This window comes from Pseudalkalibacillus sp. R45 (assembly GCF_052246725.1).
Lineage (GTDB): Bacteria > Bacillota > Bacilli > Bacillales > Fictibacillaceae > Pseudalkalibacillus.
On the sequence record NZ_JBQQCL010000007.1, the window covers coordinates 1 to 56925 of the forward strand.

The window sequence follows — 56925 nt, forward strand, 5'->3', positions numbered from 1 at the left end:
GATCCATATCCAAGATTGCCAGATAAATACTCGGTGACAAGCTTTATTTTAAATTCCTCGCTGTATTTAGCCATAAAAACACCCCCGAAAGTCAGATTTTCTACTCTAACTTTCGGGGGTAAGTACCGAATTTACTTGCGGTTTTAGTTTAGGCTCTTTTCTAAAAGATTGTTGCTTTTGAGTCATTTTTAAAAATCATCATGTGCAAGTTGATTGGAGAGCAAGGTGCGAGACTCCTGCGGGATCAGCGTGCCTACTACATGAATAATCTCCTCGCAAGGCATGCGACGAGGAAGCTCGCTTCGACAGGACTTTCTTGTAGACGCAGGAGCACAAATGCTTCCTTGAAAAGGAGACTCCTGTGGTCGCAAGGCGACGAGTGGGCTCACCGCACGCCCCGCGGAAAGCGAGCATCCTGGAACGGAAATCAACGACTTTTAAAGAAAACTTGGCTAGACCAAGCCTTTTGTAGGTCGAGCCTTAGCTGCCCTTATACTGAAGAAAGTATTTTATACTTTCTTTAAGTGCAAGAGCAACAAAGTTTGCGAAAACAGCCTTAGTTTATTTACCACCAATTCACATGTAAAAATGGAAGACGAAATTCAAGATGAATAACGAGGCCATCACATACATGGTTCTTGGTACTTGTTTAAATTGTCCGACTGCCATTTTGATGATCGGGTAGACGATAAATCCGAATGCGAGTCCGTCAACAATGCTATAGGTTAACGGAATCAACGCAATGATCATGAAAGCTGGGAAGCTTTCTGTAAAGTCATCTAGTGGAATGTATCGAATCGATTGCATCATGACACCACCGATAATGATCAGAATCGGTGCAATTGCAGCGTCTGGTATACCGGTAAGGACGGGTATTGCGAATATTGAAAAGATGAATAACAAACCTGTAACAACTGTTGTTAAACCTGTCCGCCCGCCTTCAGCAATTCCTGAAGCACTTTCTGCTGTTGAAATCGTCGGACTTGTCCCGAAGAATCCAGATAAAACACTTGAAAAAGCACTTGATTGGAACGATCGATCAAACTTCTCTGTGTCTGGCAACATCCCATACAACAAGCCCATATTTTCTACGATCAATATGAGTGCAAGCGAAAACGAGGCAATCCAGAACTTTGTTGTCATCCAACTCGAAAGATCCGCGTTGAAAATCAACAACACCGATTCTTCGCCAGCGGCCTTTGATTCAGGGGTCAGCCCGAAAACATAAGCTGCTATCGTGATGATAATGACTGAAAGGATAAATCCTCCTTTAATTCTCTTGACAAACAATGTCAGGCAGATTAACAGTCCTGCCAGTGCCAACAGAGTAGATGGTTCGCTCAGATCGCCTAGTTTTACAAATGTATCCGGACTTTTCTCAACAATACCAGCTTTTTGTAAACCGATAAATGCGAGGAACAACCCAATACCGACTGTAATTCCATGCTTTAGTGAGTCGGGCACAGAACGTGACAATAATGACTTGATCGGTGTAAATGCTGCGATACAGAAAAGTATACCTGCCATTACAACTGCGCCAAGTCCTTCCTGCCAGCTTAAACCCATCCCCTCAACAATCGTGTAGGTGAAAAAGGCATTAACACCCATTCCTGGAGATAATATAATTGGTGCATTAGCATATAAACCAATGAAAATACACGAAATGATACTGACGAGTATTGTTGCCATTAAAGCTCCATAATATGGGATTCCAGCATCAGCCAGAATTAATGGATTGACGATAATAATATAACTTATCGTAAAAAAAGAGGTAATCCCCGCAATCAGTTCCTTTTGCATCGTTGTTCCATGCTTAGACAACTGGAACCAATTTTCAATAAGTTGTTTCATCAATAACCTTTCTTTCTGAAATGATCCCTCTCCCACCCATGACATAATAGATATGCCACGATTGTTAATTATAGCGGATTTTTTAAGAGTTTCAAGTAAACATGATATAATAATTCTTAGATAGACCATGAAATAACTGTTGAGGAGTGACCCATGGAACAAGTCAAACAACACAAAAAAGAAAGTCTCCCACACTTAATTTATCGATATGGAATGATCATTCTTGGAGCAGGCCTTGCAGCACTCTCAATCGAAATGTTTTTGATCCCTAACCAAATCATTGACGGGGGCATCATCGGCGTCTCGTTGATTTTGGATTACCTGACCCCATTGAACTTTGCCATCTTAGTCATCGTTTTAAACCTTCCATTCATGTATTCGGGTTATAAACAGATTGGAAAGACATTTGCGATATCTTCCCTTGTAGGTATTGTGTTTTTAGCGATATTTGAGACCCAACTGCACCATTTTGAGCCTTTTACAAATGAGCTGATCCTCGCTACGGTATTTGGAGGATTAACCCTGGGAGTTGGAGTAGGTCTTGTCATCCGTCACGGGGGTTCCTTAGACGGTACGGAGATTTTTTCAATACTGATTACGAAGAAAATCCCTTTTTCAATTGGTGAAATTGTTATGTTTTTGAACATTTTCGTATTTGCCTGGGCAGGTTTCGTATTCGGTCCTGAACGCGCAATGTATTCGATCCTTACATACTATATTGCCTTTAAAACGATTGACACGGTCATCCAGGGTCTTGATGAAACCAAAGCGGTCTTGATCGTTTCAGACCACTATGAGGAGATTTCAAGCGCGATTCTTGACCGCTTAGGACGAGGTACTACGAAGTTGATGGGGAAAGGCGGTTATACAGACGCCCAAAAAGAAGTGATCTATGCAGTAATTACAAGGCTAGAAGTAACCAAGCTTAAGAACATTGTACATGATATTGATAAACAAGCTTTCATAACAATCATGAATACACAGGAAACGAAAGGGGCTAAATTCAAGTCTCCGATCCATTAACAATTGAACTGTAAAATAATGTATAAAACACCTTAACTGCTTGTTTTCTGCATCCTTATTGTCTATGATAAAAGGCGTGTGCCAAAATACCTAGACGGTGGGGTGTTTTTATTGTTTAGAAACAAACGCTTCTTATCTATTTCAGCAATCATACTATCGCTTATCATAGCGATTTCCTATACACTTCTACAAAATCATGAACTGAAGCGAGACTTGAAGAAGGAAAAACAACAATCGCAAATGTTAGAGGCTGAACAAGATTATAAACAGATGATTTCTTTTTATAAGCAAAAAAGCCAGGGCGGTAAACCGAAAGCAAGCGGTTATGAAATGATGGTAGAGTCCAAAAAGCTTGCAAAGCAATTTACAAAAGCAAGTGATGGAAGATTCAAGGAAGAGTGGGGACGTTTTCTTGTAAGGGAATCAATGAAGAAAGATATCGATCCTTATATCGTGTATGAATTATTGCGTGTAGAGACAGGGAATCAATTCGATCCTAAAGCAGTAGGACCGGAAACCAAATATGGGCGAGCTTACGGGATGGCTCAGTTCATGGAAAACACAGCGCCATGGATCTCAGAAATGGCTGGACTTGAATATAAGAGTAAAGAGCAGTTATTTGATCCGTTTTACTCGATTCAGCTTGCAATCGTCTATCTAGATTACCTGCATTCCAAATATGCTGATTGGGATAAAGCACTTACTGCTTATCACCGTGGCATATATGGAATGGAAAAATACATTCAGGAAAAAGGACATGCAAAAAGCTGGTATGCTGAAGAAATACAACAAAAAGCGAAAGAACAGGAATTATTAGCTGTTACAAATTAGTGATATTGGAGAGGCTGACTATAACATCAGTCTCTTTTTTTACTTCCAAAATTGTATTGGATTTGACCAAGTTTCTTTACAAATGAGATATTTCAGATATACTTAATAAAGTAAATCGGAATCATTCCTAATTTCATTCAATATGTTTTTTGAAAGGGGATTGCGATGAAATCATCTATCGTATCCATAGAAAACGTTACATTCAACTATCAAGAGCGTAAAGTTCTTGAAAATATAAATCTGGATGTCCCTGAGGGATCTTTCCTTGCGTTGCTCGGACCGAACGGATCTGGTAAATCGACGCTTATTAAGATGATCCTTGGGCTTCTACCATTACAGCAAGGTTCGATTTTTTTATTTGGTCAAAACGTGAAGAAATTCAAGAACTGGCCCAAAATCGGATATGTATCCCAAAAAGCGAACAGCTTCAACAGCGGTTTTCCGGCCACAGTTTTTGAAGTGGTCTCAATGGGGATATTCGGGAAAGTTGGAATGTTCAAATTTTTGAAAAAACATCATAAGAAACGGGTACATGAGGCAATTGAAATCGTCGGACTGAAAGATTATACGAATCAAAATATCGGAGAACTTTCTGGAGGACAGCAGCAACGTGCCTTCATCGCAAGAGCTTTGGTAAGTGACCCGCAGTTATTGATTTTAGACGAACCGACTGTTGGTGTAGATGTTTCCTCAGTAGAAAGCTTTTATGAATTGCTAAGAGAATTGAATCAGCAAAAAGGGATTACGTTGATTCTTGTTACACACGATATCGGACCTGTCACAAACCTTGTTACTCATGTAGCATGTCTGAATAAACAGTTGCATTTTCATGGTGACACCCATGAATATGAAGACTTTGATAACCGTCAACTTTCGTCCTTCTATGGTCACCCAGTCCATATGATGGATCACAAGCATTAGAGGAGTGCAGTTATATGATCCAGGATTTTTTACAATATGACTTTATACGAAATGCCGCTTTGGTCGGCCTGATGATTGGCTTTCTGGCACCTTTGCTTGGTGTATTCATCGTCGTCCGAAGACAAGCATTGATTGCAGATGCATTGTCACACATCACACTGGCAGGAATAGCTGCAAGCTTATTGTTGAGTAAACAAGTCACTGCTTTTAAAATGTTGAACCCTGTATACATCGGAATGGCTTTTTCAGTAACGGGTTCCATTTTGATCGAGCGGCTTAGGAAAGAATATAAGCATTATCAAGAGCTTGCAATACCCATCATTCTATCTGTAGGAATCGGATTGAGTGTCATCTTCATCTCATTAGCGAATGGCTTTAATACGGATTTATTCAATTACTTATTCGGAAGTATCATTGCAGTAGGAACCTCAGATGTGTGGATGGTCTTAACCATATTGATAATCGTCGTGATTTTGGTCTTCTTTTTCTATAAAGAGCTATTTTTACTTTCCTTTGATGAAGATCAAGCACAAGTGTCCGGAATCCGCTCACGTTCCATCCATTTCATGTTCATGGTGATGGTGGCACTAGTTATTGCAGCTTCGATGAGGATTGTCGGCATTTTACTTGTGTCATCCCTTATCACGTTACCTGTCGCTGCAAGCATCCGGATTTCCAGAGGATTCAAACAGACCATATTCATTGCAATCCTTTTTGGGGAAACGTCTGTAATAGCGGGTCTTGTGTCAGCTTACTATTTTGATTTGGCTCCTGGTGGTACAATAGTATTATTAGCGGCATTAATACTTGTACTCGTGATTCTCTGGAAAAAATTCAGATATTCATCTGGAACGAATAGAAAAGTGGGGGAAGAAGCATGAATGTAAGTGAAGCTCTCAAGATCCTCAAAGAAAATGGTTATAAATATACGAGCAAGCGTGAAATGTTTTTAGAGCTTTTTTCAAATGAGAGACGTTACTTGACGGCGAAAGATGTACTTGAGTACATGAAACCATCTTATCCTGGACTCAGCTTTGATACAATTTATCGAAACCTTTCTGTTTTTACGGAATTAGGAATTGTTGAAGAAACAGAACTAGACGGAGAAAAACACTTCAGATTTTCTTGCGCGACAAAAGGACATCATCATCATATTATTTGTCTTCAATGCGGTAAAACGAATGCGATTGAAGCATGTCCAATGAAGGACATTACGCCAGATGATTTTGTCATTACGGACCATAAATTTGAAATATACGGTTACTGTCAGCAGTGTCAATAAATTCACTCATGTTTTTATGGAAAATGTGGCATTCTAACCACTAAGGAGGAGATTAGAATGCCAGAAGTAAAATGTAACGTAGCAAACTGTGTATATTGGGCTGAAGGAAACAACTGCCATGCGGATGCCATTTTGGTTGAAGTGGACCAACACGCAAATGAAAATTACGATATGTCCGCATCAGGAAACTTCGTCGATGACGCTTTGCACAAAGACAAAGCGGAACATGTTGCAGAAACTTGCTGCCATACGTTCCGCGCTAAGCATTAATCCTTATTGAAATCCATCCAACTAATTTGGGTGGGTTTTTATTTAGCGAACCGAAAGCCCGATTGGAACCTCTGGACATGTGTCGCAAAACGTCAAATATGATAAAAGCGAAAATATGTACAGATATCATGGGTTCCAAGCTGTTCATAAATTTACCCATTGTTTCATGGTTTCTCAAAGCTGAATTTCTCAAACATCCTAAATAAGTTACATGCTATGCAAAAATTTCCAACTGTTGATGTTATTAAGGTTAACAATGATTGACATCATGAAAGCCTGAAACGTGACCAATAATAAGAAGGCTCCTCCACTTTTGATGAAAGAGAGGGATCCTGATGGAAAATCGATACGATCGTGAAAACGAAAATCACCGAGAGTATGAAGAGGATTTCATGGAAGAAACAGCAGCAGAGGTTCTCCCTCTACCTGAGCAAGAACGCGTAATGGATAAGGAACGCGAAGATGAAGGTTTGTACAACGAAGATGAAAATGGAGAATCTACCGAGGGGCGAGGCGTGGGGATATTCGCTTTAGCTTTATCGATTCTCTCCCTATTCTTCCTACCTGTTTTATTAGGTGCCGCGGGCATCATTGTAGGATTTTTTGCAAGAAGACGAGGAGCACGTACGCTTGGGAACTGGGCAATCGGACTTGGTATCGCTTCAATTGTGATCAGTCTGATATTTGCTCCATTCTTTTAGTGTCGAAGCGAAGGCAGTTCATCCTGCCTTCGTTTTTATTGTTGATCTTTTAATGATTTCATCCACTCCAGCGGGGATAGCGAATAAGCTTTCGGATCTCCGGCAACATGTGAAGTGGATGTAGAGCATATTACACAAAGAAGAATTTAGATAATACTTATCCATTGTCTTAATAAAGGAAATCATTTGGATTCATGTATCTTATTCTCATAAAATAAATACATATGATAAAGATAATCAATTTGAGGTGATCCTTATGGATATAATCGAAGCGATCAGAACAAGACGAACGATAGGAAAGGTGAAGGATCAGGTTCCTGACAAAGAATTGATTAAGACAATTCTTGAAGCAGGAACATGGGCACCTAATCATTATCGGACTGAGCCATGGAATTTCATCGTCCTAAGTGGTAAGGGTAGAGATGTTCTAGGAAAGATATATGGAGAAATTGCAGTTGAGGACTTGACCGATCCGACAGAAGAGGAGATTGACTTAGCAAAAGAAAAAGGCTTGAAAAAAGCAAGAAGAGCACCTGTAATCATTGTTATCGTAATGGAACCAAGTGACCAGGAAAAGGTTGTATGGGTCGAAGAGGTAGCTGCCTGTGCGTGTGCCGCACAAAATATGATGCTTGCCGCTCATTCCCTCGGACTTGGATCAATTTGGCGGACGGGACAGCCAACATATACCCCAAAAATGAAAGAAGCATTCAGGGTCTCGGAAAAAGGACAAATTATGGGGTTTTTATATGTTGGATATCCTGCAGCAGAACCGAAAGCGTCTCCGCGAAAACCAATTTCAGAGAAAACGCAATGGTGGGATGGAAAATAACATAGCACTAAAAAAGAGCCGTTTGTGACGGCTCTTTTCAATAGCTTGTTTTATACTTGTTGTTCTGCTTCCTCTTTTGCTTTTTTCTCGTGATATTCCTTCGCTAACTTATCGACTTCTTTTTTCAATTCATCAACCATCGTATCCTCTGGTATCTTCCGGATGATTTCTCCGTGGCGGAAAAGAAGACCTTCACCACGTGCCCCGGCAATACCGATATCCGCTTCCCGTGCTTCACCTGGACCGTTGACTGCACATCCCAGAACAGCGACTTTAAGAGGTGCTTTGATTTTCGAAATATATTCTTCGACTTCATTTGCAATCGAAATCAGATCAATTTCAATTCGTCCGCAAGTAGGGCAAGAAATCAAGGTTGCTGCATTTGATGCTAAACCGAATGTTTTCAACAATTCGCGAGCGACCTTCACTTCTTCAACTGGATCTGCACTTAAGGAAATACGTACAGTATTTCCGATTCCTTTATGCAGTATGATCCCAAGTCCTGCAGCACTTTTCACAGTTCCTGCAAATAAAGTTCCCGATTCGGTGATTCCCAAATGCAACGGATAATCAAATGCCTTCGAAGCTTTTTCATACGCCTCGACAGCTAGATTGACATCAGATGCTTTCATCGAAACGATGATGTCGTGGAAATCCAGATCCTCAAGAATTTTAATATGGCTTAAGGCACTTTCAACCATCCCGTCAGCTGTGGGATAGCCGTATTTCTCAAGGATTTTACGTTCTAATGATCCAGCGTTTACACCGATTCGGATTGGAATTCCTTTTTCTTTCGCTGCCTTCACGACAGCTTCCACCTTTTCTTTTCGACCGATATTACCAGGGTTAATCCGGATTTTATCTGCTCCGCCTTCAATCGCTTTTAGTGCGAGCTTATAATCGAAGTGGATATCAACTACCAAAGGAATTTTTATTTGTTTTTTGATGTCAGCAATTGCTTCTGCTGCTTTCATATCAGGACAAGCGACACGAACAATCTGGCAGCCTGCTTCTTCTAAACGGTGAATTTCTTTGACTGTTGCTTCTACATCATGTGTTTTAGTTGTCGTCATACTCTGGACAACGACTTCATTATTTCCGCCGATTGTCAGGTTCCCGACTCTAACCGGTCTTGTTTTCGTACGGTGAGTAATTTCACTCATGTATATATCGCTCCTTTAAGGACGTGGATTACATATAGTACCGTCTTTCATTTTAGCAATGGATTGAAGGTTTTGGCAAGGAAATGTGTCTTAGTTAAAGAATGGGAAGCGATACGTTTTATTTGCATGGATTGAATGTGCCGATGTGTCAGGGTTCAAGCGCTCGAATTCAGAAACTGCTTTTTCAATCGACACGGGAATACTGCCATTATGAATACGCTCCAAAATCGTCAAAACAGTCTCCCCGGGCTGGACCTGGATTTCTTTGTATGCAACCTCATCGGCAGGAATGGAATTTGCAACTTGAACTTCAATCTCATTTTTGGCGGATGTCGGTAATGTCCCAACTTTCAAATCGAAATATGCACTATAGAAAAATAGAATGATCAGACTCGTGATAATAAATTTTTTCATGATCGATTCCTCCTGCGTCAGATATCGAATCTACCAATCGTTCTAGTAAATGTATATGCCTGTCCAACTGCAGTATTCATGTTATTTTTCACTTCCAAATGAAACCATACTTCTATTAAAGCGTCTATTATCAGTAGAGTTATCAAAAAAATAAGGATAGCCAGGCCCTGTCATGCGTTGTAAAATATAGGAAGTACCTACAGAAAAACAGATTTTAAACGTATGGTATAGGGAATTCTTTCATAAAAGGAGAGAAAACATGAGATTCAAAAAATGGATTGCAATCATGGTTCTAGTTGCTTGTATGATTCCGGGAGTTGCGTTAGCAGATGCCGCACCTGGTGATATCATCGTCACATTGGGGGAAGATTTAACTGATAGTCAGAAACAAGACCTATTGGGAGAAATGGATGTTCCTAAAGATGTAGAAACTGTTACCGTGACAAATGAAGAAGAGCATCAATACTTAGGTGAATATATATCAAAAGCACAAATCGGATCTAAAGCGATTTCATCTACTAAAATTACAATCGGAGAAAAAGATTCCGGACTGAATGTGGAGACGAACAACATCAACTGGGTAACCAAAGAGATGTATGCGAATGCCTTGACGACTGCGGGAGTCACTGATGCAGATATCTATGTGACAGCCCCATTTGAAGTTTCTGGAACAGCTGCATTAACAGGTATTTTAAAGGCATATGAAGTCAAAGCGGATGTTGAAATCCCAGAAGAGAAGAAACAGGTAGCGAATGAAGAAATGGTGAAAACGGTCAAGCTTGGTGATCGTGTCGGTGCTGAAAAAGCGACCGAACTGATGACAAAAATCAAGCAAGAGCTGGCCGAGAACCCAGTTGAGACAGAAGAGGACCTCCGTGCATTGATTCAACGTGTGGCAGAAGATGTGGGCATTAAATTAACGGATGAAGAACTGAATGGTCTTGTATCCTTGTTCAACAAGATGAAAGATATGAACATTGATTGGGACCAAGTGAAAAATAATCTTGAAAATGTGCGGAACAACCTAAGTGAATTTCTTAATAAAGAAGAGACGCAGGGATTCATCAAAACAATTCTTGATTTCCTGATTCAATTGATTGAAGCATTGAAAAACCTATTCAAATAATGTGTTAAAAAAAGAGGGTGACATGTTGTCATCCTCTTTTGGTGTGTAAGCTCTATCGTTCATTTTCTGTTGTCTTAGGTAATGGTACAAATTTAATGACTTGTGACAGGAAAAAGATCGCGACAACCCAATAAAGTAAGAATTGCCCTGGGATGACGATGTTTAAAGCTTCTGTAATCGCAAAAAAGATTGTTGGAAGAGTCACTGTATAAGCAGAGAGAATCCATAATTGTCCGTATGAAAGCTTTCTTTTCATCGTATTTTTGAGAATCAACCCGATCAGTGCAAGGACCGTAATCCCAATAAACTTTAGTGCAGTCATGAAAATATAAGAAACAAGGATTATCACACTGATGATTAAGGGTAATAAAGTATTAGCTGAATCCAAGAAATTGACGATATCACTTTTTTGAAAACTGACATCCTGCATCATCCCATAGTCGAATGTGTCTGCCTGGCCTGCAGAAACAACAATGAGACGATCGTCTAAAATTGCTACGACATCCGAATATTGATCAAGGTCATCTCTTGTCGTCTCTCCAGTGGTATCAAAAATGAAAGTTTGTTTTCCGTCCTGACGGATGATTGGTTTAGAAATATCGGATGTCAATTGCCCATCTCGAAATTGAAAGGAAGGGATATCTTCTTCAAGAGCGCTTTCGAATTCATTGACAACATTGGTGATCGATAAAGCAATATTCGTCCCTACAAATATGAAACTGATTAACATCAATACAAAAACAAAACCGATCGTCTTGCCGATTTTTTGAAAACGGAACATGGCCACTGTTTTAGGTGAGTACAAGCTCATTAAAAACTGTTTGAATATATTCATTGTGTTCCCCCTTTTATTCTCTAAAATCATTGTATCTTTACTGAACTGTACGGACAAGATAAAAAATGCCACTAAGGGAAAAAATGCCATTGTTATAGTGTATTGTTTTACAAAATAATTAAATACCCTTAAAAGACTTTACAAACAAAACGAAGTTAGTTAATAATGAATGGGGCAAATTATGTCGAATATATGCGTAGGAGTTGAAAAAACTTGGATTTAGATATTCAGAAATTGATATTTGAATTTCTTGGTGGACTTGGTATCTTCTTGTTCGGTATCAAGTACATGGGAGAAGGACTTCAAAACTCTGCAGGTGATCGTTTAAGGGATATCCTTGATCGCTTTACATCAAATCCTTTCATGGGTGTACTTGCTGGTATTATCGTTACAATTTTGATTCAATCAAGTTCCGGTACGACAGTATTGACGGTTGGACTAGTCAATGCAGGTTTCATGACCCTCCGCCAGGCAATCGGCGTTATTATGGGTGCGAATATCGGTACAACGGTGACAGCTTTCATCATCGGTATTGATATAGGAGCATATGCGTTACCAATCATCGCTGTAGGTACCTTGATCATATTCTTTTTCAGTTCTAAAAAGTTAAGGAATTATGGACAAATCATCTTTGGGTTTGGTGCTTTATTCTACGGACTTGAACTGATGGGTGATGGAATGAAGCCTTTACGAGGTCTTCAATCATTCCAGGACTTGACAGTAGACATGAGTGAAAATGGAGTTCTTGGCGTAGTGATCGGTACTTTATTTACAGTAATCGTTCAAAGTTCCAGTGCAACCATTGGTATCCTTCAAGAATTGTATTCACAAGGGTCATTAGAGTTGGATGCAGCTCTACCTGTTTTATTTGGGGATAATATCGGGACAACGATTACAGCGGTTCTTGCAGCCATTGGTGCAAGTGTGGCAGCGAGAAGGGCAGCTTTGACCCATGTTATCTTCAACTTATTAGGAACAACTGTTTTTCTACTATTGATTGTTCCATTTACAGCTTATGTTGAATTTCTGACAAGTTCGTTGGACCTTGAACCTAAAATGCAAATTGCCTTTGCCCATGGATCATTTAATATCTTGAATACATTGATTCAAGTCTGGTTCATAGGAGTATTAGCTTATATCGTTACGAAGCTCGTCCCTGGAGATGACGGTGTCATTGAATATAAGGCGAAACATCTCGATCCGATCTTCTTAGAGCGTTCTCCTGCCGTTGCTTTAGGACAAGCGAAGATGGAAGTCATGCGAATGGCGGAGTATGCCAAGAACGGATTGACTGAATCGTTCGAATATCTAAATTCAAATCATAAAAAGAACGCTGAAAAAGCGTATCAATATGAAGAAGCAATCAATAATTTAGATCAACGTATTACAGAGTATCTAGTTAAACTATCATCGTATACGTTATCTGCTCATGATTCTGAACAACATTCAATTCTAATGGACTCTGTACGTGATATTGAGCGAATCGGAGACCATATGGAAAACATCATTGAATTAGTTGAATACCAATTGACCCATAAAGTTGTCATCTCTGATAAAGCTAAAGTTGATTTAGAGGAAATGTTCCAATTGACGATGTCAACAATCGATGAAGCATTCCATGCGATTGAAGAAAACGATAAGGAAAAAGCTCGTAAAGTTGTCAAAATGGAAGATGCAATCGATAAAATGGAAAGAACATTGCGTAAGCAGCATATTTTACGCTTGAATGAAGGTAAATGCAGTGGAGCTGCTGGTATCGTCTTCGTTGATATCATCAGTAACCTTGAACGTATTGGAGACCATGCAGTGAATATTGCTGAGTATGTATTAGGAGAAGATCAATAGCATGACGATCATTGCTTGGCTGGTAATCGGAGCTTTATTTGTCCTTTCATTCATTGGACTAATTTATCCGGTTTTACCGGCCTCTCTTTTTCTTATTGCTGGTTTTCTTGTCTATGGGTGGATGTTCAGTTTTGAACCTTTAGGATTGTGGTTTTGGATCATTCAAGGAATACTTGTTCTTCTTTTATATGCCACTGATTATGCAAGTAACTATTTTGGCGTAAAGAAGAGGGGCGGTAGTAAGCACGCGATTTGGGGAAGTACGATCGGTATTATCGTCGGACCATTCATCATTCCTATAATAGGGATTCTGATCGGTCCGTTTGTCGGTGCGATCGCCGGAGAGCTGATTCATCAAAAGGGTGATTTAAAACAAGCGATTCGTGTGGGTATTGGCTCTTTATTAGGATTTATCGGGGGTACAACAGTTAAGTTTATCATCCAACTCGGTATGGTCATCTATTTCTTATTCCGAGTCTTATAATTTCGTATTGCATACAGGGGAAGAACATGATATATTATTTCTTGTCCCTGTTTTGCTTTACTTGGAGAACGTTAAAAAAACATTGACAAACAGGTTGGGAAATGTTATTCTAAATCTTGTCGTTAAATTATTATTCCACAGTAGCTCAGTGGTAGAGCTATCGGCTGTTAACCGATCGGTCGCAGGTTCGAGTCCTGCCTGTGGAGCCATGGCGGTGTAGCTCAGCTGGCTAGAGCGTACGGTTCATACCCGTGAGGTCGGGGGTTCGATCCCCTCCGCCGCTACCATTTAATAAATTCGCATGGCGGTTGTGGCGAAGTGGTTAACGCACCGGATTGTGGTTCCGGCATTCGTGGGTTCGATTCCCATCAGCCGCCCCATCAACCCATCTATAAAAGTACATAATCTTTGGACCCTTAGCTCAGTTGGTCAGAGCAGTCGGCTCATAACCGATTGGTCGTAGGTTCGAGTCCTACAGGGTCCACCACTTATCCAACGGAGGTATACCCAAGTCTGGCTGAAGGGAGCGGTCTTGAAAACCGCCAGGGGTGTAACAGCCCGCGGGGGTTCGAATCCCTCTACCTCCTCCATTTTTATTTCATATCATAACTTTTATCGTCGCGAGGTGGAGCAACGTACGATGCTTCATGAATAAGCGATGAGTTGTCCCGACGCAGCTAGCATCGTTAGCATAAGCTAGTAGAGGAAGGGACAGGTAGGAATAACGTTTTCATACTTCAGCATCATTTTGGACAAACATCGTCCATATACTATCGTCGCGGGGTGGAGCAGTCTGGTAGCTCGTCGGGCTCATAACCCGAAGGTCGTAGGTTCAAATCCTATCCCCGCAACCAATTAAAACTCACTACGTCGAGTAATCACCTATGTTAGTTTTAGAACGTGGTGCCTGTGGTGCAACCAAATTAAGTTCATTGCACAACGTCGATTAATCAAACTTTCAATGAACATATGGAGTACCCGAAGGGGTGCAACCAATTTAAGTTCATTGTACCACGTCGAAATATAACCTACTTTCAACGAATTACATATGGCTCGATAGCTCAGTCGGTAGAGCAGAGGACTGAAAATCCTCGTGTCGGCGGTTCGATTCCGTCTCGAGCCACCATCTTTAAACTTCTTGTAATTAAGGAGTTTTTTACTTTTGTAGTTATTTTTGTATTTATGTAGTTATTTATTTGTTTTTACAGTTCTCTCCTTCATTTTTGTCGTTAATTTCAAATTTTTGAAATTTTTCTCTGATTTTTGTAGTTTTTGAAAATTACTGCCCCAAAAAGTCTCGCCCAAAATGGTTTTTGACGTTGAAATAGCCAATCCCATCCTAAACAGTGTTTTAAAATTGAATCCACTCGGTAATTTTGATATTGTAAATATAAAGGCACAGTAATCGTGCTTGGGACTACATATTATTTAAAGGAGGAGATTCAATTGGCAAAACACGAACTACCTGCACTACCTTATGAGTTCAATGCTTTGGAACCACACATCGATGAAGAAACAATGAAAATCCACCACGGTAAACACCACAACACTTACGTTACTAAGCTGAATGCTGCACTTGAAGAACATGCAGATCTTCAAGACAAAGGTATCAATGCTCTTGTCAGCAACTTGGACGCTGTACCAGAAAACATTCGTACAGCTGTACGTAACAATGGTGGAGGACATGCCAACCACACAATGTTCTGGCAAATGTTAAGCCCGAACGGTGGGGGAGCTCCTAAAGGCGAAGTATCGGATGCGATCAATTCTAAATTCGGAAGCTTCGATAAGTTCCAAGAAGAATTTGCAGCTGCAGCAGCTGGTCGTTTTGGATCAGGCTGGGCATGGCTAGTCGTAAATAACGGTGAGCTTGAAGTAACAAGCACTCCAAATCAGGACACTCCTTTAATGGATGGAAAAACTCCAGTTCTTGGTCTTGATGTCTGGGAGCATGCTTACTACCTTAACTATCAAAACCGTCGTCCAGACTACATTTCAGCATTCTGGAATGTTGTTAACTGGGACGAAGTTGAAAAACGTTACCAAGAAGCTAAGTAAATTTACGTTAAAAAAGCACCCCGTTCTGGATAAAACCAGACGGGGTGTTTAAATTTAAGGCACTTTTCTGAAAGATTGTTGCTTTTGAGTCATTTTTAAAAACTCACCTTGTGCAAGTTGATTAGCGAGCATCCTGGAGCGGAAATCAACGACTTTCAAGAGTAAAAAAGTTTGCGAATACAACCAAATTTAAATTAGACAAATGAACGAATTTGATCTGTTGATTTTTCTTCAAGCACCCTTCAATGACGGAATCCAACAATCCATTCCCATCCTCATAATCCTCATTTGAGGTTACTACACATTGACTTCCGTTATCGAAAACCACAATTGTTTCATTTCCGACCTGGTACACAACTTCGTGCGCTGATTGTTGTGTGTACCAATCACAATTTATCTTTTTACTGTAGTGTCTTATTATTTCCTCAAATAATTTCGGTAGATGTATATGACTATGACCATTGGAATCGAAAATCAAAAATTCGTATATTTTTCTTCACTCCTTTTCACTCATTTTTACCAGTGATTCAACCGAATACACGTTGCTTTTCCGTTTTAACCCAAATGCTTAAATGAGAATAACGTGATCGGTTTAAGGAAAACTAGGGTTGTGAGTAAAGGGGAGTCGTTTCTTATGAAGGCATTGCAAAAAATGATCGGAAACATTGAAGTAACAAAAGACCTGATGTTCCTATTAATCATCGGAGGATTATATGCCCTGAGCATCGCTTTATCCAATACATTCGTCAATGTTTTCTTATGGAAACAATCGGGTGAATTCATCGATATTGCGATTTACAATTTATCCATTGTTATATTCCAGCCCATCACATTCATATTTGCTGGACGGTTAGCTAAGCGGATCGATCGTGTCGTTGTATTGCGTTTAGGAGTTATCAGTTTATCGATATTTTACTTAACCGTCTTGTTGTTAGGCGCACAGGCCGAACAATTTCTCGTTCTTCTTGGCGGTTTACTCGGGATTGGGATGGGGTTTTATTGGCTTGCGTTCAATGTTCTGACTTTCGAAATTACAGAGCCTGATACACGAGATTTTTTTAATGGATTTTTAGGGCTTCTTACATCCTTTGCCGGAATGGTTGGACCGTTTCTAGCCGGTTGGATCATTACAAAAATGGATAAAATGATCGGTTATAAAACCATCTTTGCGATCTCGCTGATCCTGTTTTTTGCTGCAGTCATAATGAGTTTCATGCTGAATCGACGAACAGCAAAAGGAATCTTCTCATTCGTAAGGATCATCAAAGAACGTAAAAGAAATCCGAACTGGAATCGGATATTGTACGCTCATTTTTTTCAAGGGTTACGGGAAGGGACCTTCATTTTTGTAATCGTTGTTTGGGTATTCATTGCCACGAACAGCGAACTGGCCTTGGGTACGTATGGGTTGATCAACTCTGCTGTATCTTTTATAGCTTATTATGTAGCTACCCGTTATATAAAGGCAGCGCAACGAAAAAAGGCAATATTGGTAGGCGGAATCATCTTGTATGCTGCATTAATTTTGATCGTATTCGAATTGACTTTCGCGAAGCTGTTGACATATGGTGTGATCATATCAATTGCGTATCCAATACTCCTTGTACCGTATGTATCTTTGACATATGATGTGATAGGTAGAAGCTGGAACGCCAGAGAAATGCGTATCGAGTATATCGTTGTTCGAGAGCTTTACCTAAATTACGGAAGGATAACTTCAATCGTGTTATTCATCCTAGCAATTACATTGTTTGATGAGCAAAAAAGCATACCATATTTACTGCCGATCATCGGAATCGGCCATACGCTCATCTATTTCTGTGTCCGGAAAATCAGATTGGCTCCTGTGCCAGAGGAAACGGTCGTACTATCGAACGAAAACGGTTCAAATGTATAAGTTATTCTTTTTTTTAATATAGAACTGCGATACAATATAATGGCGATTAATGCCATATAAAGGCACCTTATCCAGGTGTCTATTTTACATATTAAAGGAGAGAGGACATGGAGGCGAAGAAGAAAAAGAGAAGCCACGTTCCTTTTCGCTTGAACATATTGTTTTTAGCTGTTTTTTTATTGTTTACTGCCTTAATATTAAGGTTAGGTGTAGTACAGATCGTACACGGTGATTCTTTCAAAGCCGAAGCAGAAAGGCAAGAGAATGTTACTGCAAAACTGGATGCACCACGGGGGAAGATGTATGATCGATACGGACGGGTAGTAGTAGATAATAAATCTGTGTTTTCGATCACGTTCACACGGACAAATAATATGAAACCAGATGAAATATATGAGATAGCAAAAAAATTATCTAAATATATCGATAAGGATACAGGAAAATTAACAGAACGGGATAAAAAAGATTTCTATCTTTCCTATAAAGCAGACTCTATAAAGATATATGAAAAGTTATTGACGAAGAAAGAAATGGATGAATTGGATGATAAAGAACAGTATCGTCTCGTTATTGATCGTCTAAAAACTGATCAATTGAATCTTACAGATGAGGAAGAGGAAATCGCTGCAATCTGGCGAGAAATGATCAGAGGATATGCGCTTACACCTCAACGTGTCAAGGTAGATGTTCCTCAGAAAGAAATCGCCGTAATCAGTGAACATCTTAATGATTTCAATGGAACAATCGATATCAAGCCTGATGCTCAAAGAGACTATCCGTATGATCAAACCCTTAAATCGATTTTTGGTAAGGTAGGTCAAATCCCTAGTGAGTTAATAGATGGGTATGTGTTAGAAGGAAATGATCGTAACGACTTGGTTGGGACCAGTTTTCTTGAAGAACAATATGAATCCGTACTAAAGGGTACGAAGACAAAAATACACTACATGACAGATAAATCTGGGAATCCGGTGGGCAAACCTAGTGAAGATACAGGGTCTCGAGGTCATGATATCACGCTGACGATTGATATGGAGCTTCAGAATAAAGTCGAAGAAATTGTTGAAAAAGAAATTCTCGAAGCTCGAAACAAATATACATCCAATAATCGATTGAACAGTTCATACGTTGTAATGGCCAACCCTCAAACGGGTGAAATTTACTCGATGGTAGGTAAGGTTTTAGAAGATGGCAAGTTCAAAGATGCCCCTTTCGGAAATGTATACAATCAATATCCAATGGGTTCCACAGTTAAAGCTGCTACAGTTTTAACTGGATATAAAACTGGTGTGATCCAACCTGGAACAGTCTTGTATGATACACCATTAAAACTTCCGGGTACACCTATCAAGAAATCATATCGGAATATGGGATATGTAAATGATGTTGAAGCACTACAACAGTCTTCTAACGTTTATATGTTCCGTATCGCAATGAGAATTGCAGGGTACGATTACGAAAATAAAAGGGGATTTAATAATCGTACGAAAGCTTTCAATACGATGCGCTATAACTTCAACCAATTCGGACTTGGGGTGCCAACTGGAATTGATCTTCCGTATGAGGATGATGGTTACAACGGAGGAGCACAGGCTCTAGGTAACTTGATGGATATGGGTATTGGGCAATTCGATACCTATACACCTATGCAAATGGTCCAGTATATCTCTACCATAGCTAATGGAGGCTACAGGATGCAGCCGCACCTATTGAAAGAGATAAACAAACCAACTGCAAGCTCCGATCAACCAGGGGATACGGTTTATGAATTTCAACCTAAAATATTGAACCGAGTCGATTATAAACAAAAATGGATTGAAAGGGTTCAGCAGGGTCTATATATGGTCATGAATACTCCTAAAGGGACTGCAAGCTCCTACTTTAAAAATACAGAAGGATATAAAGCTGCAGGGAAAACAGGGACCGCACAATACGATGGAGACTCTTACCTACTATCTCTAGTCGGATATGCCCCCTATGATAATCCAGAAGTCGCTTTCGTCGTTGTCAGTCCATATGCCGAAGATGGAGGCATCAATAACAAAATAGGCAGACAGATCTTAGATGCTTATTTTGAGATAAAGCAAGAAGGGCACAAGGAAAATCTGATTGAAAAACCAGAGGATAACCCCTCTGAAGAACAATCGAATCAACAACAATAATTCAAAAATAAGGATTGCTCAACATACTGAGAACAACGGTATGTATAGAGCAATCCTTTTTATTGCTCTGTTAACCGCTTCTAGTGATTTTTAGCGAAATTTGCGACACTCCTGTGTCAAAAGCACTTGTTCTATAAAATATACACATTCCGACACATCTTTACAAAACCTTAACAATCCATTTAAACATGCTTAATAAGTCCCAGCTAGTATAGGCAATGTAGGGCAAATGCCCAAGGGTTTTATGAGAAATCATACTTTTTTCTTAAAAAACCTTACCCATAATACAAAAACAGGGGGATTTCAAAAATGAAAGCATTCAAAAAAAGCTCATTCTTCATGATGATTGCAGCATTGCTTGTCGTTGCTACAGCTTGCGGAAACGGAGGCGAAGGGAGCGGCAGTGAAATGGAAGGAAGCGTTGTTGTCGATGGATCTGGAACAGTATATCCATTGATGGCTAAATTAGCTGAAAATTATATGGTTAATGAACAAGAAAACGTTTCTGTAGAAGTAGGAAGAGCCGGTTCAAGTGCTGGATTTAAAAAGTTCTTGGCTAAAGGCGGCGGAACAGACTTGAGTAATGCCTCCCGTAAAATTAAAGAAGAAGAAGTAGCTCAAGCTGAGAAGGCTGGAGTCAACTATAAAGAATTGAAGCTTGCATTAGATGGAATCACCATCGTAGTTAATAAAGAGAACGACTGGATCGATGATTTGACAGAAGAAGAAGTAATCGATATTTTCCTTGCTAGTGGAAACAAAAAGAAATGGTCCGATGTCCGTAGTGATTTTCCTGATCAACCAATCAAAGCTTACGGACCGAATGAAAATCATGGAACGTATGAGTTCTTCTACGAAGAAATCCTTGGTGAAAAACCTTTAAGAGATGATGTTAGTCTTCAACAAGAATACTCCACTCTTGTTGATATGGTATCAAAAGATAAAAATGCAATTGCATACTTTGGTTATGGTTACTATGAAAGTAACAGCGACAAAGTAAAGGCAGTAAAAATCGACTTTGGTGAAGGACCTGTCGAACCTTCGATAAAAACAATCAAGGAGGATGGCCCATATGGTCCGTTCACACGTCCAGTATTCACATACTTGAATGAAGATATGGCTAAAGAAAAGCCACAAGTATTGGATTTTGCAATCTACGCAATGGAAAATGCTGGAAAAACCGCCAAAGAAACTGGATTTGCTCCATTAAGTGATGAAGAGTATAAGAAGTCAGTTGAAGAACTTAAGAAATTGAAAAAATAAATTTCTATCACTTAATATTGGAGAATCTTTGAAGATGAGGGGTCGATTGTACTTCTCATCTTCTTGGATTGTTTTTTACAATCAGTTAAAGTCCCTGTTATATAGAGATGATCAGAGAGATGTTCAGAGTGAAAGGGGTCCGAAATGGAAAAGAAATTAAATATTAACGAAATGATCAAAGAAAATCGACAGTCAATGAGTTTTACGAGAATTTGGGAAAAGCTTATTCCGAAAATGTTATTATCAATTGCAATCATATCCATTCTTACTACCATAGGCATACTTTCTACTTTATTGGTTGAAACGATCGCTTTTTTTAAAGAAGTTCCGTTTCTTGATTTCTTTACTGGTACGAAATTGAAACCTTTAGGGGCAGATGCTCAATTCGGTGTCTTGCCATTATTGACTGGAACACTCATATCAACAGTCATTGCGATGTGTGTCGCTATACCAATCGGCTTGATGACCGCCGTATTCTTGAGTGAATATGCTTCAGATAAAGTGAGAAGAACATTAAAACCGTTGTTGGAAATTCTAGCGGGGATTCCAACAATCGTATATGGTTTCTTTGCATTCACATTTGTTACACCTTTATTAAGATCAATTATTCCTGGATTAGAGCCTACAAATATCCTTAGTCCTGGGATTGTCATGGGTGTGATGATCATACCGATGGTAGCATCTTTATCTGAAGATGCAATGAGCTCTGTACCAACTGAAATGAGACAAGGTGCATTAGCGTTGGGAGCTACCAGACTTGAGGTTACAATGAAAATCGTAATCCCAGCTGCTATCTCCGGTATCGTTGCATCATTCGTCCTCGCCATTTCCCGTGCGATTGGGGAGACGATGATCGTAACGATTGCGAGCGGAAGTTCAAAAAACTTCACGTTTGATATCACCCAGTCTATGCAGACGATGACAGCTTATATCGTAGAGGTTACGGGTGGAGAAGCACCAGCAGGTTCAACTCTATACTACAGTTTATATGCTGTTGCTATGACGTTGTTTGTATTCACGTTAATCATGAACTTGATTGCACAGTATATTTCTCGTAGGTTCAGGGAGGAATATTGATTATGAAATATGTTGACACGAAGCAAGTACAGAATAGAATGAACTTCCGACTTGCTACTAATAAATTATTTAAATCGTTGTTCTTCCTTTCAACAATGTTCGGTCTTGTTGTACTGGTTGTTTTAATTTATCGAGTGTTTTCACAAGGGATTCAAGCGATCGATTTGCAGTTTTTAACCGGTAAATTGTCAACCTTCGCTGAAAATGCTGGGGTGATGGGACCACTGTTAGGTTCTTTCTGGTTAATGTTAGTGGTTGCCCCGTTAACCATGTTCCTTGGCGTCGGAACCGCAATCTATTTAGAAGAATACGCCAAAAAAGGACGTATTCAATCACTCATACAAACCAATATTGCGAATTTGGCTGGAGTTCCTTCGATCGTGTTCGGTTTATTGGGTCTTACTGTATTTGTAAAAGGTTTTGATTTAGGAAGTGTGATCCTTGCAGGAGGACTGACGATGTCACTCTTGGTTCTTCCAATCGTCGTGGTGGCAAGCCAGGAATCGATTCGTGCTGTCCCGCAATATTTAAGGGAAGCCTCTTATGGAATGGGCGCGACCAAATGGCAAACAGTAAAAAATGTTGTTTTACCAGCATCACTTCCGGGAATTTTAACAGGAATAATCTTATCCTTATCACGAGCCATAGGAGAGACAGCCCCTCTTGTTGTATTAGGAATACCAGCATTGCTTATTCCTTTTCCGGATAGTATTTTTGATAAATTCACTGTTATGCCACTGCAGATTTATTATTGGACGGTCGATTCTGCTCTTGTTGACGAATACGCGAACCTGGCTGCAGGAGCAATTGTTGTATTGCTGATGCTCTTATTTGTAATGAATTCGATCGCAATCATCATTCGGAATAAATTTCAAAGAAGATTATAATATCGGAGGTATTGAACTATGGCGAGTATTACTGTGGAAGAAAAAAAGAATGCCCGACATTCGCAGAAAAAACATACATCTATGTCTTCAAATTTAAATAAAAAAATTGTTTTTGAAACGAAAGATTTGAATCTCTGGTATGGTGATGACCATGCATTAAAAGAAATCAACCTCTCTATACCTGAAAATGAAGTGACTGCAATCATTGGTCCGTCTGGCTGCGGTAAGTCTACATTCATCAAAACACTGAATCGAATGGTTGAAATGGTTCCGATTGTCAAAATATCCGGAGCAATCAAATATCGTGAAAAGAATATTTTTGAACCTAAATACCGGGTAGAAGAATTGCGGACCCAGGTGGGGATGGTTTTCCAGAAGCCGAACCCATTCCCGAAATCCATTTATGATAATATCGCTTATGGACCTCGTATCCATGGAATCCGTAACAAGAAAGTTCTTGATCAGATTGTAGAGAAAAGTTTGCGTGGTGCTGCAATCTGGGATGAAGTCAAGGACCGTCTGAATGAAAATGCGTATGGTCTTTCTGGTGGTCAACAGCAGCGTATCTGTATTGCACGTTGTCTAGCGATTGAACCGGATGTCATCTTGATGGACGAACCTACATCTGCCCTAGACCCGATTTCAACATTGAAAGTAGAGGAATTGGTACAAGAGTTGAAGAAAGATTACAGTATCGTCATCGTTACACACAACATGCAGCAAGCAGCAAGGATTTCAGATAAGACAGCCTTTTTCTTGAACGGTGAAGTTGTTGAATTCTCAGATACAGATGCATTATTTTCAAATCCAGAAGATAAAAGAACCGAAGACTATATCACTGGTCGTTTCGGATAGGGGAGTGTAAAGAATGGTTGTGAGGGAAAGTTTCCAAACTCAACTGGACGAATTAAGAGAAATGTTGGTCGAATTAGGGCAACTTGCAGAGAATGCCCTGGAGGAAGCAATCGATGCTTTGAAAAATCAAGATGTCGACAAGGCACTGCGTATTATCGATAATGACTATCGTATTAATGATCTAGAAGAAGAAATCAATGATAAGGCGATTCTTCTGATTGCGAAGCAAGCCCCTGTAGCAAGTGATCTGCGCCGCATCATCGTATCAATTAAAATCTCTTCCGATGTTGAGCGGATTGCAGACTTTGCTGTAAATATTGCAAAATCAGTCATCCGTATAGGAAAAGAAGAATTGATCAAACCTTTAGAGGACATTCCAGCTTTGGCTGAAACAGCTAAGACAATGCTGACTGAGGCAATTCAAGCTTATGAGGACGAAGATATCGTTCTTGCGAAGAAAATGGCAGATAAAGATGATTATGTAGATGAGAAGTATGGTGAGTTGATCCAGGAGATTCTTGGTATGATGAAGCAATATCCAGATTCAACGAATCAGATCATCCAGCTGAGCTTCGTCTGCCGTTACATCGAGCGTACTGCAGACCATGCAACAAATATTGCTGAAAGCATCGTATACCTTGTAAAAGGAAAACATTACGATTTGAATGAATAGATAAATAAAGAAAACTTGGCAAAGCCAAGCCTTAGCGAAGGCTGAGACTTAGTTGCACTTATACTGAAGAAAGTATTTTATACTTTCTTTAAGTGGAATATAAACAAAAAGGACTGGCCTTTTAGTGGTCAGTCCTTTGCCTTATGGCGAAGTGATTACTTTTGCGATTTCAGCTAGTGTCATCGTGCTGTTAACTTCATAATTTCCGAACCGCACTTTATTTTCCATGTTGTTGGCACGGAGATATTTTAACAGCTCATCGCTGCTCTTTATGATTTTTTGACTTTCTAGATAGTCTGTTACCTGACCAGTGGAAGTTCCTTTTGAAATCACTACTGTTGTTTTGATAACAGGTGCTTCTTCAGGTTCTTCTTCTTTCGGTTCTTCTGATGAATTTTTATCATCAGTATTTTGCTTGCCTTCCAGTTGATCCAACTTTGCTTGATCGACTGCTACAAGACCCTCATTTTCAAGATATTCGTTCACTTCTTCATATGTAATTTCTTCACTCGATTCTGCCTTTGCTTCAGAGTCGATATTATCTGATCCAAAGAAATGTACCACTGCCAGGATGCCGGATGCAGCTATGAGTCCAGCACCAAAACCTCTTAAACCACTATTAAACATGCTGAAGACTCCTTTATTTGATCTCTCTTTTGTCTGTAATCATCATTTCTTCTTCCAGTACCTTGACTTTCTTATTAACTTGGTACAGTTCTTTCATAAGTTGGATCGAAACATTCTCAAGCTGGGTTTCAATTTGTTGAGTTTTGTTCTGCTTGAAGAACGATAGAATGATTAAAACGATTCCGGTAACCAATAGTGCCAATATTGTGAATTCCATCCTGCTCCCCCTAAAAAATGATCTCACTTACTTTTATATCACAGACTTTGTCGAGGGGGTAGCACTTTTATGAAATCTAATCCTAAATTCCTATTAAAATTCGACAATTTCAACCGAAAATTTCAGGATTTAGATTAGATGGAGAACTAAAAAGAGGAGAAAATGGCGGAATGTGTTATGCATGCGTTTACAAAAATAAAATAATACCCCTTAGAAATTGATACGATTAGGAACCGCAAAATTCTACATTTTACGTTTATTGATGCGGTTTACAAGCGGTGATACGATGTTGAAAACGATAATAAAAGCTGTGGTAGGAGGCAAACATGGTGGAAGAAATTTTAGCCTTGAAGAAAAAGGGATATACCATCAAACAAATCGCAAAAGAAATGGACAGTACTGTTGGAAAGGTCCAATACCGTTTGCGAAAATTACAATCACAACAAAACATGTCTGAAAATAAAAAAGAAATGGAATATGAGTCTCGACAAGTTCCTCCAACATGGAACATCCCCTCTTCATATGAATTGGATCGCATTGTCCTTTTGCCTCAGGGACCAGAATCCCTCTACATTTATTGGGATCTTCAGTCCTCTACTCGACATATGGTATCCCACCATTTTAGGAAACCATGGTCAGAGTTGAAGAAAAAATTAAGAGTCTACGATGTAAGTGATTTGATCTTCAACGGCCATAACAGCCACCGGAACATTGATATCAGTCTGCCTGAAACGACAGACAACTGGTTTCTCAATGATTTGAAAGCGAATCGTACGTTCATTGTCGATTTCGGCATCCAACCAGATTCTAGTGATTTCTTTACGGTTTTGCGATCCGCACCCATAGAAACACCGAGGACAGAAAGTGATTCTAAAAGACAGGATGCTGTGAAAAAGTGGAAAGCAGGAGATTGTAAAACACCTGAGTGGCATGAACAATTTTCATCTTATTCGATTTACAGTTTATTAAAGTGAGGGGAACAGACTTGAACAGTTATTTTTCGTTGGTATTACATGCACATTTACCATTCGTTTTACATAGAGAACCGAATCGGATTGAAGAAAGATGGCTTTTTGAAGCCGTATCTGAAAGTTATATCCCTCTCATTTGGGGATTGGATTCATGTTCCCCTGGATTGAAATATACGATCTCCTTGTCACCACCTTTGCTTGAAATGCTGGCAAGCAGTACCTTCCAAGAACGTTATTTAACTCATATCCGCACCACCCAGGAGCTTTTGATAAAAGAAAGGGAACACGCGACAACATTTGAAGAAATCAGAATCGTAGAATTTTATATCTCACGTTTCAAAAAAATCAAGGAGACTTTTCTCGAATGGAATAGTGACCTTATTTCCGCTTTCCGATTTTATATGAAAGAAAACAAAGTAGAATGCATCACCACATCTGCCACACACGCGATCCTTCCGTATATTCAAACTGAACAGGGCCTCCGCTCCCAAATCCGAAATGGATTGAATTGTTTTGAGTATCATTTCGGTTTTAAACCAGATGGCTTCTGGCTGCCGGAATGTGCTTTTTCCCCAGGGATTGATAAGGTGCTGTATGAAGAAGGGGTACGTTATACATTCGTGGACGAGGAGACGATCCGAAAACTCGACCCTGAAACGCAAAGCTCTGGTTCTCCAGTCTTTTCACCACATGGAATCGTATTATTTCCTCGGAGCAGCAGCATTTCCAAAAAAGTATGGGATGCAAATCTTGGGTACCCTGGAGATTATGATTATCGCGAATTTTATCGAGATGTCGCTTATGATCGTGATCTTGAGTATATCGCTCCCTATATCCATCCCGATCGGATACGGATAGACACGGGACTGAAATACCATCGTATTACAGGAGAAACAGACAGTAAGGATTATTATGACAGAGAAAATGCCATGGTTAAGGCAAGGCGTCATTCTGAAGATTTCAACCGGACAGTTTGCGAAGAAATAAACCGACACAAAGGCACACCCTCTTTACTGACGCTGGCAGCGTTTGATGCTGAGCTATTTGGTCATTGGTGGTTTGAAGGTCCGGAATGGCTCGAAATGGTGATGAAAGATGAGAATGCAACTATTCAGTGGATTGCGCCGAAAGAATTCATCTTACGTCATTATAAAGAATTGACAACGCATCATGCATGTTTCTCAACATGGGGGAGGAACGGGTATGGTGAGGTCTGGCTTAATGAATCCAATGCGTGGCTCTATAGACATCTTCATGCAATGGAACATGAACTAATCAAACAAATGACGATTCATAAAGACCCGGACTCTCTAATACGACGAACTTTGAATCAATTGAATCGCGAATGGCTGCTCGCAATGGCTAGCGATTGGGCCTTTATTATGGATCAACAAAGTGCCTCTGAATATGCCATCTCAAGAATGAAAGAACATGTTTCGGCGTTCCATGAAATCGTGGAAAGGTTGAAAGAAAAGCGGTTATCCGAAAGTTTTCTACAAGAAATGGAAGAGCGATTTCCATTTTTTCAGTGGCAACAGGCTCATGGATTTTCCTCTCCACATGATGAGTACATCTTGATGAAATCAGTCTCAAAAAAGGCTGACCATAACCTCAACATTCTGATGTTGTCATGGGAATATCCGCCGATGGTGGTAGGAGGCCTGGCGCGGCATGTCTTTGATTTAGCGAGGACACTTGTCAAACAAGGGCATCAGGTTTGTGTAATCACATGTGGGGTTGAGGGATACCCTGAATATGAGATCAATCAAGGCGTGCATGTCTATCGTGTGAATGGCGCTCAGCCTAACCATGACGACTTTTATCATTGGGCAGGAAGTCTGAATCTGGCAATAGCTAAATTGGGCGTACAATTGGCTTCACAAATTCCCTTTGATTGCATCCATGCTCATGATTGGATTGTCAGTGTTGCCGCGAAAGGATTGAAACAACAACTGGATATTCCGCTTTATACGACAATCCATGCTACAGAACATGGCAGGAATAATGGCATTCATAATGATCAACAAGCTGAAATCCATCATAAAGAATGGGAATTAATGTACGAGTCAGAGCATATTATTGTTTGCAGTGCATATATGAAACAGGAGTTGCGAGCTGTGTTTAGAGTGCCTGATGACAAACTCACAATCATTCCGAACGGTGTGGAAAATAGTTTGATCGAAACGAAATCCCAATTAGAAAATTGGAAAGATAGGTTTGGAGGGGAATCATGCTTTTACATTTTTTCGCTTGGAAGGATGGTGCCGGAAAAAGGCTATCAGAGGATTATAGAAGCAGCTGCATTATTAAAAAATGAATATCCAGAAATCAAATTTATCATTGCTGGGAAAGGACCTATGCTTGAGGAATACCGACGAAGAGTCATCCATGAAAGGTTATCTGATCAAGTCCATCTAGTCGGCTTCGTCACCGATGAGCAGCGGAATCAATATTTACAGGAAGCGGATGCGCTCATTTTTCCGAGTCACTATGAACCTTTTGGAATTGTTGCGCTGGAAGGCATGGCAGCAGGGACACCAGTTATAGTCAGTGACACCGGAGGATTGAGTGAGATCATTCAACATGAAGAAAACGGTCTGAAGGTCTATCCTGGAAATCCTCATAGTATCCATGATCAAATCATCCGTTTATACAACGAGCCGGATCTTGCGCATCGAATTGTCCGTAAAGCTCAGAAGGATATCGTAACGAAGTACAGCTGGGAGGAAATTGCAAAAAATACGGTTGATGTTTTAAGTAATTCCAAAAAGAAACTGATGATGGCAGGAGTGAAGTGAATTGAAGGCAGTCATTATGGCAGGGGGTAAAGGAACCCGTTTACGTCCGTTGACATGCAATTTACCAAAACCGATGGTACCGATCCTCGAAAAACCAGTCATGGAATATACCATCGAGCTTCTTAAGAAATATGGAATTACTGAAATTGCAGTGACTGTTCAATATCTGCCCGAACATATCAAGCAGTATTTTGGAGATGGCAGCCGTTGTGGTGTATCACTCCATTATTTTGAGGAAACCACGCCATTAGGTACAGCAGGAAGCATCAAAAACGCTGAAAGCTTTTTGGATGAGCGATTCATCGTCATAAGCGGTGATGCCTTGACAGATTTCAATCTGCAGGATGGAATCGAGTTTCATAAACAAAAAGAAGCTCTGGTGACGATTTTCATGAAACAGGTTGAAAATCCATTGGAATACGGGGTCATCCTTACTGATGAAAATCAACAGATCATCCGTTTTTTTGAAAAACCTCGTTGGAATGAAGTTTTCAGTGATACTGTCAATACTGGTATTTATGTGCTGGAACCTGTAATTTTCGACTACCTGGCTCCGGGGGTACCAACAGATTTCAGTAAAGAGCTATTTCCATTATTGATGAAAAAAGAAATACCATTATTCGGTTATTCTGCTGACGGTTACTGGTCTGATATTGGGAGTCTAAGACAATACCGAAAAAGCCATAAAGACTTTTTAGATGGGAAGATCAACTTCCCGCTCCCAGGTAAGGAGATACTCCCTGGACTCAGGGTCGGTGAGGATGTACGGATCGACCCTCTAGCATCAATCAATACTCCAGCTTATATCGGAAGCGGAACAACTGTCCGCCAAAATGCGAAAATTTATCCCTATACCGTAATCGGTTCCCATAGTATGATTTCGTCGAGAGCCTCCTTGAAGGATTCAATATTATGGGAGGGCGTATACGTTGGTGTAAATACTGAATTGCGAGGATCAACAATTGCAAACGGAACATTCATTGATGAAGGATCAACCATGTTGGAGCATAGTGTAATAGGAAACCAGGTCCAAATTGGTAAAAGGGTAACGATTAAACCTGAAGTTAAAATATGGCCAAATAATCGTGTTGTCGATCATTCAACAATTGATACTTCCTTAAGAGAGTTGAGTAAAGTCTCGTTAGATAGAATGAGTAAACGAGAAACGATATTACTTTCTGGTACCAAGAGTCCTGTTTATCATAAGGAAATTTGAACAGTAAATAAATGAAGTTACGCCGATTACAGTATCGCATTTGTTACTCCGATTATCTCTTGATTGATTTGAAGAATTTTGATATGATACTAAAGTGTCATTTAGTGTTTGAATTTAAATATGTTAAGCGCTCGGTCGTCTCCTCGATGATCGTTTCATACGCTTGAACATTGAAGATAGTTTGGAGGGAAACGAAAATGCGCGTACAAGTAACATTGGCTTGCACAGAAACTGGTGACCGTAACTACATCACTTCTAAAAACAAACGTACAAACCCAGATCGTATGGAGCTTAAGAAATACAGCCCAAGATTGAAGCGCCACACTCTACATCGTGAAACGAAGTAAAACAGCAGGACCTCATCCTGCTGTTTTTTCTATATTTGCTCTCTTAAATTTAAATGGTTAATTAGGTGATTTGAGATGAATACAGAAAAGAAAGAACTACGGAAATCGACTCAGAAAAAGTTAGCAGGACTCTCAAAATCCTCAAAGCACAGTGATGAAGAAAAAATCAGGAAACAATTATTCGAACTTGATGTTTGGGAGAGATCGGAAACGGTAGGGTTAACCGTTTCAAGGGGAAATGAAATCGATACCTATCCGATCATAGAAAAAGCATGGCAACAAGGGAAAACAGTTGTCGTTCCCAAATGTAATGCTACTGATCACTCGATGGATTTCAGGAAGTTGACGTCATTTGATGAACTTGAGACTGTTTACTTTGGGCTTAAAGAACCGATCGTTACAAAAACGGAAGTCGTCGGACCCAGTGGAATCGATCTATTAGTGGTGCCTGGCCTTTTATATGACCAAGACGGCTATCGAATCGGATTTGGCGGTGGGTATTATGATCGGTATCTCAAGCGTTATACAGGGCAAACCCTCTCACTTTTACATACTGTCCAATTTACTGATAAAGTTCCGAAAGAATCATTTGATCAACCAGTTGATATCCTTGTGCTCCCGGATAGATTAATTGAAACTAGATCTTAGTGGAACAATTGAAGAAAAGGGGAAAGAGGATGAAACCTTCGTATGCCGGAATTGTACTAGCAGGTGGAGAGTCAAGACGATACGGTACACCAAAAGCATTGGAAGAGATTGAGGGGAGACCTTTTTATAAAATTGCATTGGATCTACTTCAGCCCCTTGTGGACCATATCGTTGTGGTCGCCCATCCTTCCCTTCGGTCATCTATTGATGAACAGGAAGGCTTAACAGTGATAACGGATGATCCTGAATTCAGAGGGGAGGGGCCGCTTGCCGGAATTTATTCAGGAATGAATGCTTATGAAGCTGCGTATTATCTAGTACTCGCTTGTGATATGCCATTGATGAAGCAACAGGTCTTTCGCCAATTGATCAGTATCCATTTTTTATTTAAAACCGACTGCTCGATTGTGCCGGATACAAGAAATCGGGTTCAGCCTTTAACAGCGCTATATCCCGCAGCAGTCAAGCCTGTCCTTTTCAACCTGTTGAAAAATGAAAGAAGACGATTGACCGATTTGTTAAACCGTGTAGAATGTGCGTATATTTCGTACAATTCGGATGAAATGGCGAGGTGTTTTCGGAATATAAATACACCTGCGGATTATAAAGAAATGTTTGATTGAACACTTTTTCAGTACACAACTGTAAAAAGTGTTTTTTACATTAGAGAAAGTATAAATACTTTCTTCATTATAAAAAAGCCGATCTTTTCGAAAAGCTCTTTTCTAAAAGAATTTTGCTTTTGAGTCATTTTTAAAAATTCACCTTGTGCAAGTTGATTCGAGAGCAAGGTGCGAGACTCCTCGAAAATGAAAATCGCATTTTCTTCGTGCGATGTAACGCTGCCGAAGATTTCCTTGTCCTGCGGGATCAGCGTGCCTACTACCTGAATAGTAATCTCCTCGCCAAGGCATGCGACGAGGAAGCTCGCTTCGACAGGACTTTCTTGTAGACGCAGGAGCACAAATGCTTCCTTGAAAAGGAGACTCCTGAGGTAGCAAGGCGACGAGTGGGCTCACCGCACGCCCCGCGGAAAGTGAGCATCCTGGAGCGGAAATCAACGACTTTCAAGAGCAACAAAGTTTTCGAAAACAACCTTTCGAAAACAGCGATAGAAAAATTCCTTGACGGGTAGTAGAAAAGGTTTTATAGTAGAAGTACATTCATACTTGAACGCACAAAAGCATAAAAGTGTTGAAGCGAAATCAGTAGTCGGTCTTCTTCAAACATCAGAGACTTAGCGGTTGGTGAAAGCTAAGGAAGGGACAAGAACGAAATTACATTCGTGGAGCTTATAGGTTACATGACCTTTATCAATGAAGAGTTGATGCTGTTGAACACGTCAAGCAGGGTGGTACCGCGATGATTTCGCCCCTGTGGACCGAGTCGGCAGCTTTTTTCTTTGATTAATGGTTACGATAAATATAAGGGCAGAAAAAGGAAGGGACATCCATATGACATCTAAGAATAACGTCATGTTTTCATTCATTTCATTAATTTTACTAGTAGGAATAATATTATACTCGATGCTTATTTTAAAAACAGAACCACATATCCCTTTACTCCTCTCGCTCGTTTCTATTGCGATCCTTGCTAAAGGATTCGGATATAAGTGGGAGCAGATGGAGAAAGGGTTGATAGATGGAATTATTGTTGGTATTAAACCTGTACTCATATTGATGGTGATCGGCATGCTGATCGGAACATGGATGATGAGCGGAACAGTGCCAACGATGTTATTTTACGGCATTGACTTTATTGAACCACACTGGTTCACGATCAGTGCATTGCTTGTTACAATCATCGTTTCCAGCTTTACAGGCAGTTCTTTTACCACCATCGGAACAGTCGGGGTCGCTCTAATGGGGTTATCGGCAAGCTTAGGTGTCCACCCTGGGCTTGCTGCAGGCTCTATTATATGTGGTGCTTGTTTTGGTGATAAAATGTCACCACTCTCTGATACAACGAATTTTGCGCCAGCTGTAGCAGGAGTTGAGTTATTCAATCACATCAAACATTTGATGTGGACGACAATACCAGCACTACTGATAACGATTGTCATATTTCTAAGTATGGGTACCGGCGCAGACGGAGTCGATGGATTGAACTCGATTAAGCAGGTACAGGAAAATTTGACACAATCATTTAATATCAGTGGTTGGACATTACTGTCACCTCTTGTCGTCGTTGTATTAGCGCTTATGCGTTTTCCGACGATTCCAGCGTTGATCGTTGGGGTCATTACAGGAATTCTTACCATACTGTTTGTCCAAGGGGAATCCTCTGGTGCTGAGATTTTTACCATGCTGCAAAATGGGGTTCAAATGGAAACCGGAGGAAAGACTGTTGATGAAATAGTCAATAGGGGTGGAATACAGTCTATGATGTGGTCAGTTTCACTCATTTGGATTGCATTGTCGTTAGGTGGGTTGGTTCGTGCTCTAGGGATACTTGAAACCTTTGTAAGGTTGCTGGAAAACAAAATCAAAAGCCGTGGAAACATCATTGCTACCACTGCTGTTTCCTCAATAGGAGTTAATGTATTTACTGGAGAACAATATTTATCTATATTGATTCCTGGACAATCTTTCAAACCTCATTTCGAGAGACAACAACTAGACTTGAGAAATTTGTCACGTACATTAGAGGATGCAGGAACGCTCGTGAATCCATTGATTCCATGGGGAGTGAGCGGTGCATTTTTCGCATCCACTCTTGGGGTTGATGTAATCAGTTACTTGCCTTATGTATTTTTCCTCTTCCTATCGCCGTTATTTACAATACTGCTTGGTTACACAGGAATCGGTATTGGAAAGAAAACTGTCTGAGGATTGGAATACACGTATTGACGGCTGCCTGGAATGCATATCCAGGCAGCTTTTCTATTGATATTGATCGATTATGAAGCTGATAGGACTCTAAGAGTAATACTTTATATAATCTCTTTCATAAAATCAGATTAAGACATAATGAGTTGGACCTTACTAAAGAGAGGGCTGATTTTATGGAAATTCTTTTCGGTTTTCTGTTGTACATTGTACCGCTTCTTATTGTTTTGTATGTTTTATATAGTTTATCGTTAATTAAATCAAAATTGGACTCGATCATGAAGCACTTTGAAATCAAAGAATTTCCAGAAGAAACTGTTTCTGATGAAGAAATCGAAAAGGTACTTGAAGAGCAAGTGGATAAAGAATGAAGGAGGTATGAGGGAGAAATAAAATTTCATTAATGTTTTAAATCCTGCTGAAAAGTGAACAACCTATTAAAGATGAAAAAGGAGGAATAGACATGAGATTGATCAGCAGCTTGATACGTTTAATCACATTTATTCCGCGTTCACTTTTCAGAGGTTTACTGCCGAGACGCAGACATCGTTTATGATTCATACAATTTGATAGAACGAACTTTTCTAATGAAATAGGACACCCTCTATAAACTTGTATCGAACAATGCATAATTATAGGGGGTGTCTTTTACGTTGAAAAAGGGGTAAAAATCGTACAGAGTTATTGATGAGTTTGCTCCTTTACCAGGTTTTCTTTATTGACTAACAGCCGCTAGAAAGGTATGTTTCCAATAGAATACTATTTAAAGGTTGTGGTCTACAATGGAACAGCGATTAGAACAATTCTCTAAATGGTTGCAAGAAACAGAGCAAACTTTAGCATTTGTTCATTCTTCTGCCAACGTATTTTATCTTTCGAATTTCAACTGTGAACCCCATGAAAGATTGTTAGGGATTTTTATTTTCCCAGATCATGAGCCGTTCCTAGTTTGTCCAGGAATGGAAGTGTCTCAAGCACGGGATGCAGGATGGAATTATGAAATCATTGGTCATGGAGATGCAGATGATCCATGGAAAATGATCCAATCAGCACTAACAGATCGAGGTATCACCAAAGCTGATCATGTCGCGATAGAAAAAGAAACACTCTCTTATGCACGAGCGGAACAAATCATGAACATGTTCCCTTCTGTCTCATTACATAGTGCAGAAGATAAACTTCACCAACTTCGTCTTATAAAAGATGAAAAGGAATTAGCAATCCTGAGAAAAGCAGCTGAGCTGGCTGATTTTGGGGTTGAAACAGGAGTAAACGCATTACGAGAAGGATGCACAGAAATGGAAGTCCTTGCGACGATCGAATATGAATTGAAGAAGAAGGGGATTCGGGAAATGTCCTTCTCTACAATGGTCTTATTCGGTGAAAAATCAGGGCAGCCTCATGGAAATCCAGGCAATCGGAAGCTTAAGAAAGGTGATCTTGTCTTGTTCGACCTTGGTGTCGTGTTAGACGGGTATTGTTCGGACATTACGAGGACAGTTGCATTTCAGGAGGTCAATGATAAACAAAAAGAAATCTACGATATTGTCTTGAAAGCGCAACTCGAAACACTTGAATTGTCAAAACCGGGGATCCGCTTAGGTGATCTGGATAAAAAAGCAAGAGATATTATCACCAATGCAGGTTATGGCGATTTCTTCCCTCATCGGATCGGCCACGGCATCGGAGTTGATGTTCATGAATATCCATCTATGAGTGAAAACAATGACAATCTCTTAAAAGAAGGTATGACATACACAATCGAACCAGGTGTCTATTTACCAGATGTAGGTGGGGTCCGTATTGAAGATGATATTCTTGTTACCTCAGACGGATATGAAACCTTGACCAAATTTCCTAAAGAACTTCAAATCATCAGATAAATGGACAGGAGGCTGATTCAACCAGCTTCCTGTTTTACGTTCTTCTGTGGACAGTCCTGTTTTAAAAAATCATCCTTAAAAATTTTGCATAAATTTGCCTTCGATATCAGATAGTATAGATGAAAGGTGGTTTGGATGATGAGATATGGTTTAGTGAAATGGGTCTTATTGATTCTTGGTGCATTTTTAATGTATCAAAATCGATACAAACTGTTAAATCTGATTATTGGTATGAAACTTTTACGGACGATTGCTATCCGCGGATTTTTAAGACTTCCTGGTATCCGTGATAAAATGGTTCAAGACATGTTTTAAACGAGTTTCTTCTTATTTAATATTCGTTATGAGACCTCAAGGATTGATGTATTGAATAAGCTGTACGTTTTGGCCTGATTTTGTTTCTGTCAACAACATCAAATGTGTCATATCTTTACTGATCAGAATGAGTGGCAAACTGCTGCCGATCGGAGATTCAATTTCGCCATTTGGAGATTTGACACCAAGAAAATAATTCTTATAAATGCCCTCCCATAAACCGCCGATCACTTGGTCGGTTTTTTCTTTTGAAAGACCAGGAAGGGGAAGTTTTGAATAATCATAGAGTTTTGTCAATGGAAGTACATAGTAATTTTCAATGGAAACATTGTAATGACGTATCAAATTATGCCACACCACTTTAAGCTGTTGGTTCGTTGCATGATCTAACATTTTTTTATTGTTGAGATCCTCTTCGTTTTCTGGAGTTTTGAAAGACTCCAACGGTTGGAGAGGGGTATCGATGACATAAAGTTGATCATAACTCATGGTTTGTGCACTTTTTATAATATCATTCGGGTAATGTAATTCTGCATGGTGGAAACTGATCGCCTCGAAATGACCACTATCTTCGTTCGTGACGATTTTATTCTGTTGGAGAGTATCGGTGTTTTCTACCCATTTGGACATCGTATCTTTCAACATCCCATCCTCATATAACAACGATATATCTTGTCTCAAGTACGCCTCTTTCCCGAGGGTTGAATTCACCTTCCACTGGATTTCATATTCATCCTCATCCTTTTCTTCCAGTAAAATGACTTTCGTATCTGCAGATGTGAACGTAACGGAAGGATCAATCGGAAAATAGATAATACTTTCTTTTACTTTGGATGTTTGGTTATTATACATATAGAGGGACGTTGCGGTAACTGTCGCTAATATGAGAAAGATCAAGATTTGTTTTTTCATATCCGTTTAAACCTCCATGGACATCCTATCCATATAAATTATGAACATGTCCGGAAGTTTAGAAGGAAATAGTTTTGAGGGGGAGAAGAAATTATGAATCAGAAAGTTAACACGAAGGAAATCATGGAATTAATCGAAGGTCTTGTATCAATTCCGAGCCCATCTGGAAACACCAACCAAGTCATCACACATGTAGAGGACTATTTCACTAAACTTGGGTTGGAAACAAAACGGAATCATAAGGGTGGTTTGCTCGTTACTTTGCCTGGAGAAAATGATGATCGTCATCGATTTTTGACTGCACACGTCGATACTCTCGGTGCAATGGTCAAAGAAATCAAACCGAATGGAAGATTGAAGCTCTCGATGATTGGTGGATTCAGGTGGAATCATGTTGAAGGTGAGTATTGTCAAATCGAAACAGCCGCTAACAAACGCTTTTCAGGTACGATCCTTATGCATCAAACGTCTGTACACGTGTATAAGGAAGCAGGTGATGCAAAACGTGATGAAAAGAATATCGAAGTTCGTATCGATGAACGTGTCAACTCGGAACATGATGTAAGAGAATTAGGTATTTCAGTAGGTGATTTTGTTTCTTTTGATCCACGTGTCGAAATCACTGACAGTGGCTTCATCAAATCTCGTCATCTGGACGACAAAGCTAGCGTGGCTTTGTTGATGCATGTCATCAAGCTTATTAAAGAAGAGGGGTTCCAGCTTCCGTACACGACCCATTTTTTGATTTCCAACAATGAAGAAATCGGATATGGCGGAAACTCTAATATTCCTGATGCGACAGAAGAATATTTAGCCGTAGACATGGGCGCGATTGGTGACGGTCAGGCTACAGATGAATATACGGTGTCAATTTGTGCGAAAGACTCCAGTGGACCATATCATCTCGGCCTGAGAAAACACCTTGAAGATCTTTCAAAAGAAAACCACATCGAATATCAGATGGACATCTATCCTTACTATGGATCGGATGCTTCAGCAGCCATAAGAGCTGGATTTGATGTGAAACATGGTTTGATCGGACCTGGTATTGATGCATCACATGCCTTTGAACGTACCCACGAAACATCACTGCTACATACAGCAAGGTTGATTTATTATTACCTTAAATCTAATATGAATGCTTGATGAGAAAGAGTACTGACTCCTTAGTTAGTACTCTTTTTTTGTAAATCCCCGCAACGAACAAAATTAAGGATCTTCGACTAACAACTACCACCCCCTGTGCAAGTGAGTAAGGAGGCTTGCGGAAGTAGGTCAAGACATAGAAGTGATGTCCAGCTAAGCAATTTTGCGAAAATCTATAATTCAAACCCTCTCCTTGTATGTAACCAATAAAAATGGTTAATGATGGTAATTGAAAGGATGGGGAAAATGTCTCGACATAAAGAAATACCACAAATCAAAGATTATGATTCGACAATTGCTTATATAAAAGAGGAATTAGGTATCGACAAAAGCTTTGACCAAATCCATCTAGAGCTGGAGTATGCTGGCCGGCGCATGAGCCTTTTTATGATTGATGGGTTTGTTAAAGATGAAATCATGCACTATCTGATGAAATTATTATCAAAGCTTGCCCCAGAGGACCTTGACCCGGATCCTTTAACGAAATTGATGCGTACTCATCTTCCATATATGGAAATAGAAGAACAGGAAGATCTAGAAAAGGCGATTGATTTCTCATTAGGTGGTCCAAGTCTGCTGATTGTTGAAGGGATCGACACCGTAATTGTGATCGACGCTAGAACCTATCCAGTTCGTGGTCCATCAGAGCCTGATTTGGAAAGGGTTGTACGAGGATCACGGGATGGGTTTGTAGAAACGATCATCTTCAATACGTCACTGACAAGAAGACGGGTTCGGGATCGTTCCTTACGAATGGAGTATATGAAAATCGGTAGGCGGTCACAGACGGATATCTGCATCTCATATATAGAGGATATTGCTGATACGAAAATAGTCGAAAAGATTAAAGATTCATTATCAAAGATTGATACAGATGGACTTCCCATGGCTGAAAAGACAATCGAAGAATTCATTTGTGGACGTCACTGGAATCCTTATCCTTTGGTCCGGTATACGGAACGTCCTGATACTGCTGCAGTGCATCTTTATGAAGGCCATATCCTCGTCTTTGTCGATGGATCACCAAGTGTTTTGATTACACCTGCAACCTTCTGGCATCATCTACAGCATATGGAGGAATATCGGCAAAAACCTGTAGTAGGCGCTTATCTTCGTTTTGTACGTTTTTTTGCAGTTTTATTGTCTATCTTTTCTCTTCCTCTCTGGTATTTGTTCGCCATCAGCCCAGAGATGATGCCTGCCCAACTTGCATTCATTGGACCTGACAAAGTAGGGGATGTGCCATTGTTCATCCAACTCATACTGATTGAAATCGGTTTAGATATCATGAGAATGGCGACTGTCCATATTCCATCGTCCTTAGCCACTGCATTGGGACTAGTCGCTGCGATTTTGATCGGACAAGTAGCTGTAGATGTGGGCTTATTCATCAATGAAGTCATTTTGTATATTTCGATTGCAGCAATTGGATCATTCGCGACTCCGACGTATGAATTAAGTTTAGCGAATCGTTTGACCCGATTGATGCTTTTGATTTTGACAGGTATATTCGCTTTGCCTGGTTATGTGATCGGGACGACATTATGGATCATTTTGCTATCAAGGCTTAAATCCTTTCACATTCCGTACCTTTGGCCTTTCATTCCATTTTCATATAAAGGATTCAGGGACGTACTCATCCGTTCACCGATTCCCCTCAAGAATAGAAGACCAATCGTTTTACATCCAAAAGACCCTGACCGTTAGAGGAGCGACTAAGCTTCTCTATTTTTTATACTGAAGAAAGTATAAAATACTTTCTTCAGTATAAGCGCAACTATGGATCGCCTGTACCAAAGGCTTGGCTTTGCCAAGTTTTCTTTATTATGCTGTAGATTTTCAAGCTTTGACCCGCTTTTTAAATTGAATAATAATGATATAATACGGTTGGGTGAAAACATAGGATTGCTATGAAGTGAACAGATTATCCAGGGAAGTGAGCAGATAATGAGGACAATCTTGGATGTACAACAACTTTTAAAGCGCTTCGGTACTTTTATTTATACAGGGAACCGGAAGGCGGATTTAGACCTTTATCAGTTTGAAATACAAGAATTACACCAAAATGGAATGATCAGTAACGAAGAATATCGTAATGCGATTCTAATCATAAAAAGTGAACACAATAAATTGAATTAAAGGATGATACATATTATGGACAAACTTTCGATAGGAATCGACCTTGGTGGAACGACCATTAAAATGGCCATTGTAGATCCAAAGGGGAATTTTGTAGAGAAATGGGAGATCCCAACTGATACAAGTAACAACGGTAGGAATATATCCCAAGACATTGCAGATTCACTGAAGATGAAGATGGAAGATTTAAGTTTGGAATTAAAAGATCTGATGGGCATCGGAATCGGCGCACCTGGGTTTATCAATATGGAAAACGGTTTTGTCTATCACGCAGTGAATGTTGGATGGGAAAACTATCCTCTTAAGGATGACTTGGAATCGAAGACAGGCTTGACGGTTGTTGTCGATAATGATGCAAATATTGCTGCTCTTGGCGAGATGTGGAAAGGTGCAGGGAAACAGGCATCCGATCTAATTTGTATCACTTTAGGGACTGGCATTGGTGGAGGAATCATTTCAAACGGCACCATTCTTCACGGTACGAACGGGATGGCTGGAGAAATCGGCCACATTACCTCGATTGTGGATGGTGGGGCTCCTTGCAACTGTGGCAAAACAGGCTGTCTTGAAACAATCGCTTCGGCAACGGGCATTTCTAGGATTGCAATGGAAGGCCTTGATCAACACCCAACAAGTGTACTTAATAAAACACTTGATAAGGGGATGGAGGTATCAGCTGAGGAAGTATTTAATGCTGCCAGTGAAGGTGATGAATGGGCGATAGAAGTAATTGATGTCATCACCCATCACCTTGGACTGGCGATCGCAAACATGGCAAATGTAATTAATCCCTCGAGAATCGTCATTGGCGGGGGTGTTTCACGAGCAGGTGATCTATTGATGATTCCTTTGAAAAAGTCATTTAACAAGTATGCACTTCCGAGAGTACAGGAGGGTGCTGATTTTGCAATTGCAAGTTTAGGTAATGACGCTGGGGTTATCGGTTCTGCCCGACTTCTGTCTTTAAGAAACCAGAATTAGCATCAATATCCCCTAAACTCGAATAGAAAAACGAATACTATACCAATTCCGAAAAGGGTCATCTGTGACTCTTTTTTTTCATATAATGGCTTGTCCGGATAAATAGAGGGCATTAACAATAGTAAAAAAGTCATGATTCAAAACCCTTTTAGTGCAATATAACCAGAGGTTGTACATAAAAATATGAACAAAGTGTGAAGTTACTGTAAATTCCTTATTTAAGTAAAACTTTTTTCTTATTTGCTCGTCTATAGGTTTAGCGGTATTTTAGACAGGGGATAGTAACTTAACGTGAGCTTAATACAATTTACAAATTCTTGAAAAAGGTTAAATTACACTTGAAAAATGAACAAAAAGGGAGTATTATAACAATCATGTGAAAAACGAGTGAAGATAAAACATGTTAGAAAACAATAATAATTACGAGAATGATAACTAAACAAAATTATGATAAGTTCATCTTGTCAAGGAGGTAACTGTACGATGCTGAAAAACACCCTATCAAAATATCAGATTATCATCATCACAGGTGTTTTACTCTGGTTGAAATCGTATCTGGTTTATAAAATTTCGTTTGATCTAAAAATAGAAAACACAGTACAAGAAATTATTCTCTTGATCAACCCATTAAGTTCAGTGGTATTCATTATGGCTTTCGCCTTATTCTTTTCTGGCAAAGCTCGAAATATCGCTATATTGATCTTGAATTTAATTGCGTCATTCATTTTATTTGCCAACATGGTATATTACCGGTTCTTTAATGACTTCATTACAATACCGGTATTGTTCCAAACCAGCAATATGGGTGACCTGGGCAGTAGTATCACATCATTAATTTATCCATATGACCTTTTATTATTCGCGGATATCATTATTCTTGCTGTATATATGAAAATGCGCAAGATTGAGGCACCCAAAATGTCGTCTAAAAAAATCGGTCTCGTTTTCGCATCGAGTTTGATCATTTTCATCGTAAACGTGGGTATTGCTGAAACAGAACGTCCACAATTGTTGACTCGTTCTTTCGACCGTGAAATGTTGATCAAAAATATCGGTGCATATAACTACCATGCATATGATGCTATCATCCAATCCAAGGCAAAAGCACAACGTGCCCTGGCTGACGGAAGTGAAATTGCTGATATTGAGAACTATGTTAAAGCTGATTATAAAAGCCCGGATCCAGAAATGTTCGGAGCTGCAAAAGGTAAAAATGTCGTTGTCATTACTCTTGAGTCAATGCAGAATTTTGTAATTGATAACAAGATGGAAGGAAAAGAAATCACGCCTTTCCTAAATGAATTGAAGAAAGATGAAGACACATACTATTTCCCTAACTTCTATCATCAGACAGGGCAAGGGAAAACGTCCGATTCTGAGTTCTTACTAGACAACTCGATGTATCCTTTACCAAGTGGAGCGGTATTCTTCACTCATTCACAAAATGAATATCAGGCTACCCCAGAATTGTTGAATGAGGAAGGATATCATACAGCGAACTTCCATGCGAACAACAAAAGTTTCTGGAACCGTGATATCATGTACAATTCGCTTGGATATGATGAGTTCTACTCAGCATCGAAATACGATATAAAACCTGAAGAATCAGTTGGTTGGGGAATGAAAGATGAGTTCTTCTTCCAGCAATCAGTCGATCATATGAAAGAATTACCTGAACCTTATTACACGAAGTTCATCACACTGACAAACCACTTCCCATTCACGTTAGAACAGGAAGATGAATTCATTCCTGAGTGGACGTCAAACGATGGAACTGTAAACCGTTATTTCACAACAGTCCGCTATACTGATGAAGCTGTTAAGATGTTCTTCGATAGCTTGAAAAATGAAGGTATGTATGAAGATACTGTATTCGTCCTATACGGAGACCATTACGGTATATCAGAAAACCATAACAAAGCGATGGGAGAGTATCTTGGAAAAGAAATAACACCATTTGAATCGACACAATTGCAACGTGTGCCAATGTATATCCACATCCCTGGGGATGGTAATGGTAAAGAGATGGATACTGTTGGTGGTCAGGTCGACCTTAGACCGACAATCATGCACTTGCTCGGAAAAGATACGAAAAACACAATCCAATTTGGATCAGACTTGTTCTCTAAAGAACGTCAAGACTTTACAGTATTACGTGATGGAAGCTTCATCACAAAAGATCACGTATACACCGATAACACATGTTATGATAAAGAAACTGGTGAAAAGGTAGAGAAAACAAAGTGTGAACCATATATGGAAAAAGCGAAAAAAGAGCTCGATTATTCTGATCGCATCATCTATGGTGACTTGCTGCGTTTCTTTGATCCAAAGACAGGAACAATTAAAGAAGAATAGATGCTGATAAACCGTGTCAACTAATGTTGGCACGGTTTTATATTACTTTACGGCTTTTGAGCTATACCACGGTTTTTAAACTGTGGTAATTTTTATTGAGGCGATGCTTGGGACAAAAAGAACATAAATGATTCATAACTGAGGATTGGTGCCATATATATGGTGGGAGAATGGTTAAATGGAGGGAAACGAAATGAAGGTGAGAATACGAAAAGGAGATACATTTTGGTATCTTGCCAAATTGTTCAATGTGCCTCTCCGGCTTGTCCTCGATTCAAACCGTGCAACCGATCCTTCAAGTTTACAAGTCGGAACAGAAGTTGTAATACCAGCATATAAGACGGAAAAATATACGATTCAAAAAGGAGACACCTTTTACAAGATTGTCCAGAGGAGGAAATTGGCGCTAGATGCTCTCACTATCATGAATCCTAATACATCTCCAAGTAACCTTCAAATTGGACAAATCATCACAGTTCCTGTAAGAGTAGTTACACCTTACGTAAATCCGAAAATGAATTATGATTGGCCAACCATGATGAAAAATCTGTATTCGTTAAGAGCGGTATATCCATTTATAAAAGTGAAATCTATCGGGAGATCTGTGTTGGGTAAATCTATTCCTGAGATTCAAATTGGGAATGGGGAGAAGAAAATTCACATGAATGGGGCTTTTCATGCCCAGGAATGGATCACAACAGCAGTGATAATGAATTTTCTGAATGACTACCTTCTAGCTTTGACAAACCAATGGACAATCCGAGGTTTGAAAATGTCCCCTTTTTATGATGGGGTTACTTTGTCAATTGTTCCGATGGTTAATCCGGACGGTGTCGATCTAGTATTGAACGGTCCCCCTGATAGTGAATATTATCGGGATTTCGTTTTAGAGCTTAATAATGGGAAAACAGATTTTTCAGGATGGAAAGCGAATATAAGGGGGATAGATTTGAATAATCAGTTCCCTGCAAAATGGGAAGTTGAAAAACCACGGAAACCACAAGCGCCTGCATCAAGAGACTACCCAGGAGACAAACCATTAAGCGAACCTGAAGCAATCGCTATGGCTGAATTGACACGTAAGGAGGATTTCGATCGTGTTGTCGCTTTCCATACACAAGGAGAAGAAATTTATTGGGGGTATGAGGGATTAGAACCGTCTTATGCAGAAACGATCGTCAATGAATTTGAACGGGTCAGTGGTTATAAACCTGTCCGGTATATCGACAGTCATGCAGGTTATAAAGACTGGTACATCCAAGAATGGCAAAGGCCTGGATATACAGTTGAATTAGGGGAAGGTGTCAATCCATTACCATTATCCCAATATGATGAAATTTATCAAGAAACTTTAGGAATCATGCTCGCAAGTTTATATATGTAATCCAGTAAGGACTGTCCAACCATTGAATTACTCGACTCAGTGGGCGCAGTCCTTTTATATTTGAACTCCTGGTGCCTGCGAGATTGCAATATGTTTTTAAAAATTTTTATGGAAAAACATGTTAAAATCATTATGAAGAAGTGAGGGGGTGGATTTCTTGATTCATGTAAGAAAAGCGGTTGAAAACAATCTTGAAATGATTTCTGCATTCATCACTGATAGGAATAGATTCAAAGAACACCATATTGGTTATTGTGGACAAGATGTTGCTGAAATCAAATATTCTCTGAAGCATGATTTTGATGACATTCCTTTTGAAGAAAGCTTTGTTGTGGCGAGTATAGGACAAGAAATTGTAGGTATTTTAGGAATGGATATTGATTTACAAGAAAAGCATGGTGAGGTGTGGGGTCCTTTTGTAAAGGTGCAAAAGGAAAAATGGAAAGCAGTCGCAGAGAACATGTGGAACTACCTGATGATACAGGCTGGGAAATATGTTACCATGATCAGTCATTTTTGCAACATAGAAAATGAATTGAATTTTGCTTTCGCTGAAAGTCTTGGATTTAAGAAACAAGGTGAACATACAATTCTAAGGATTTCACCTGATCAGCTTAGGGAAGAACTCGGAACCACACCTGTTACAGAAATGAACAAGGATTATATAGATGACATGGTAAAGTTACATGACAGTTGTTTTCCTAACGCGTATACGGATGGAAAACAAATTATAGGGAGTTTGAATGCAAACAAAAAGGTATTCATTTGCGCAAAAAAGAACATTTTAAAGGGTTACATATTTGTTAAGACACACCCTGAATTTAAGGAAGGTTCAATTGAATTTTTTGCAGTTTGTAAAGAATACAGAAAAAATGGGATTGGAAGGAGTTTATTACTCCATGCTTTGAAATGGATGTTTACAAACGCAAGGATGGAACATATACAATTATGTGTAAACAGTGAGAGTAAAGGAGCTATAAATCTTTACAGATCCATAGGCTTTGACGCTGAGGATCAACTATACCACTTAGATAAAGACCAAGGGGGATCAGAATGAAAATCGAGTTAGAAAACAAACATTTTACACTACAAAAAATTAAAGATGGGGTTTTTGCAGCACTGGCAAAACAAGGCGGAGGTGCAGTTGCAAATGCTGGTATCATTGATTTAGGTGATCAAACAATTATCTTTGATACCTTCAACACCCAACAGGCAGCAGAAGAGTTAAAGACAGCAGCTCAAGATCTCACACTTAGCCCCATCACTTGTGTTATCAATAGTCATTGGCATGGTGACCATATACGTGGAAACCAAGTATTCGAAGGAATAAAAATAATTTCCAGCGAAAGTACATATTCAAAAATGAAGGAACTACACCCTAATAGGATTAAAAAAAAAGAACGATTTTGATGGACTTTCAGATTATATTGGTTCTTTAGAATCCCAGTTAACACAATCAAAGGATGAAAGACTGAAAACACAGGTCAATTTTCTTAAAGAACTTAAATCTTCTTTACTTACTTTAAACCTCGTCCTACCCGATCATACTTTCAAAAAGGAAAACAATTTTTCCGGGTCTCGAAGGCATGCAAAGCTATTTACATACGGCGGCGGTCATTCGTATTGTGATGCAGTTTTATATTTGCCTAAAGAAAAAGTCGTTTTTATGGGAGATTTATTGTTTGTGGATACACATCCCACATTCTTTGAAGAATCGAAACCCAATAGCTGGATGTCAATTCTTAATGAAATCAATAAATTAGATATTGAAGTTGCTGTACCAGGACATGGGGCGATTGGGACGAAGAGGGAGTTGGGAAAAGTTACTGAATATATTCAACAACTTCTAAATATTGCAGAAAACACTTTAGATATTGAACGGATGACGATTCCTCCTGCCTATCAAAAATGGACTTCATCGGGGATTTTTCATAAGAATCTTAAGTTAATAAAAGGAAGGGATCATCCAGTGATTAACTGAAACGTTTCCTTACATAAAACGTAATGAAAGGAGGAGGGTGATACACAATGGACGATATTTGGATCCTTTTGATTGTCATTTCCTTATTCGCTTTACCGATATTATGGGGGATGATCCGATCAAACTTCAATACGAACAAGTTCTACGGAGATGAATTGAATAAAAAGAAATTCAAACGAAAGCCAGAAGACGAAGCCTATGAAAAATCATCTTCATCTTCGCTTGGACAGAATAATAATCAGAACAACCCATAATAGTAGGAAGCCATTTATCAAGAAGGAGACTGAAACTAGATGACACAGGATTTTTATTGTGATGAAGTATTAAGTGGGAAAACCGATGTGAAGAAAGTTTATGAGACCGAGAATGTATTAGCCTATTACCATACGCGACCGACCTACCAAATGCATATTGTGTGCATACCTAAAAAGCATATTCTGTCGTTGACCGCTTTGGAAGAAAGGGACACAAAAATATTTACAGAATTGATGAATGGTGTTAAAGCGGTTGCATCTTCAGTTGAACAAGAATTTGGTGCATGCAGGGTAATCACCAATCTTGGGGACTATCAGGATTCGAAACATCTGCATTGGCATATCGTTTCAGGAGAGCGGATTAAATAAGAGCTGATGCTGATGTTATTACTTCGATCCAACAAAGATTGATGAAGGCTTTGAAAAGGAAACAGAGAATAAACTAAGACGACTGATTCCTGAAATTCCATGGTCTGTTAAAAATGAAGCAAGAATGCGCCTGGTTAATCATATTCGGCCTTATTCATCATCTTTAGACGCCATTTCCAAATTTCTTGAAACAGCAACATCATTAGGTCTTAAAGTAAATGAAGTCGACCAGGTGGAATTAGCGGCACCTTGTGGGATTGAAGATGTCCTGAACCTTGAGGTCAAGCCCACACATTACTTTAACGATACAAGAGAACTTGCATCGAATTATGCTAACCGCATCATAGAAAAAAATGGAAAACGATATGGAATCAAATCACGATCATACATATCTAAAGGATCCTTACTGGTATATAAAGGGGGAGTACAATGTTAAGTTACTATAGTAAATTATCTTCAGAAGTATATGATATCGATAAACCAGTTGGATTTTCTTTCGGCGATATCGAATTTTATATGGAAAGGTTGTCTTCGAGTACAGGTCCTATCCTAGAGCCTGCAACTGGTACAGGTCGTATTCTGATCCCGCTTCTGGAAGAAGGATTTCAAGTTGATGGATTTGACACATCAAAGGATATGTTGAATATTTGCCGGGTAAATTGTGAGAAAAGAAAGCTATCTCCATACCTATTTCAAGCGGATATGGAATCTTTCTCACTCGACAAAAAGTATGACGCCATCATTATTCCCACAGGGACATTCCTTTTAATGCATGATAGGGCTCAATCCATCAAAGCTCTTAAAAATTTCTACAAACATCTTAATCATGGGGGGAAATTGATTCTTGATACATTCCTACAGACGGATATTTCACTAGGAAAAATCTCCACCAGGACATGGGAATGTGATAATGGAGATGTAATAACATTGGAAGATAAGATTGTAAAAGTGGATTACATCAATCAATATACGATTTCATATGGACGTTACGAAAAATGGAGAAAAGGAACGTTGCTGCAAACGGAACTTGAGCCATTCAAGCTAAGATGGTATGGAATTGAGGAATTGCGTATGCTTCTTGAGCAGGTTGGATTCTCTGATATCATCATTTCCGCCGAATATGAATATGGGGTATATCCAATAATACCGAATCAGACTATTACGTACGAAGCGATAAAGATATAATAAAAAAGGGGAGAACAAATGAGATTACATACAGTAGTGGCTGGTGAAGGAGAACCAATTGTTTTTCTTCATACGGGTCTACAAACCGGTTTGACGGATTTTGCAGCACACCTGGAATTCTTTAAAAACAATAACCAAGTTATCCTTCCTGATATGAGAGGACATGGAAATCCTATACAAAAGATGTCTCAAACTTCCTAGAAGATTCTATCGAGGACTTAAAGGATACATTAGACCATTTAGGTGTTGAACAACCACATCTTGTCGGTTGTTCACTAGGGGGATTCGTCGCGTTGGCATTTGCAAAGAAATATAAAGTGCGAACTTTGACGATCTCAGGAATCATATCCGACAAACCGAACAACTGGGCTGAAGAATTACACGCAGGAGATGTAGCACATCAAAAAGCACTGCTAAATGATCCTCAAGCAGTTGCCTATTTTGATAATCTTCATCAATCCAATTGGAAACAATTCATACATATGGCTGAAAATGAAGATTGGTATCCATTTGAGTTGACAAGAGATATTTCTGATATACATATACCTATTTTAGTCATGGTTGGGGAGGGAAATGCAAATGAAGTATCAACAGCATCGAAGTATCAACAAATGAATCCAAACGTCCATGTCAGCGTCATTCCTTTTGCCTCCCATCTTGTCCATGCACAGAAAACAGAAATGTACACTCAAATTCTTGATGAATTTTTAAGCAGTACATAATAGAAAACCGGCGTGCACACTGCTGTAATCTCAGCATGGGCACGCCGGTTATTTTATCATGGTCGCCTAAGTGACTTTTTCAATTTCTTTAGCTTGAGTTGTTCTACTTCTGCTTTGTCTTTCCTAATCGCTTTAAAGAATGCGTATATCATAAGCAACATGATCAATGAAAATGGGAATGCTGCTGAAATCAATGCGTTTTGCAAGGCTTGTAGACCTCCTGTATACAGGAGCACCGCGGCGATTCCTGATTGAGCGATCCCCCATACAAATTTCACCTTTTTAGAAGGGTTCAAGGCACCGTTCGTTGTTTGCATTCCTAAAACAAAAGTTGCAGAGTCAGCCGATGTGATGAAGAAGGTACCAATCAATAACATCGCGAGTACCGACAAAATGACCCCGAAAGAAAACTGGTCGAATACACCGAACAAGACTTGTTCGTCTGGTAGCGATGCAATATCTGCCCCATTTTTCTGAGTATCGATTGCAGTCATCCCAAAGGCAGAAAACCATAAGAAACTAACAAGTGAAGGGACAAGTAAAACCCCGGATAAAAACTCGCGGATTGAACGTCCTCGAGACACACGAGCGATGAAAATCCCTACAAACGGAGACCAGGCAATCCACCATGCCCAGAAGAAGACGGTCCAATCCATGACCCATTGTTGTTCTTCGCCGTTTTCTGGTGAGAGCCTGAAGCTTTCTGTGGCAATTGTCTGAAGATAAGTCCCCATCGTATTCGTAAATGTATTCAAAATATAGAGCGTTGGTCCGATTATCAAAATGACGATGAATAACAGGATGGCCAGCCCCATATTAAGATTACTTAAGTATTTGATCCCTCTGCTTAGGCCGGTATAAGCTGAAATCATGAACAGCACCGTCACGACTATGATAATAACCAACTGGATCCAAAATTCTTGTTCAAGGCCAAGCAGGTAAGTAAGTCCCCCGTTAATTTGAGCTGCCCCGAATCCTAAAGTGGTTGCGACACCAACAATTGTGGCGAAAACTGCAATGACATCAATCGCTGTCCCCAGTCCGCCTTTCATCTTATCGCCAAAAATAGGCTCAAGTGTAGCACTGATCAATCCCGGTTTTCCATGACGGAATTTGAAATAAGCAAGTATAAGGGCAACTATCGCATAAATCCCCCATGCGTGCACTCCATAATGGAAAAACGAAATCCTCATAGCATCCTGAATGGCTGCTGCTGTACCAGGCTCCGCTGTCGGAGGAGTTTTCATATAATGCGAAATGGGTGCAGCTGCCCCATAAAACACAAGTCCTATTCCCATACCAGCACTGAAAAGCATGGCAAACCAGGTTGCATAACTATAATCAGGCTTCTCGTTAGGTTTGCCTAACTTAATTTTACCGTATGGACTAAAGATCATATATAAACAAAAGATAACGAATAATGAAACGATCAATAAATAATACCAACCAAAATGAACCGAAATATACGTTTGAATCGCCCCTGTAATTTTTTCCAAATTTTTAGGCGCAAACGAACCCCAAATGGACGCGAATAGTGTGATGGCTAATGTAATCCAAAATACTGATGTAACTTTCTTCATGAATTTCTCCTTCCTTTGTCTTGTTTGTTTTTTATAAGGCTCTTTTCTAAAAGATTGTTGCTTTTGAGTTTTTTAAAAACTCACCTTGTGCAAGTTGATTGGAGAGCAAGGTGCGAGACTCCTGCGGGACGGCGGGACAGGTGAGACCATTCAATGTCGCAAGGCGACTAGTGGGCTCACGGCACGCCCCGCGGAAAGCGAGCATCCTGGAGCGGAAATCAACGACTTTCAAGTGCAACAAAGGTTGCGAAAACAGCCTTTAAAAAAGTAGCCGGAATTACTCAGTATATAAGACTTATACCCACTAGTCCAATAAACTATGTGGTATTTTCATATAAACTTAAAAAGATTGTCACATTTCGTCGATTTTTTAAGTAGTTTGTGTTGAATCCGCAAGAACTATCCTTGAGAGTATGATTCAGGGCTTTTCTTATCTTTTGATTCCACTGAGTTTTTTGTTTACATTTAAAGAAACAGTTTCAGGTAAAGACTATGAGAGATTAAAGAAAATGGAGTCGAAGGCATATGGATAGGAACCAGGAGATCATAAGGTGTGAAGGAGTATCAACCGACCATTTGAAAGATGTTTCATTCGAACTAGAAATGCAACAAATTACAACAGTGGTTGGACCATCCGGTGCAGGAAAAAGCAGTTTATTACTCTTATTGAACCGATTAGAAGAACCGACTTCAGGTGACATATATTACAAAGGGCAGAACATTAAAGCATTACCGGTGACCAAGTTACGCTGTGAGGTCGGAATGGTCTTCCAGTCTGCCTATCTTTTTGATGGGACCACAGAAGAGAATATTCAATATGGACCTAAACTGCAAGGGAATCTACACGATTGTGATGTTGACCGATTGCTTGATTTGGTTGACCTACCACGGTCATTCAAGTCTCGTCACGTCGCCTCATTATCTGGTGGAGAACAGCAGCGAGTCGCTATTGCAAGGACTTTTGCCAATAAACCATCCGTCTTACTGCTTGATGAAGCGACCAGCGCGTTGGACATCAAAACAGCCGATCATATCGAAGAACTCTTATTCCGGTTGCGCGCTGAAAAAGGGATTACGATCATGATGGTTACCCACAACCTAAAGCAGGCAGAAAGAATGGGAGAACAGACCTTATATATTGAGGATGGACGACTTGTAGAAAAAGGCTTTACCTCTGAAATGTTCGAACATCCTGAAACACAACAATTCGAGCAGTTTTTAAAGGAGTAGGGTACTATGGAAGGCACAGAAATTTCAAATCTATCACTATTGTTCATCATCGTATTCATCATCATTCCAGTATCCCTTTCTTACTGGTTTTCACTTGATTTATCGAAAACAATCGTATGGTCATCCATCCGAGGAGTTGCTCAGCTTTTCATTATCGGGTATGTATTGACTTTCTTATTTGATTTACCTAGTTGGCAAGGAATCGGTTTATGGGTCGCCGTCATGGTTGTCGTAGCGACGATTAACGCAACGAGAAAGGGGAGGAACATCCCCCGCGTGTTTCCAGTTGTATTCACGATCATTGCACTGACAGAAATAATCATTTTGTCATTATGGTTATTGTTCGGATACATACCCTTTTCAGCCGAAAAAGTGATTCCAATCAGTGGGATGGTGATTGGCAACAGTATGATTGCGATAGGTCTGGCTTTGGAGCGGCTGCAGCATCAGTTCAGAGAAGAGAAGGGGCGTGTTTTAGCAGCGTTATCTTTAGGAGCGACTCCAAAGCAATCGTCCTTACAGATTGTGCGGAAGACATTGAAGGCAGCTATGATCCCAAATATCGATGGGTTAAAAACAATCGGCCTCGTCCAGCTGCCAGGGATGATGACCGGTTTGATTTTAGGAGGTGTTTCCCCTTTAGATGCTGTACGGTATCAGATTGTCATTTCTCTTAGTATCTTTGTGTCAGTAGCGGTTTGTGCAATGCTCGTAACCATATTGCTTTACAGATATTATTTTAATGATAAAATGCAATTGATCGATATAAATTCTTAGAGGAGGGTTACAATGGCAATCGTTGATGTAACAGTTGTACCGCTAGGAACGAAAACTCCGAGTATGAGTGACTATGTTGCCGATGTCCAAAAAGTCCTTGATGAGAATAGTGACAAGATCAGTTATCAGTTGACCCCGATGAGTACTTTGATCGAAGGAGATCTCGCTGATTTATTCGATGTAATCCAACAAATTCACGAAGTACCGTTCAAAAATGGCATCGAAAGGGTTTCAACCAATATCCGTTTAGATGACAGACGGGACAAGCAAGTGAAGATGGAGGACAAAGTCAAATCGGTCGAAGAAAAAACATAAAGAAAGAAAAAAGATTGACCGGAATTCCGGTCAATCTTTTTTCGAGTAGACGGATTAGTGCCCGCCGCCCCAACCTCCAGTGTGGAAGATATCGATTACAGTCATCACCGTAAACCATCCGAACACTGCTGCAGTCAAGAAGGCAAAACCTAATGCAATGATATTTTTCCTTTTAAGTTCTCTAAATAACGCCCAGAGTGCGAAAAGGGTTACTAGGCCAAAGATGATTGCCAATGCCATAAACTTTCCCCCCTTATGTTGTTGTTTGTTAATATTACTATAACCTGTTTTTCCGATAACAATCTATGTAATAGAATGATTGCCTATCTTATTGTACCTGTTTTTTTTTCGATTGTCGAGATTCCATTCCTTACAAAAGTGTGACGGAGACATCATAAGCAGAAACGATTTGCTTGACCAAGTCATCTTGTTGACGATCGGCAAAATAAATGATTGGATTGACTGAATCATCGACGGCCACAATATGTTCCTCCAATTGAAGCATCGCCATTTTAGTCTGCTCTTCATTTCCTTCATCCATACGGAAAGGCACGGCCATTTCTTTATAAAGATAGGCGTGATTCGAGGAGGATACGAACCCGTAATCTGTATTGAACGATGTGGTAGGAGACTGGAGAGGATAGAGCACATACGCTTCTTCAAATAGATTATCTTCCTTAAAAAGGTCTTGAAGCGCTTGATATTCGGATTCAGATTGTACGATGCACAAGCGATCATCTCGATCAACAATCTTGGCTGTACTTGCAATTTTCCGTACGAATTGGCTTATGAAACCAGGGGAATGCCCTCTTAATTCCCGATGCTCAACACCATAAACGATTTGCATAGCTCCCTCACTTTCCATACACCCATAAAATTGGTATTGTATGAATGGAATATAACTTTAGATTTGAATTTACTATAGTGTAGAATAAAATAAGAAGATTGGCAATGGAGGCGATACATATGGAATGGAAACAACTTACTGTAGGTCCTGTACAAGCAAACTGTTATCTATTATGGAATGGGAAAAGGGAAGCATTGATCATCGATCCAGGAAGTGAAGGGGATCGAATAAACCAAGAGATAGAAACACTTGGTTTAAAGCCGTCTGCTATTCTGCTTACTCATGCCCATTTTGATCATATCGGCGCATTGGATGAAGTCCGTTCAAAGTGGCATGTTCCGGTATATCTTCATCAAGAAGAACTTGAATGGTTAGGGAATCCTGACCTTAATGGTTCTAGTTTCTTCCCTATGGTCCAATCAGTTGTCATGAATGAAGCAGACCATGTATTGAAGGGTGGACAAAATCTCGAGATAGATGGCTTTTCATGCAAGGTCCTTTATACCCCTGGGCATTCACCTGGAAGTGTTTCGTTTTATTTCAAAGAAAGTGAGCTGGTGGTAAGCGGTGATGCGTTATTCATGGGAAGCATCGGCCGTACCGATTTACCGGGTGGTGACCACAAACGCCTACTGAAAAGTATCCACAATCAGTTGCTGTCATTAGATGAAGAGACCCAGGTTCTTTCCGGACATGGTCCGTCAACGACGATCGGTGAAGAAATGAACTCAAATCCATTTTTGAATGGCTTTTCATTATGACATATGATCAGATGACGATTGAAGAATTTCTTCACGAGAAAATTCAATCAAGCAACCATAACAGGATCAGTTATGCCTGTTTTATGGAGACTGTCCTATATCATAAAATGGGATATTATCAAAAGGATGAAACAAAAATCGGAAAGGATGGCGATTTCTATACGTCAAGTTCCATCCATCCCGTGTTCGCATGGGTATTTGCCGATTATTTTGATGCTTATTGTAAAGAAAAGAACCTTCCTTTTCATATATGTGAAATAGGAGGAGGCGATGGTTCTTTTTCCAAACAAGTACTGGATTATTTCAAAAAAACCAAACCAGAACGCTATGGTGAATTGTCCTATTCTTTCATTGATGTAAGTGAAGAACATTTGAAAACAGCTAAGATGAACCTCGATCAGCATGAAAATGTCGAATTTCATTCATCATTTTCAAAATTTAAACAGCATCACAAGGGTTTTAAAGGAATCATTTTCTCCAATGAACTTCTGGATGCATTTCCTGTCCATGTTGTTGAGCAGCGAGAAGGGAAACTTCATGAGGTCATGCTTACGATGGAAGAGAATTTAGTGATGAAGGAAATAGTGCTACCAAGTGAGTGCGAGGAGATATTGCAATGGTTCGAATGGAGCGGGATTGCCCTTCCTGAAAACCACCGTTTCGAGGTTCCTTTGAAAATGATGGAATGGCTCTCTGAAATAGCCGGGATACTTTCAAAAGGGTTATTAATAACGGTTGATTATGGGTACCAAAACAAAGAATTGTTGGATTCTGCTCTTCGAAACGGGAGCTTGAGGGGGTACCTTGATCATCAGCTTATCGAGAATCCACTTTTACACCCTGGAAAGATGGATTTGACAGCTCACATACTACTCGATTCGTTAGTTAAAAGAGGAGAGGAAATGGGATTGTGTAAGCATTATCTAGGTAAGCAGAGAGAGTTTTTATTGGAAAATGGATTATTTGATCATTTGGTAGAGCACGATAACCGCGATCCATTTTCTGATGAAAGCAGGTTGAACCGAGCGATCCGTTCTTTTGTGACCCCAGGGGGCATCAGTGATGCGTTCCATGTCATCATTCAAGAAAAAGCGCATTAAAAAAGATGGACTGAATTGTCCATCTTTTTTGTGTACAGATTAATGCCCGCCTGAACCAGGTGTCATCATGAATGTGCTCCAGTACGTGAAACCGATAAAGAAGACTGTTAAGTAGGCACCAAAAATATAAATATACATTCTTTCAGATAGGTTAAGGTATCCAAGTGCAACAAACATTACCGTTTGTCCTACGAACAGAAGGGAAAACGCTTGCATATCACCAACATAAGCCATTACAGCGATGACTGCCGTCCAAAATCCCATCATGCGGTACATTCTTGCCATATGTAATCCTCCTTTGCAGCAATGATCATTACGGATAGATAAGTGCATTTAACGATTTTCCATCCAAAATAAATGGACTCTTTTAGTATTATAAATCAAATGAATGAAAAAAGTAAATTACAATTGCTATGTCAATTTTGTGTCGATGCTATAAATAATTCCAAGCTACATATAGTATAATGGCAATTTGAAAAAATATACAGGATTTTTAATATAAAAAAGAGGATAATTTTTAAAAATGTCGAACTAGTCATATACTTCCCGAAAGAAGGTGGTTTTATAGAAATAAACGTCGAAAC

At 39.7% G+C, this 56925-nt stretch carries 62 protein-coding genes and 7 tRNA genes (1 of these 69 only partly in view); 57 read left to right on the plus strand and 12 right to left on the minus strand.

Annotation, left to right across the window (positions count from 1 at the left end; translation table 11 throughout):
- Nucleotides 1-576: 576 nt before the first annotated feature.
- Nucleotides 577-1851 carry an NCS2 family permease gene (locus ACTWQL_RS13120; RefSeq protein ID WP_443142898.1) on the minus strand — a complete coding sequence of 425 codons (1275 nt, stop codon included), beginning with the start codon at nt 1849-1851 and terminating at the stop codon, nt 577-579.
- Between the two features lie 153 nt (nt 1852-2004).
- On the opposite strand from ACTWQL_RS13120, the gene ACTWQL_RS13125 reads away from it, so the two are divergent.
- The 8 genes from ACTWQL_RS13125 to ACTWQL_RS13160 all read left to right on the plus strand — a co-directional run bounded on the left by ACTWQL_RS13125 (nt 2005) and on the right by ACTWQL_RS13160 (nt 7711).
- A complete protein-coding gene (locus ACTWQL_RS13125; protein WP_443142899.1) occupies nt 2005-2874 on the plus strand; it encodes a YitT family protein in 870 nt (289 codons plus the stop codon).
- A 111-nt stretch (nt 2875-2985) separates the two neighbouring features.
- Nucleotides 2986-3705 (plus strand): lytic transglycosylase domain-containing protein, encoded by a 720-nt coding sequence (locus ACTWQL_RS13130; protein ID WP_443142900.1) that lies wholly within the window; start codon nt 2986-2988, stop codon nt 3703-3705.
- Between the two features lie 165 nt (nt 3706-3870).
- Complete coding sequence (locus ACTWQL_RS13135) at nt 3871-4626, plus strand: metal ABC transporter ATP-binding protein (RefSeq protein ID WP_443142901.1); 756 nt, start codon at nt 3871-3873, stop codon at nt 4624-4626.
- Nucleotides 4627-4640: 14 nt separating this feature from the next.
- Nucleotides 4641-5507, plus strand: a complete 867-nt coding sequence (locus ACTWQL_RS13140) for a metal ABC transporter permease (RefSeq protein ID WP_443142902.1) — start codon at nt 4641-4643, stop codon at nt 5505-5507.
- Complete coding sequence (locus ACTWQL_RS13145; protein ID WP_443142903.1) at nt 5504-5908, plus strand: Fur family transcriptional regulator; 405 nt, start codon at nt 5504-5506, stop codon at nt 5906-5908. Before ACTWQL_RS13140 ends, ACTWQL_RS13145 begins: the two co-directional genes overlap by 4 nt.
- Before the next feature lie 57 nt (nt 5909-5965).
- Nucleotides 5966-6178, plus strand: coding sequence for a DUF1540 domain-containing protein (locus ACTWQL_RS13150; RefSeq protein ID WP_443142904.1), 213 nt, complete (start codon nt 5966-5968; stop codon nt 6176-6178).
- 335 nt (nt 6179-6513) lie between these two features.
- Nucleotides 6514-6879 carry a DUF4190 domain-containing protein gene (locus ACTWQL_RS13155; RefSeq protein ID WP_443142905.1) on the plus strand — a complete coding sequence of 122 codons (366 nt, stop codon included), beginning with the start codon at nt 6514-6516 and terminating at the stop codon, nt 6877-6879.
- 256 nt (nt 6880-7135) lie between these two features.
- The gene (locus tag ACTWQL_RS13160) at nt 7136-7711 is read left to right on the plus strand and encodes a nitroreductase family protein (protein WP_443142906.1); all 576 of its coding nucleotides are present in this window, start codon (nt 7136-7138) and stop codon (nt 7709-7711) included.
- Between the two features lie 50 nt (nt 7712-7761).
- Here the strand turns inward: ACTWQL_RS13160 and ispG are convergent, their stop codons facing one another.
- Nucleotides 7762-8874, minus strand: a complete 1113-nt coding sequence (gene ispG, locus ACTWQL_RS13165) for a flavodoxin-dependent (E)-4-hydroxy-3-methylbut-2-enyl-diphosphate synthase (protein WP_443142907.1) — start codon at nt 8872-8874, stop codon at nt 7762-7764.
- 90 nt (nt 8875-8964) lie between these two features.
- Nucleotides 8965-9288: a hypothetical protein gene (locus ACTWQL_RS13170; protein ID WP_443142908.1), complete on the minus strand. Its 324-nt coding sequence runs from the start codon at nt 9286-9288 to the stop codon at nt 8965-8967.
- A gap of 259 nt (nt 9289-9547) precedes the next feature.
- Here ACTWQL_RS13170 and ACTWQL_RS13175 point away from each other — a divergent pair, with 259 nt between their 5' ends.
- Nucleotides 9548-10414 carry a DUF1002 domain-containing protein gene (locus ACTWQL_RS13175; protein WP_443142909.1) on the plus strand — a complete coding sequence of 289 codons (867 nt, stop codon included), beginning with the start codon at nt 9548-9550 and terminating at the stop codon, nt 10412-10414.
- Between the two features lie 52 nt (nt 10415-10466).
- On the opposite strand, the gene ACTWQL_RS13180 is transcribed toward ACTWQL_RS13175, so the two are convergent.
- Entirely contained in the window at nt 10467-11249 is a 783-nt protein-coding gene (locus ACTWQL_RS13180; protein ID WP_443142910.1) for a DUF1189 domain-containing protein, read from the minus strand.
- Between the two features lie 213 nt (nt 11250-11462).
- Between ACTWQL_RS13180 and ACTWQL_RS13185 the strand changes: the two genes are divergently transcribed.
- The 17 genes from ACTWQL_RS13185 (at nt 11463) to phoU (ending at nt 24450) form a co-directional block, all read left to right on the plus strand.
- Nucleotides 11463-13094 (plus strand): Na/Pi cotransporter family protein, encoded by a 1632-nt coding sequence (locus tag ACTWQL_RS13185; RefSeq protein ID WP_443142911.1) that lies wholly within the window; start codon nt 11463-11465, stop codon nt 13092-13094.
- Nucleotide 13095: 1 nt separating this feature from the next.
- On the plus strand, nt 13096-13578 hold the full coding sequence (locus ACTWQL_RS13190) for a DUF456 domain-containing protein (RefSeq protein ID WP_443142912.1): 483 nt from the start codon (nt 13096-13098) through the stop codon (nt 13576-13578).
- 134 nt (nt 13579-13712) lie between these two features.
- Nucleotides 13713-13787: transfer RNA gene (locus ACTWQL_RS13195), tRNA-Asn, on the plus strand.
- A gap of 1 nt (nt 13788) precedes the next feature.
- Nucleotides 13789-13865 (plus strand) — tRNA-Met (locus ACTWQL_RS13200).
- A 17-nt stretch (nt 13866-13882) separates the two neighbouring features.
- Nucleotides 13883-13958, plus strand: a tRNA-His gene (locus ACTWQL_RS13205).
- Nucleotides 13959-13988: 30 nt separating this feature from the next.
- A tRNA-Ile gene (locus ACTWQL_RS13210) sits at nt 13989-14065 on the plus strand.
- A gap of 10 nt (nt 14066-14075) precedes the next feature.
- Nucleotides 14076-14168, plus strand: a tRNA-Ser gene (locus tag ACTWQL_RS13215).
- 187 nt (nt 14169-14355) lie between these two features.
- Nucleotides 14356-14432, plus strand: a tRNA-Met gene (locus ACTWQL_RS13220).
- Between the two features lie 196 nt (nt 14433-14628).
- A tRNA-Phe gene (locus ACTWQL_RS13225) sits at nt 14629-14704 on the plus strand.
- 320 nt (nt 14705-15024) lie between these two features.
- Entirely contained in the window at nt 15025-15636 is a 612-nt protein-coding gene (locus ACTWQL_RS13230) for a superoxide dismutase (RefSeq protein WP_443142913.1), read from the plus strand.
- Nucleotides 15637-16270: 634 nt separating this feature from the next.
- Entirely contained in the window at nt 16271-17533 is a 1263-nt protein-coding gene (locus ACTWQL_RS13235; protein WP_443142914.1) for an MFS transporter, read from the plus strand.
- A gap of 107 nt (nt 17534-17640) precedes the next feature.
- Nucleotides 17641-19695 carry a peptidoglycan D,D-transpeptidase FtsI family protein gene (locus ACTWQL_RS13240; RefSeq protein ID WP_443142915.1) on the plus strand — a complete coding sequence of 685 codons (2055 nt, stop codon included), beginning with the start codon at nt 17641-17643 and terminating at the stop codon, nt 19693-19695.
- Nucleotides 19696-20004: 309 nt separating this feature from the next.
- A complete protein-coding gene (locus ACTWQL_RS13245; protein ID WP_443142916.1) occupies nt 20005-20958 on the plus strand; it encodes a PstS family phosphate ABC transporter substrate-binding protein in 954 nt (317 codons plus the stop codon).
- A gap of 144 nt (nt 20959-21102) precedes the next feature.
- On the plus strand, nt 21103-22035 hold the full coding sequence (pstC, locus tag ACTWQL_RS13250) for a phosphate ABC transporter permease subunit PstC (protein WP_443142917.1): 933 nt from the start codon (nt 21103-21105) through the stop codon (nt 22033-22035).
- Between the two features lie 2 nt (nt 22036-22037).
- Nucleotides 22038-22922, plus strand: coding sequence for a phosphate ABC transporter permease PstA (pstA, locus tag ACTWQL_RS13255; RefSeq protein ID WP_443142918.1), 885 nt, complete (start codon nt 22038-22040; stop codon nt 22920-22922).
- Nucleotides 22923-23003: 81 nt separating this feature from the next.
- Nucleotides 23004-23777: a phosphate ABC transporter ATP-binding protein PstB gene (pstB, locus tag ACTWQL_RS13260; RefSeq protein WP_443143116.1), complete on the plus strand. Its 774-nt coding sequence runs from the start codon at nt 23004-23006 to the stop codon at nt 23775-23777.
- Nucleotides 23778-23790: 13 nt separating this feature from the next.
- Complete coding sequence (phoU, locus tag ACTWQL_RS13265; protein WP_221565583.1) at nt 23791-24450, plus strand: phosphate signaling complex protein PhoU; 660 nt, start codon at nt 23791-23793, stop codon at nt 24448-24450.
- A gap of 141 nt (nt 24451-24591) precedes the next feature.
- On the opposite strand, the gene ACTWQL_RS13270 is transcribed toward phoU, so the two are convergent.
- A complete protein-coding gene (locus ACTWQL_RS13270; RefSeq protein ID WP_443142919.1) occupies nt 24592-25077 on the minus strand; it encodes a hypothetical protein in 486 nt (161 codons plus the stop codon).
- Between the two features lie 13 nt (nt 25078-25090).
- Nucleotides 25091-25294 (minus strand): hypothetical protein, encoded by a 204-nt coding sequence (locus ACTWQL_RS13275; protein WP_443142920.1) that lies wholly within the window; start codon nt 25292-25294, stop codon nt 25091-25093.
- Nucleotides 25295-25620: 326 nt separating this feature from the next.
- On the opposite strand from ACTWQL_RS13275, the gene ACTWQL_RS13280 reads away from it, so the two are divergent.
- The 6 genes from ACTWQL_RS13280 to mobA all read left to right on the plus strand — a co-directional run bounded on the left by ACTWQL_RS13280 (nt 25621) and on the right by mobA (nt 31897).
- Nucleotides 25621-26268 (plus strand): DUF4912 domain-containing protein, encoded by a 648-nt coding sequence (locus ACTWQL_RS13280; protein WP_443142921.1) that lies wholly within the window; start codon nt 25621-25623, stop codon nt 26266-26268.
- 11 nt (nt 26269-26279) lie between these two features.
- Nucleotides 26280-29063: a 1,4-alpha-glucan branching protein domain-containing protein gene (locus ACTWQL_RS13285; protein ID WP_443142922.1), complete on the plus strand. Its 2784-nt coding sequence runs from the start codon at nt 26280-26282 to the stop codon at nt 29061-29063.
- 1 nt (nt 29064) lies between these two features.
- A complete protein-coding gene (locus ACTWQL_RS13290; RefSeq protein WP_443142923.1) occupies nt 29065-30279 on the plus strand; it encodes a sugar phosphate nucleotidyltransferase in 1215 nt (404 codons plus the stop codon).
- Between the two features lie 197 nt (nt 30280-30476).
- The gene (gene rpmG, locus ACTWQL_RS13295; protein WP_221565576.1) at nt 30477-30626 is read left to right on the plus strand and encodes a 50S ribosomal protein L33; all 150 of its coding nucleotides are present in this window, start codon (nt 30477-30479) and stop codon (nt 30624-30626) included.
- Nucleotides 30627-30701: 75 nt separating this feature from the next.
- Nucleotides 30702-31274 carry a 5-formyltetrahydrofolate cyclo-ligase gene (locus tag ACTWQL_RS13300; RefSeq protein ID WP_443142924.1) on the plus strand — a complete coding sequence of 191 codons (573 nt, stop codon included), beginning with the start codon at nt 30702-30704 and terminating at the stop codon, nt 31272-31274.
- A 29-nt stretch (nt 31275-31303) separates the two neighbouring features.
- Nucleotides 31304-31897 carry a molybdenum cofactor guanylyltransferase gene (mobA, locus tag ACTWQL_RS13305; protein WP_443142925.1) on the plus strand — a complete coding sequence of 198 codons (594 nt, stop codon included), beginning with the start codon at nt 31304-31306 and terminating at the stop codon, nt 31895-31897.
- A gap of 35 nt (nt 31898-31932) precedes the next feature.
- On the opposite strand, the gene ACTWQL_RS13310 is transcribed toward mobA, so the two are convergent.
- The gene (locus ACTWQL_RS13310) at nt 31933-32238 is read right to left on the minus strand and encodes a hypothetical protein (RefSeq protein WP_443142926.1); all 306 of its coding nucleotides are present in this window, start codon (nt 32236-32238) and stop codon (nt 31933-31935) included.
- 490 nt (nt 32239-32728) lie between these two features.
- On the opposite strand from ACTWQL_RS13310, the gene nhaC reads away from it, so the two are divergent.
- From nhaC to ACTWQL_RS13330, 4 genes are all read left to right on the plus strand, one after another.
- Nucleotides 32729-34102: a Na+/H+ antiporter NhaC gene (gene nhaC, locus ACTWQL_RS13315; RefSeq protein WP_443142927.1), complete on the plus strand. Its 1374-nt coding sequence runs from the start codon at nt 32729-32731 to the stop codon at nt 34100-34102.
- Between the two features lie 176 nt (nt 34103-34278).
- Nucleotides 34279-34473 (plus strand): hypothetical protein, encoded by a 195-nt coding sequence (locus ACTWQL_RS13320; RefSeq protein WP_443142928.1) that lies wholly within the window; start codon nt 34279-34281, stop codon nt 34471-34473.
- Between the two features lie 411 nt (nt 34474-34884).
- Entirely contained in the window at nt 34885-35985 is a 1101-nt protein-coding gene (locus ACTWQL_RS13325; RefSeq protein WP_443142929.1) for a M24 family metallopeptidase, read from the plus strand.
- A 138-nt stretch (nt 35986-36123) separates the two neighbouring features.
- Nucleotides 36124-36300 (plus strand): hypothetical protein, encoded by a 177-nt coding sequence (locus ACTWQL_RS13330; protein ID WP_443142930.1) that lies wholly within the window; start codon nt 36124-36126, stop codon nt 36298-36300.
- Between the two features lie 36 nt (nt 36301-36336).
- Here ACTWQL_RS13330 and ACTWQL_RS13335 read toward each other — a convergent pair whose 3' ends face one another.
- Nucleotides 36337-37212 carry a hypothetical protein gene (locus ACTWQL_RS13335; protein WP_443142931.1) on the minus strand — a complete coding sequence of 292 codons (876 nt, stop codon included), beginning with the start codon at nt 37210-37212 and terminating at the stop codon, nt 36337-36339.
- A 93-nt stretch (nt 37213-37305) separates the two neighbouring features.
- Between ACTWQL_RS13335 and ACTWQL_RS13340 the strand changes: the two genes are divergently transcribed.
- From ACTWQL_RS13340 to ACTWQL_RS13410, 15 genes are all read left to right on the plus strand, one after another.
- Nucleotides 37306-38358, plus strand: a complete 1053-nt coding sequence (locus ACTWQL_RS13340) for a M42 family metallopeptidase (RefSeq protein ID WP_443142932.1) — start codon at nt 37306-37308, stop codon at nt 38356-38358.
- A gap of 246 nt (nt 38359-38604) precedes the next feature.
- Nucleotides 38605-40065, plus strand: a complete 1461-nt coding sequence (locus ACTWQL_RS13345; RefSeq protein ID WP_443142933.1) for a spore germination protein — start codon at nt 38605-38607, stop codon at nt 40063-40065.
- Nucleotides 40066-40317: 252 nt separating this feature from the next.
- Nucleotides 40318-40497, plus strand: coding sequence for a YqgQ family protein (locus ACTWQL_RS13350; protein ID WP_443142934.1), 180 nt, complete (start codon nt 40318-40320; stop codon nt 40495-40497).
- Between the two features lie 15 nt (nt 40498-40512).
- A complete protein-coding gene (locus tag ACTWQL_RS13355; protein WP_443142935.1) occupies nt 40513-41478 on the plus strand; it encodes an ROK family glucokinase in 966 nt (321 codons plus the stop codon).
- A 483-nt stretch (nt 41479-41961) separates the two neighbouring features.
- Nucleotides 41962-43836 (plus strand): LTA synthase family protein, encoded by a 1875-nt coding sequence (locus ACTWQL_RS13360; protein WP_443142936.1) that lies wholly within the window; start codon nt 41962-41964, stop codon nt 43834-43836.
- A gap of 193 nt (nt 43837-44029) precedes the next feature.
- Nucleotides 44030-45220, plus strand: a complete 1191-nt coding sequence (locus tag ACTWQL_RS13365; protein WP_443142937.1) for a M14 family metallopeptidase — start codon at nt 44030-44032, stop codon at nt 45218-45220.
- A 157-nt stretch (nt 45221-45377) separates the two neighbouring features.
- A complete protein-coding gene (locus tag ACTWQL_RS13370) occupies nt 45378-46277 on the plus strand; it encodes a GNAT family N-acetyltransferase (RefSeq protein ID WP_443142938.1) in 900 nt (299 codons plus the stop codon).
- A complete protein-coding gene (locus tag ACTWQL_RS13375; protein ID WP_443142939.1) occupies nt 46274-46630 on the plus strand; it encodes an MBL fold metallo-hydrolase in 357 nt (118 codons plus the stop codon). Before ACTWQL_RS13370 ends, ACTWQL_RS13375 begins: the two co-directional genes overlap by 4 nt.
- Nucleotides 46631-46691: 61 nt before the next feature.
- On the plus strand, nt 46692-47201 hold the full coding sequence (locus tag ACTWQL_RS13380) for an MBL fold metallo-hydrolase (RefSeq protein ID WP_443143117.1): 510 nt from the start codon (nt 46692-46694) through the stop codon (nt 47199-47201).
- 47 nt (nt 47202-47248) lie between these two features.
- Nucleotides 47249-47455 (plus strand): hypothetical protein, encoded by a 207-nt coding sequence (locus ACTWQL_RS13385; RefSeq protein WP_443142940.1) that lies wholly within the window; start codon nt 47249-47251, stop codon nt 47453-47455.
- 39 nt (nt 47456-47494) lie between these two features.
- Nucleotides 47495-47824, plus strand: a complete 330-nt coding sequence (locus ACTWQL_RS13390; protein WP_443142941.1) for an HIT family protein — start codon at nt 47495-47497, stop codon at nt 47822-47824.
- A gap of 37 nt (nt 47825-47861) precedes the next feature.
- Complete coding sequence (locus ACTWQL_RS13395; protein WP_443143118.1) at nt 47862-48260, plus strand: nucleotidyltransferase family protein; 399 nt, start codon at nt 47862-47864, stop codon at nt 48258-48260.
- Complete coding sequence (locus tag ACTWQL_RS13400; RefSeq protein WP_443142942.1) at nt 48254-49009, plus strand: class I SAM-dependent methyltransferase; 756 nt, start codon at nt 48254-48256, stop codon at nt 49007-49009. The genes ACTWQL_RS13395 and ACTWQL_RS13400 overlap by 7 nt, the downstream gene beginning before the upstream one ends.
- Nucleotides 49010-49027: 18 nt before the next feature.
- A complete protein-coding gene (locus ACTWQL_RS13405) occupies nt 49028-49210 on the plus strand; it encodes an alpha/beta fold hydrolase (RefSeq protein ID WP_443142943.1) in 183 nt (60 codons plus the stop codon).
- An 8-nt stretch (nt 49211-49218) separates the two neighbouring features.
- Nucleotides 49219-49731 carry an alpha/beta fold hydrolase gene (locus ACTWQL_RS13410; RefSeq protein WP_443143119.1) on the plus strand — a complete coding sequence of 171 codons (513 nt, stop codon included), beginning with the start codon at nt 49219-49221 and terminating at the stop codon, nt 49729-49731.
- Nucleotides 49732-49787: 56 nt separating this feature from the next.
- Here the strand turns inward: ACTWQL_RS13410 and ACTWQL_RS13415 are convergent, their stop codons facing one another.
- Nucleotides 49788-51311 (minus strand): glycine betaine uptake BCCT transporter, encoded by a 1524-nt coding sequence (locus ACTWQL_RS13415; RefSeq protein ID WP_443142944.1) that lies wholly within the window; start codon nt 51309-51311, stop codon nt 49788-49790.
- 525 nt (nt 51312-51836) lie between these two features.
- On the opposite strand from ACTWQL_RS13415, the gene ACTWQL_RS13420 reads away from it, so the two are divergent.
- From ACTWQL_RS13420 to ACTWQL_RS13430, 3 genes are read left to right on the plus strand one after another with little or no spacing between them, the layout of a single operon-like run.
- The gene (locus ACTWQL_RS13420) at nt 51837-52541 is read left to right on the plus strand and encodes an ABC transporter ATP-binding protein (RefSeq protein WP_443142945.1); all 705 of its coding nucleotides are present in this window, start codon (nt 51837-51839) and stop codon (nt 52539-52541) included.
- 6 nt (nt 52542-52547) lie between these two features.
- Nucleotides 52548-53318, plus strand: coding sequence for an ABC transporter permease (locus tag ACTWQL_RS13425; RefSeq protein WP_443142946.1), 771 nt, complete (start codon nt 52548-52550; stop codon nt 53316-53318).
- Between the two features lie 12 nt (nt 53319-53330).
- Nucleotides 53331-53633: an MTH1187 family thiamine-binding protein gene (locus ACTWQL_RS13430; protein WP_443142947.1), complete on the plus strand. Its 303-nt coding sequence runs from the start codon at nt 53331-53333 to the stop codon at nt 53631-53633.
- Between the two features lie 54 nt (nt 53634-53687).
- Here the strand turns inward: ACTWQL_RS13430 and ACTWQL_RS13435 are convergent, their stop codons facing one another.
- Both ACTWQL_RS13435 and ACTWQL_RS13440 read right to left on the minus strand, forming a co-directional pair.
- Nucleotides 53688-53873, minus strand: coding sequence for a DUF2759 domain-containing protein (locus tag ACTWQL_RS13435; protein ID WP_221565548.1), 186 nt, complete (start codon nt 53871-53873; stop codon nt 53688-53690).
- Nucleotides 53874-54003: 130 nt separating this feature from the next.
- Nucleotides 54004-54480, minus strand: a complete 477-nt coding sequence (locus ACTWQL_RS13440) for a hypothetical protein (protein WP_443142948.1) — start codon at nt 54478-54480, stop codon at nt 54004-54006.
- A gap of 119 nt (nt 54481-54599) precedes the next feature.
- Between ACTWQL_RS13440 and ACTWQL_RS13445 the strand changes: the two genes are divergently transcribed.
- On the plus strand, nt 54600-55241 hold the full coding sequence (locus tag ACTWQL_RS13445; protein WP_443142949.1) for an MBL fold metallo-hydrolase: 642 nt from the start codon (nt 54600-54602) through the stop codon (nt 55239-55241).
- Complete coding sequence (locus ACTWQL_RS13450) at nt 55238-56341, plus strand: SAM-dependent methyltransferase (protein WP_443142950.1); 1104 nt, start codon at nt 55238-55240, stop codon at nt 56339-56341. The genes ACTWQL_RS13445 and ACTWQL_RS13450 overlap by 4 nt, the downstream gene beginning before the upstream one ends.
- A gap of 39 nt (nt 56342-56380) precedes the next feature.
- Here ACTWQL_RS13450 and ACTWQL_RS13455 read toward each other — a convergent pair whose 3' ends face one another.
- Nucleotides 56381-56626, minus strand: coding sequence for a DUF2626 domain-containing protein (locus tag ACTWQL_RS13455; RefSeq protein WP_221565541.1), 246 nt, complete (start codon nt 56624-56626; stop codon nt 56381-56383).
- Between the two features lie 285 nt (nt 56627-56911).
- Here ACTWQL_RS13455 and comGA point away from each other — a divergent pair, with 285 nt between their 5' ends.
- Nucleotides 56912-56925 carry the start of a competence type IV pilus ATPase ComGA gene (comGA, locus tag ACTWQL_RS13460; RefSeq protein WP_443143120.1) on the plus strand. 1063 nt of this gene lie beyond the right edge of the window, so 14 of the gene's 1077 nt are visible here — the first part of the coding sequence; its start codon is at nt 56912-56914; its stop codon lies beyond the right edge, outside the window.

Excerpts from the sequence above, each read along its gene's own strand:
- ACTWQL_RS13120 (WP_443142898.1), bottom strand. The coding sequence starts at position 1,851 with ATGAAACAACTTATTGAAAATTGGTTCCAGTTGTCTAAGCATGGAACA.
- ACTWQL_RS13125 (WP_443142899.1), top strand. The coding sequence starts at position 2,005 with ATGGAACAAGTCAAACAACACAAAAAAGAAAGTCTCCCACACTTAATT.
- ACTWQL_RS13135 (WP_443142901.1), top strand. The coding sequence starts at position 3,871 with ATGAAATCATCTATCGTATCCATAGAAAACGTTACATTCAACTATCAA.
- ACTWQL_RS13140 (WP_443142902.1), top strand. The coding sequence starts at position 4,641 with ATGATCCAGGATTTTTTACAATATGACTTTATACGAAATGCCGCTTTG.
- ACTWQL_RS13145 (WP_443142903.1), top strand. The coding sequence starts at position 5,504 with ATGAATGTAAGTGAAGCTCTCAAGATCCTCAAAGAAAATGGTTATAAA.
- ACTWQL_RS13150 (WP_443142904.1), top strand. The coding sequence starts at position 5,966 with ATGCCAGAAGTAAAATGTAACGTAGCAAACTGTGTATATTGGGCTGAA.
- ACTWQL_RS13155 (WP_443142905.1), top strand. The coding sequence starts at position 6,514 with ATGGAAAATCGATACGATCGTGAAAACGAAAATCACCGAGAGTATGAA.
- ACTWQL_RS13160 (WP_443142906.1), top strand. The coding sequence starts at position 7,136 with ATGGATATAATCGAAGCGATCAGAACAAGACGAACGATAGGAAAGGTG.
- ispG (WP_443142907.1), bottom strand. The coding sequence starts at position 8,874 with ATGAGTGAAATTACTCACCGTACGAAAACAAGACCGGTTAGAGTCGGG.
- ACTWQL_RS13170 (WP_443142908.1), bottom strand. The coding sequence starts at position 9,288 with ATGAAAAAATTTATTATCACGAGTCTGATCATTCTATTTTTCTATAGT.
- ACTWQL_RS13175 (WP_443142909.1), top strand. The coding sequence starts at position 9,548 with ATGAGATTCAAAAAATGGATTGCAATCATGGTTCTAGTTGCTTGTATG.
- ACTWQL_RS13180 (WP_443142910.1), bottom strand. The coding sequence starts at position 11,249 with ATGAATATATTCAAACAGTTTTTAATGAGCTTGTACTCACCTAAAACA.
- ACTWQL_RS13190 (WP_443142912.1), top strand. The coding sequence starts at position 13,096 with ATGACGATCATTGCTTGGCTGGTAATCGGAGCTTTATTTGTCCTTTCA.
- ACTWQL_RS13235 (WP_443142914.1), top strand. The coding sequence starts at position 16,271 with ATGAAGGCATTGCAAAAAATGATCGGAAACATTGAAGTAACAAAAGAC.
- ACTWQL_RS13240 (WP_443142915.1), top strand. The coding sequence starts at position 17,641 with ATGGAGGCGAAGAAGAAAAAGAGAAGCCACGTTCCTTTTCGCTTGAAC.
- ACTWQL_RS13245 (WP_443142916.1), top strand. The coding sequence starts at position 20,005 with ATGAAAGCATTCAAAAAAAGCTCATTCTTCATGATGATTGCAGCATTG.
- pstC (WP_443142917.1), top strand. The coding sequence starts at position 21,103 with ATGGAAAAGAAATTAAATATTAACGAAATGATCAAAGAAAATCGACAG.
- pstA (WP_443142918.1), top strand. The coding sequence starts at position 22,038 with ATGAAATATGTTGACACGAAGCAAGTACAGAATAGAATGAACTTCCGA.
- pstB (WP_443143116.1), top strand. The coding sequence starts at position 23,004 with ATGTCTTCAAATTTAAATAAAAAAATTGTTTTTGAAACGAAAGATTTG.
- phoU (WP_221565583.1), top strand. The coding sequence starts at position 23,791 with ATGGTTGTGAGGGAAAGTTTCCAAACTCAACTGGACGAATTAAGAGAA.
- ACTWQL_RS13270 (WP_443142919.1), bottom strand. The coding sequence starts at position 25,077 with ATGTTTAATAGTGGTTTAAGAGGTTTTGGTGCTGGACTCATAGCTGCA.
- ACTWQL_RS13275 (WP_443142920.1), bottom strand. The coding sequence starts at position 25,294 with ATGGAATTCACAATATTGGCACTATTGGTTACCGGAATCGTTTTAATC.
- ACTWQL_RS13280 (WP_443142921.1), top strand. The coding sequence starts at position 25,621 with ATGGTGGAAGAAATTTTAGCCTTGAAGAAAAAGGGATATACCATCAAA.
- rpmG (WP_221565576.1), top strand. The coding sequence starts at position 30,477 with ATGCGCGTACAAGTAACATTGGCTTGCACAGAAACTGGTGACCGTAAC.
- ACTWQL_RS13300 (WP_443142924.1), top strand. The coding sequence starts at position 30,702 with ATGAATACAGAAAAGAAAGAACTACGGAAATCGACTCAGAAAAAGTTA.
- mobA (WP_443142925.1), top strand. The coding sequence starts at position 31,304 with ATGAAACCTTCGTATGCCGGAATTGTACTAGCAGGTGGAGAGTCAAGA.
- nhaC (WP_443142927.1), top strand. The coding sequence starts at position 32,729 with ATGACATCTAAGAATAACGTCATGTTTTCATTCATTTCATTAATTTTA.
- ACTWQL_RS13320 (WP_443142928.1), top strand. The coding sequence starts at position 34,279 with ATGGAAATTCTTTTCGGTTTTCTGTTGTACATTGTACCGCTTCTTATT.
- ACTWQL_RS13325 (WP_443142929.1), top strand. The coding sequence starts at position 34,885 with ATGGAACAGCGATTAGAACAATTCTCTAAATGGTTGCAAGAAACAGAG.
- ACTWQL_RS13330 (WP_443142930.1), top strand. The coding sequence starts at position 36,124 with ATGAGATATGGTTTAGTGAAATGGGTCTTATTGATTCTTGGTGCATTT.
- ACTWQL_RS13335 (WP_443142931.1), bottom strand. The coding sequence starts at position 37,212 with ATGAAAAAACAAATCTTGATCTTTCTCATATTAGCGACAGTTACCGCA.
- ACTWQL_RS13340 (WP_443142932.1), top strand. The coding sequence starts at position 37,306 with ATGAATCAGAAAGTTAACACGAAGGAAATCATGGAATTAATCGAAGGT.
- ACTWQL_RS13345 (WP_443142933.1), top strand. The coding sequence starts at position 38,605 with ATGTCTCGACATAAAGAAATACCACAAATCAAAGATTATGATTCGACA.
- ACTWQL_RS13355 (WP_443142935.1), top strand. The coding sequence starts at position 40,513 with ATGGACAAACTTTCGATAGGAATCGACCTTGGTGGAACGACCATTAAA.
- ACTWQL_RS13360 (WP_443142936.1), top strand. The coding sequence starts at position 41,962 with ATGCTGAAAAACACCCTATCAAAATATCAGATTATCATCATCACAGGT.
- ACTWQL_RS13365 (WP_443142937.1), top strand. The coding sequence starts at position 44,030 with ATGAAGGTGAGAATACGAAAAGGAGATACATTTTGGTATCTTGCCAAA.
- ACTWQL_RS13375 (WP_443142939.1), top strand. The coding sequence starts at position 46,274 with ATGAAAATCGAGTTAGAAAACAAACATTTTACACTACAAAAAATTAAA.
- ACTWQL_RS13385 (WP_443142940.1), top strand. The coding sequence starts at position 47,249 with ATGGACGATATTTGGATCCTTTTGATTGTCATTTCCTTATTCGCTTTA.
- ACTWQL_RS13390 (WP_443142941.1), top strand. The coding sequence starts at position 47,495 with ATGACACAGGATTTTTATTGTGATGAAGTATTAAGTGGGAAAACCGAT.
- ACTWQL_RS13400 (WP_443142942.1), top strand. The coding sequence starts at position 48,254 with ATGTTAAGTTACTATAGTAAATTATCTTCAGAAGTATATGATATCGAT.
- ACTWQL_RS13405 (WP_443142943.1), top strand. The coding sequence starts at position 49,028 with ATGAGATTACATACAGTAGTGGCTGGTGAAGGAGAACCAATTGTTTTT.
- ACTWQL_RS13415 (WP_443142944.1), bottom strand. The coding sequence starts at position 51,311 with ATGAAGAAAGTTACATCAGTATTTTGGATTACATTAGCCATCACACTA.
- ACTWQL_RS13420 (WP_443142945.1), top strand. The coding sequence starts at position 51,837 with ATGGATAGGAACCAGGAGATCATAAGGTGTGAAGGAGTATCAACCGAC.
- ACTWQL_RS13425 (WP_443142946.1), top strand. The coding sequence starts at position 52,548 with ATGGAAGGCACAGAAATTTCAAATCTATCACTATTGTTCATCATCGTA.
- ACTWQL_RS13430 (WP_443142947.1), top strand. The coding sequence starts at position 53,331 with ATGGCAATCGTTGATGTAACAGTTGTACCGCTAGGAACGAAAACTCCG.
- ACTWQL_RS13435 (WP_221565548.1), bottom strand. The coding sequence starts at position 53,873 with ATGGCATTGGCAATCATCTTTGGCCTAGTAACCCTTTTCGCACTCTGG.
- ACTWQL_RS13440 (WP_443142948.1), bottom strand. The coding sequence starts at position 54,480 with ATGCAAATCGTTTATGGTGTTGAGCATCGGGAATTAAGAGGGCATTCC.
- ACTWQL_RS13445 (WP_443142949.1), top strand. The coding sequence starts at position 54,600 with ATGGAATGGAAACAACTTACTGTAGGTCCTGTACAAGCAAACTGTTAT.
- ACTWQL_RS13450 (WP_443142950.1), top strand. The coding sequence starts at position 55,238 with ATGACATATGATCAGATGACGATTGAAGAATTTCTTCACGAGAAAATT.
- ACTWQL_RS13455 (WP_221565541.1), bottom strand. The coding sequence starts at position 56,626 with ATGGCAAGAATGTACCGCATGATGGGATTTTGGACGGCAGTCATCGCT.